Origin of the sequence: Streptomyces shaanxiensis (assembly GCF_039537145.1) — a bacterium.
Taxonomy (GTDB): Bacteria; Actinomycetota; Actinomycetes; order Streptomycetales; family Streptomycetaceae; genus Streptomyces; species Streptomyces shaanxiensis.
The window spans coordinates 937599-994781 of record NZ_BAAAZY010000010.1 but is presented as its reverse complement, the minus strand read 5'-3'; the positions used below and the strand labels follow the sequence as shown (position 1 = coordinate 994781).

The 57183-nt window shown below is 72.7% G+C and carries 26 protein-coding genes (1 of these 26 cut by a window edge); 12 read left to right on the top strand and 14 right to left on the bottom strand.

What is annotated here, in order from left to right:
* From ABD932_RS18285 to ccrA, 3 genes are all read right to left on the bottom strand, one after another.
* A partial coding sequence (locus ABD932_RS18285) for a type I polyketide synthase (protein ID WP_345013936.1) occupies positions 1-25396 on the bottom strand: 25396 nt, incomplete at its 3' end.
* Between the two features lie 170 nt (positions 25397-25566).
* Positions 25567-26775, bottom strand: a complete 1209-nt coding sequence (locus ABD932_RS18280; RefSeq protein ID WP_345013934.1) for a cytochrome P450 — start codon at positions 26773-26775, stop codon at positions 25567-25569.
* Positions 26772-28127 (bottom strand): crotonyl-CoA carboxylase/reductase, encoded by a 1356-nt coding sequence (gene ccrA / locus ABD932_RS18275; protein ID WP_345013932.1) that lies wholly within the window; start codon positions 28125-28127, stop codon positions 26772-26774. The genes ABD932_RS18280 and ccrA overlap by 4 nt, the downstream gene beginning before the upstream one ends.
* A gap of 167 nt (positions 28128-28294) precedes the next feature.
* Here ccrA and ABD932_RS18270 point away from each other — a divergent pair, with 167 nt between their 5' ends.
* The gene (locus ABD932_RS18270) at positions 28295-30022 is read left to right on the top strand and encodes an ABC transporter ATP-binding protein (protein WP_345013930.1); all 1728 of its coding nucleotides are present in this window, start codon (positions 28295-28297) and stop codon (positions 30020-30022) included.
* A complete protein-coding gene (locus ABD932_RS18265) occupies positions 30019-31914 on the top strand; it encodes an ABC transporter ATP-binding protein (RefSeq protein ID WP_345013928.1) in 1896 nt (631 codons plus the stop codon). The genes ABD932_RS18270 and ABD932_RS18265 overlap by 4 nt, the downstream gene beginning before the upstream one ends.
* Before the next feature lie 76 nt (positions 31915-31990).
* Here ABD932_RS18265 and ABD932_RS18260 read toward each other — a convergent pair whose 3' ends face one another.
* Entirely contained in the window at positions 31991-33022 is a 1032-nt protein-coding gene (locus ABD932_RS18260) for a GDP-mannose 4,6-dehydratase (protein ID WP_345013926.1), read from the bottom strand.
* 11 nt (positions 33023-33033) lie between these two features.
* A complete protein-coding gene (locus ABD932_RS18255; RefSeq protein WP_345013924.1) occupies positions 33034-33843 on the bottom strand; it encodes a thioesterase II family protein in 810 nt (269 codons plus the stop codon).
* A gap of 563 nt (positions 33844-34406) precedes the next feature.
* Here ABD932_RS18255 and ABD932_RS18250 point away from each other — a divergent pair.
* Positions 34407-35792, top strand: a complete 1386-nt coding sequence (locus ABD932_RS18250; RefSeq protein WP_345013922.1) for an MFS transporter — start codon at positions 34407-34409, stop codon at positions 35790-35792.
* A 61-nt stretch (positions 35793-35853) separates the two neighbouring features.
* On the opposite strand, the gene ABD932_RS18245 is transcribed toward ABD932_RS18250, so the two are convergent.
* From ABD932_RS18245 to lnt, 4 genes are all read right to left on the bottom strand, one after another.
* Positions 35854-37797, bottom strand: a complete 1944-nt coding sequence (locus ABD932_RS18245; protein ID WP_345013920.1) for a helix-turn-helix domain-containing protein — start codon at positions 37795-37797, stop codon at positions 35854-35856.
* An 82-nt stretch (positions 37798-37879) separates the two neighbouring features.
* Entirely contained in the window at positions 37880-38689 is an 810-nt protein-coding gene (locus ABD932_RS18240) for a 3-hydroxybutyrate dehydrogenase (RefSeq protein ID WP_345013918.1), read from the bottom strand.
* Between the two features lie 54 nt (positions 38690-38743).
* Entirely contained in the window at positions 38744-39223 is a 480-nt protein-coding gene (locus ABD932_RS18235; RefSeq protein ID WP_345013916.1) for an NUDIX hydrolase, read from the bottom strand.
* A gap of 66 nt (positions 39224-39289) precedes the next feature.
* Positions 39290-40900, bottom strand: a complete 1611-nt coding sequence (gene lnt, locus ABD932_RS18230; RefSeq protein ID WP_345013914.1) for an apolipoprotein N-acyltransferase — start codon at positions 40898-40900, stop codon at positions 39290-39292.
* Between the two features lie 415 nt (positions 40901-41315).
* Between lnt and ABD932_RS18225 the strand changes: the two genes are divergently transcribed.
* Positions 41316-42383 carry an O-antigen ligase family protein gene (locus ABD932_RS18225; RefSeq protein ID WP_345013912.1) on the top strand — a complete coding sequence of 356 codons (1068 nt, stop codon included), beginning with the start codon at positions 41316-41318 and terminating at the stop codon, positions 42381-42383.
* A 97-nt stretch (positions 42384-42480) separates the two neighbouring features.
* On the opposite strand, the gene ABD932_RS18220 is transcribed toward ABD932_RS18225, so the two are convergent.
* Together ABD932_RS18220 and ABD932_RS18215 are read right to left on the bottom strand one after the other, a co-directional pair.
* Positions 42481-43026, bottom strand: coding sequence for a hypothetical protein (locus ABD932_RS18220; protein ID WP_345013910.1), 546 nt, complete (start codon positions 43024-43026; stop codon positions 42481-42483).
* A 105-nt stretch (positions 43027-43131) separates the two neighbouring features.
* Complete coding sequence (locus ABD932_RS18215; RefSeq protein ID WP_345013908.1) at positions 43132-43917, bottom strand: glutamate racemase; 786 nt, start codon at positions 43915-43917, stop codon at positions 43132-43134.
* A 39-nt stretch (positions 43918-43956) separates the two neighbouring features.
* On the opposite strand from ABD932_RS18215, the gene ABD932_RS18210 reads away from it, so the two are divergent.
* On the top strand, positions 43957-45150 hold the full coding sequence (locus ABD932_RS18210) for a glycosyltransferase (protein ID WP_345013906.1): 1194 nt from the start codon (positions 43957-43959) through the stop codon (positions 45148-45150).
* Between the two features lie 31 nt (positions 45151-45181).
* Here the strand turns inward: ABD932_RS18210 and ABD932_RS18205 are convergent, their stop codons facing one another.
* Positions 45182-46462, bottom strand: coding sequence for a TerD family protein (locus ABD932_RS18205; RefSeq protein WP_345014465.1), 1281 nt, complete (start codon positions 46460-46462; stop codon positions 45182-45184).
* A 299-nt stretch (positions 46463-46761) separates the two neighbouring features.
* Here ABD932_RS18205 and ABD932_RS18200 point away from each other — a divergent pair, with 299 nt between their 5' ends.
* From ABD932_RS18200 to ABD932_RS18185, 4 genes are all read left to right on the top strand, one after another.
* The gene (locus ABD932_RS18200) at positions 46762-47196 is read left to right on the top strand and encodes a DUF6643 family protein (RefSeq protein ID WP_345013904.1); all 435 of its coding nucleotides are present in this window, start codon (positions 46762-46764) and stop codon (positions 47194-47196) included.
* Positions 47197-47240: 44 nt separating this feature from the next.
* A complete protein-coding gene (locus ABD932_RS18195; protein WP_345013902.1) occupies positions 47241-48068 on the top strand; it encodes an MOSC domain-containing protein in 828 nt (275 codons plus the stop codon).
* Positions 48069-48248: 180 nt separating this feature from the next.
* Positions 48249-48854 carry an Rv1733c family protein gene (locus tag ABD932_RS18190; RefSeq protein WP_345013900.1) on the top strand — a complete coding sequence of 202 codons (606 nt, stop codon included), beginning with the start codon at positions 48249-48251 and terminating at the stop codon, positions 48852-48854.
* Positions 48855-48963: 109 nt separating this feature from the next.
* Positions 48964-51399: a right-handed parallel beta-helix repeat-containing protein gene (locus ABD932_RS18185; RefSeq protein ID WP_345013898.1), complete on the top strand. Its 2436-nt coding sequence runs from the start codon at positions 48964-48966 to the stop codon at positions 51397-51399.
* Positions 51400-51503: 104 nt separating this feature from the next.
* Here the strand turns inward: ABD932_RS18185 and ABD932_RS18180 are convergent, their stop codons facing one another.
* On the bottom strand, positions 51504-53873 hold the full coding sequence (locus ABD932_RS18180; protein ID WP_425587473.1) for a hypothetical protein: 2370 nt from the start codon (positions 53871-53873) through the stop codon (positions 51504-51506).
* Between the two features lie 292 nt (positions 53874-54165).
* Here ABD932_RS18180 and ABD932_RS18175 point away from each other — a divergent pair, with 292 nt between their 5' ends.
* A complete protein-coding gene (locus ABD932_RS18175) occupies positions 54166-54996 on the top strand; it encodes a DeoR/GlpR family DNA-binding transcription regulator (RefSeq protein ID WP_345013897.1) in 831 nt (276 codons plus the stop codon).
* Between the two features lie 90 nt (positions 54997-55086).
* Entirely contained in the window at positions 55087-55566 is a 480-nt protein-coding gene (locus ABD932_RS18170; RefSeq protein ID WP_345013895.1) for an SRPBCC family protein, read from the top strand.
* Positions 55567-55653: 87 nt separating this feature from the next.
* On the opposite strand, the gene cds1 is transcribed toward ABD932_RS18170, so the two are convergent.
* A complete protein-coding gene (cds1, locus tag ABD932_RS18165) occupies positions 55654-56778 on the bottom strand; it encodes an L-cysteine desulfhydrase Cds1 (RefSeq protein WP_345013894.1) in 1125 nt (374 codons plus the stop codon).
* A 341-nt stretch (positions 56779-57119) separates the two neighbouring features.
* Here cds1 and ABD932_RS18160 point away from each other — a divergent pair, with 341 nt between their 5' ends.
* A protein-coding gene (locus tag ABD932_RS18160) for a hypothetical protein (protein WP_126397222.1) crosses the window boundary here: on the top strand, positions 57120-57183 show its 5' portion. 260 nt of this gene lie beyond the right edge of the window; only the first 64 of its 324 coding nucleotides appear in the window; it begins with the start codon at positions 57120-57122; the stop codon falls past the right edge of the window.

Here is a 57183-nt window from a genome sequence, read left to right as displayed (position 1 = left end):
GCAGGGTGCCCTGCGGTGTGCCGCCGGGGTCCGAGGGGGCGAGGCCGAGCAGGGAGACCACTCCGGTGAAGCCGGTACCCAGGGGGGCGAGGGCCTTGGCGATCCGGGCACGGTCGGGGGTGTCGACCCCGACGGTGACGACGTCGGCGCCGAGCGCGGCCACGACCCGTGCCGCCCAGGCGTCGTCGCCGGCCGGGGTCACGGCCAGCCAGCGTCCGGCCGGCGTACCGGAGCCGCCGTCCAGCGGCTTCCAGGCGATCCGGTGCCGCCAACTGTCCACGACCGCCAGGTCGTTGTGCTGTCGGCGCCAGTCGAGCAGGGCGGGCAGCACCTGGGAGAGCGCGCCGCCGTCGACGTCGAGCACCTGCTCCAGCGCGCCGAAGTCCTCGCCCTCGACGGCTGCCCAGAACGCGGCGTCGTCGCTGCCGGGCTCGGCGGCGGCCGAACGTGTGGCGGTGCCGGTCATGGTCGAGGGCCAGAACCGCTGGTGCTGGAAGGCGTAGGTGGGCAGGTCGACGCGGTTGCCGCCGCCGAAGAAGCCGGCCCAGTCGACGCGTACGCCGCGGGCATGGAGCCTGGCGAGCGCGGTGACGGCGGTGGTCTCCTCGTCGCGGTCCTTGCGCAGCAGAGGGATCGCCACCGTGCCGGGGGCGTTGTCCGGGACGAGGCCCGACAGGGTGGCGTCCGGGCCGAGTTCGACCAGGGTGGTGACGCCGCGCTCGGCGAGGGTGCGGACGTTGTCCGCGAAGCGGACGGCCTCGCGCACGTGCCGTACCCAGTACTCGGGGTCGGTCACGTCTCCCCCGGCCACGACCGGGATGGTCGGCGCGGCGAAGGCCAGACCGGTGACGACCTTGCGGAACTCGTCGAGCATCGGGTCCATCAGCGGCGAGTGGAAGGCGTGCGACACTCGCAGCCCGCGGTGCTTCCAGCGGCCCACGACGGCGTCGACCGCCTCCTCGGGACCGGCGACGACCACCGACTCCGGCCCGTTGACCGCGGCGATCGTGACACCGTCGGTGAGGTGCGGCAGGACGGCGTCCTCCGACGCCTGCACCGCGACCATGGTGCCGCCGGCCGGCAGGGCCTGCATGAGCGAGGCGCGCGCCGACACCAGGGTGCACGCGTCCGCCAGGGAGAGCACCCCGGCGACGTGCGCGGCGGCGATCTCGCCGATCGAGTGCCCGGCGAGGAAGTCGGGCCGCAGCCCCCACGACTCGGCGAGCCGGTAGAGGGCGACCTCAAGGGCGAAGAGGGCGGGTTGCGCGTTGCCCGTCCGGTTCAGTGCCGTCTCGTCGTCGCCGCGGACGACCTCCCGCAGCGCGGGGTCGAGGAGTTCCGTGACCTCGTCCAGCGCGGCCCGGAACACCGGGAACCGCTCGTACAGTTCGCTGCCCATGCCGAGCCGCTGCGAGCCCTGTCCGGCGAACAGGAAGGCGAGCTTGCCCGCCCGGGCGGCCTCGTCGACGACGACGTGCGGGGTGCGGGCGCCCTCCGCCAGTGCGGTGAGGCCGGCCAGCAGGTCGTCCCGGCCGTCGGCGAGGACCACCGCGCGGTGCTCGAAGGCGGCGCGGCCCGTCGCCGCCGAGTAGGCCAGGTCGGCGGGTTCGGCGGTGGACGCAGTCGCCAGCAGGCGGGCGGCCTGGTCGCGCAGCGCGGCGGGGGTACGGCCGGAGACGAGCACCGGCAGCACTCCGGCCGTGTGCTCCACCGGCTTCGTGGGCTCGGGCTCGGCCTGCTCGATGATCACGTGTGCGTTGGTGCCGCTCGCGCCGAACGAGGAGACACCCGCCCTGCGCAGCCGGCCGGTGTTGGGCCACGGTGTCCGCTCCGACAGCAGCTTGACCGTGCCGACGCTCCAGTCGACGTGCGTGGTGGGCTTCTCGGCGTGCAGCGTGCGGGGCAGTTCGCCCGCCCGCATCGCCATGACCATCTTGATCACACCGGCGACGCCGGAGGCGGCCTGGGTGTGGCCGAGGTTGGACTTGATGGCGCCGAGCAGCAGCGGGTTGGCCCGCTCCCGGCCGTAGGCGGCGATCAGTGCCTGGGCCTCGATCGGGTCGCCGAGCTTGGTGCCGGTGCCGTGCGCCTCGACGGCGTCCACGTCGTTCGGGCGCAGTCCGGACGCGGCCAGCGCGTGGTGGATGACCCGCTGCTGGGCGGGGCCGCTGGGTGCGGTCAGGCCGTTGGAGGCGCCGTCGGAGTTGATGGCGCTGCCGCGGACCACCGCGAGGACCTGGTGGCCGTTGCGCCGCGCGTCCGACAGCCTCTCCAGTACGAGCATGCCCACGCCCTCGGCCCAGCCGGTGCCGTCGGCGTCGTCGGAGAACGCCTTGCAGCGGCCGTCCTCGGACAGGGCGCCCTGGGCGCTGAACTCGATGAACCCGACCGGCGTCGACATCACGCACACACCGCCGGCCAGCGCCATGGAGCACTCGCCCGCACGCAGCGCCTGCGCGGCCAGGTGCAGGGCGACCAGGGACGAGGAGCACGCGGTGTCGACCGACGCCGTCGGCCCCTGGAGGCCGAAGGTGTAAGCGAGGCGGCCGGACAGCAGCGACGCGGACTGCGCGGTCTGCCACTCCAGGCCGGTCTCCTCCGGGGAGGGCCGGTACTCGCCGCTGCCGCCGCCGACGAACACGCCGGTGTCGGTGCCGCGCAGCAGGCCCGGGTCGATGCCCGCGCGCTCCAGTGCCTCCCAGGCCGTCTCCAGCACGAGGCGCTGCTGCGGGTCCATGACGAGGGCCTCGCGCGGCGAGATGGAGAAGAAGTCCGGGTCGAAGTCGGCGACGTCGTACAGGAATCCGCCGCGCCGGGTGGCGCTCTGTCCGGCGGCCAGCGCGGCCAGGTCCCAGCCCCGGTCCGCCGGCATGTCACCGGTGGCGTCGATGCCGTCGAGCAGCAGCTGCCACAGGTCCTCGGGGCTCGTCACGCCGCCGGGGTAGCGGCAGCCCATGCCGACGATGGCGATGGGCTCGTCCAGGATCCTGGCCCGTGGGACGAGCACGTCCTCGGCCGGGTCCTCGGTGGTGCCGAGCACCTCGTCGAGCAGGTGGGTGGCGAGTTCGCCGGGTGTCGGGTGGTCGAAGACGAGCGTCGCGGGCATGGTGCGGCCGGTCGCGGCGCCGATCTGGTTGCGCAGGTCGAGCGCGGTGAGCGAGTCGAAGCCCAGGTCGCGGAACGGCACGTCCGGTTCGATCGCGTCGGGCCCGGAGTGGCCGAGCACCACGGCCGCGCGCTCGCGCACCAGCGTGAGGACCTCGCCGTGCCGCTCGTACTCCGGCAGCTCAAGGAGCCGCTGTGCGAGGGCGGAGTCGGGCTCGGCGGCCTCGACGCGGGCCTCGGGCAGGGCGGCGAAGACGGTGCTGGGGCCGAACGCGGGCGCGAACGTCTCCCAGCGCACATCCACCACGGCGACCGTGCTGCGCCCGGCCGCGACCGCGAGCCCGAGCGCGGACAGCGCCTGCATGGCGGGCATGACCGGCATGCCGCTCAGCCGCAGGTGCGCGGTCATGCTCGGGTCGGTCGTGTCGGCCCACGGGCCCCACGCCACGCACAGTGCCGTACGGCCCCGGTCGCGCCGCCCGCGGGCGAACGCGTCGACCAGCGCGCCGTGCGCGGCCTGCGGACCCTGCCCCCGCGCGCCCCAGATCCCGGCGACGGACCCGAACACCACGAAGGCGTCCAGCTTCCGGTCGCCGAGCCGTTCGTCGAGGTCGTACAGGACGTCGAGCGGGGTGTCCTCGCCGACGTAGAGGACGGCGTCGGCCCGCTCCAGGTCGTCGAGATCGTGGCTGACGACGACGTCGTCTCCCTCGTCCTCCAGCCACCGCACCACATGCCGTCCCATCGTGCCGTCGGCGCCGACGACGAGGACCGTGCCGCGCGGCGTCCAGGACGGCGCGGTGACGGTCGTACGGGCCAGCCGCCGGGCGTGGACTGCGTCGGCGCGGATCGCGACCTGGTCCTCGCCCTCGGGTATCCGGGCGAACCAGCCGGCGACGGGCTCGGCCAGGTCGACCAGGCCTCCCCACCGCTCGGGGTGCTCCAGCGCGGCGACCTGTCCCTCGCCCCAGACCGGGGCCAGGGCGGGGCTGCGCAGCGGCTCGTCGCCGACCGCGACCGCGCCCCGGGTGACGCACCACAGCGGCGCCGTGACCCCGGCCTCCGCCAGGTCCGCCAGCAGTTGAGCCGGCCCGGTGGGCAGCAGCGAGAGCACCCCGGCGTAGTCGCCGGCCCGCACCTCGTGGACCACCTCCGCATCCCCGCCGAACGCGGCGACCGCCTCGGCCGCCCACGCGTCACCCTCCGGCACCAGCGCAAGCCAACGCCCCTGCGGCGCGCCGGTCCCGGCCGCGACGGGCGCCCACGTCACGTCGTACAGCCAGCCGTCCACGGCGGCGCGGGCCGGCTGCGCGGACGAGATGGTGTGCGGCCAGTAGCGCTCACGCTGGAAGGCGTACGTCGGCAGTGCCACGCGGCGGGCGCCGGTGCCCTCGTAGTACCTCTCCCACTCGATGCCGGTGCCCCGCAGGAACAGGTGGCCGAGGGCGAGGGCGAACGCCTCCCGCTCGTCGCGGTCCTTGCGCAGCGCGGGCACGGCCTCCTCGACGAGCGCGGAGAGTACGCCGTCGGGGCCGATCTCCAGGAACGTCGTGGCGCCCTCGGAGCGCAGCGTGCCGACGTGGTCGTGGAAGCGGACGGTCTCGCGGACGTGGCGGACCCAGTACTCCGGGTCGGTCACATCGCCGCTGGTCACGATCGGGATCGTCGGCTCGTGGAAGGTGAGCCCGGTGAGGGCGGCGCGGAAGTCGTCCAGCATCGGTTCCATCAGCGGCGAGTGGAAGGCGTGGGAGACCTTCAGCCGCTTGGTCCTGCGGTCGCCGAAGACTTCGGCGATCCGCTCGACCTCGGTCTCGTCGCCCGCGATCACCACGGAGGACGGGCCGTTGACGGCCGCGATGGATACCAACTCGGTCGCCTGCGGGGCGACTTCCTCCTCCGTTGCCTCGATGGCCACCATGGCGCCCCCGGCAGGCAACGCCTGCATCAGCGTCGCCCGAGCCGTCACCAGCTTCGCGGCGTCCTCCAGGGCGAGGGCACCGGCCACATGGGCCGCCGCGATCTCACCGATGGAATGACCGGCGAGGTGGTCGGGCCGTACGCCCAGCCATTCCGCCAGCCGGTACAGCGCGACCTGGAGCGCGAACAGTGCGGGCTGCGTGTGACCGGTCTGGTTCAGCAGTTCCGCGTCCTCACCCCACATCACCTCCCGCAGCCCCGGCTCCAGGTGTGCCAGTACGTCGTCCAGGGCGTCGGCGAAGACCGGGAACCGCTCGTACAACTCCCGGCCCATACCCAGCCGTTGGGATCCCTGCCCGGAAAACAGCAGTGCCGTTGCGGCGGCCTTGCGGGCGGTGCCGGTGGCGATCTCGGTGCCGTCGACGAGGAGGGCGCGATGCGGGAAGGCGGTTCGGGTGGTGGCCAGTGAGTAGGCGATGTCGAGCGGGGCGGCGTCCAGCGTCCTGATCCGTTCGACCTGGGCGCGCAGGGCGTGTTCGGACTTCGCGGAGACCAGCCACGGGGTGCCCGGGGATCGATCCGCGTCGGCCGGGGCCGGGGCCGTGGCGGCGGGGCCCTCCTCCAGGATGACGTGGGCGTTGGTCCCGCTGAGGCCGAACGCGGAGACACCGGACCGGCGCGGATGCCCGTTCTCCGGCCAGTCGACGGAGTCGCCGAGCAGCGACAGCGTGCCCGAGGACCAGTCGACGTGCGAGGTGGGCGCGTCGACGTGCAGCGTCCTGGGCAGTACGCCGTGCCGCATCGCGAGCACCATCTTGATGACGCCCGCGACACCGGCGGCGGCCTGCGCGTGGCCGATGTTCGACTTGACCGAGCCCAGGTAGAGCGGGGCCGGCCGGTCCGTGCCGCCGAAGGTGGACAGCAGGGCCTGCGCCTCGATCGGGTCGCCCAGCGTGGTGCCGGTGCCGTGCGCCTCGATGGCGTCGATGTCGGCGGGCGAGAGGCCTGCGTCGGCGAGGGCCTGCCGGATCACGCGCTGCTGGGAGGGGCCGTTGGGCGCGGTGAGGCCGTTGGAGGCGCCGTCCTGGTTGACGGCCGAGCCTCGGACGACGGCCAGGACGTCGTGCCCGTTGGCGACCGCGTCGGACAGCCGCTCCAGTACGAGCAGACCGGCGCCCTCGGACCACGCGGTGCCGTCGGCGGCCTCGGCGAAGGCCTTGCAGCGGCCGTCGGGGGCGAGGCCGCCCTGGGTGGTGAACTCCACGAACGAGTCGGGGCTGGACATGACCGACACGCCGCCCGCGAGGGCGAGGGTGCACTCGCCGCCGCGCAGCGCCTTGGCGGCCCAGTGCAGGGCGACCAGGGAGGAGGAACAGGCGGTGTCGACGGTGACGGCCGGGCCCTCCAGGCCGAGGACGTAGGACAGCCGGCCGGACATCACCGACGCAGTGTTGCCGGTGGCCAGGTATCCCTGGACCTCGGCGACGGTGTCCTCGGTGGCCCGGCGCAGGACGTTCTCGTAGTCCTGGCCGTTGGTGCCGATGAACACGCCGGTGCTGCTGCCGCGCAAGCGCGAGGGGTCGATGCCCGCGCGTTCCAGGGCCTCCCAGGCGGTCTCCAGGACGAGTCGCTGCTGCGGGTCCATGGACAGGGCCTCGCGCGGCGAGATGCCGAAGAAGCCGGCGTCGAAGTCGGCGACCGCGTCGAGGAATCCGGCCTCCAGGGCGGCGGAGGCGCCGGCGCCGAGGGCGTCGAGGTCCCAGCCGCGGTCGGCGGGGAACGCGCTGACGCCGTCCCGTCCCTCGGCCAGCAGCCGCCACATCTCCTCCGGCGAGCCGACGCCGCCGGGGAAGCGGCAGCCGATGCCGACGATGGCGATCGGGTCGTCGTCGACCGGGGCGGCCGTCACGGCGGGCGCCGAGGTGCCGGATTCGGCCCCTGTTCCGCCCAGTGCTTCGGCGCGCAGGAACTCGGCCAGCTCCGCCGGGGTCGGGTAGTCGTAGAGCAGGGACGCGGGCAGCGTCAGCTCCAGTGCGGCCTGGAGGCGGTTGCGCAGCTCCAGCGTGGTCAGCGAGTCGAAGCCGAGGTCCAGGAAGGCCCGGTCGACGTCGACCTCGGCGGCGTTCGCGTGGCCGAGGACGGCGGCGATCTGGCCGCGTACGAGGTCGAGTACGGCGCGGGCGCGATCCGCGGCGGGCAGGGACGAGAGCCGGCCGCGTACCTGAGGCTGCTCGGCCCCGACTGTGTCCTCGGTGGTGCGCAGGCGCCTGACCTCGGGCAGGTCGTCGACGAGCGGCGCGGGCCGCAGGCCTGCCAGGGCCGGCAGATAGCGTTCCCAGTCGATGTCGGCGACCGTCACCGAGGCGTCGCCGTGCTCGATCGCCTGGCGCAGCGCGGCCATCGCGAGGTCCGGCGCCAGGGGCGTGAACCCGCCGCGCCGCAGCCGCTCGGCCACTTTGGCCCCGTCGACGGCCATCCCGGCCTCGGCCCACGGGCCCCAGGCGACGGAGGTGGCCGCGAGGCCCTGGGCGCGCCGGTGTTCGGCGAAGGCGTCGAGGAAGGCGTTGGCCGCCGCGTAGTTGCCCTGTCCGGCGGCGCCGATGACGCCCGCGGTGGAGGCGAACAGGACGAACGCGTCCAGGTCGGCGGTCAGTTCGTGCAGGTTGCGGGTGGCGGTCTCCTTGGCGCGCAGCACGCTCGCGAAGGCGTCCGGTGCCATCGTCTCGACCAGCCCGTCGTCCACGACGCCGGCCGTGTGGAACACCGAGGTGACCGGATGCTCGGCGAGCAGGGCGGCGAGCGCGTCGCGGTCGGCGACGTCGCAGGCGGCGATGACAGCCTTCTCGCCCAGTTCGGCGGCGAGTTCGGCCGCGCCGGGCGCGTCCGCGCCACGCCTGCTGACCAGGACGATCTTCTCGGCTCCGTGGGCGGCGAGCCAGCGGGCGACGTGCGCGCCGATGCCTCCGGTGCCGCCGGTGATCAGGGCCGTGCCGGGGCGGAACTCGCGGGCGGTGCCGTGGACGGCCCTGCGGCTCAGGCGGCGGCCGTAGGTGCCGGAGGGGCGCACCGCGACCTGGTCCTCATCGCGCTGGGCGAGGATGCCCGCGAGACGGCGCAGGGTGGTGCGGTCCAGGTGTTCCGGCAGGTCGACCGAACCGCCCCAGCGGGTGGGGTGTTCGAGGGCGACGACCCGGCCCAGACCCCACACGGCGGCCTGTTCGGGCCGGGTGACGGTCTCGGAGCCGCCGACCGACACCGCGCCCCGGGTGGCGACCCACAGCGGGGCGTCGACGCCCGCGTCCCCGAGTGCCTGCACGACGAGGGTGGTACGGGCGAGGGCGGTCTCGGTGTCGGCGCCGAGCGCCACGAGCGAGAGCACACCGGCGTAGGAGCCGCCGCCGAGCCGGGCGGCGAGCGCGGCACGGTCGGCGTCGGCCTCGATCACTTCGGTTCCGGCGCCGAGCGCGGCCACGATGCCCTGGACGTCGGCGGCGTCGTGGCCGTCCGCCGTCAGCACCAGCCACGGCCCGGTCGCCACGCCGGTCGCGGTGAGCGGCTTCCAGGTGACGCCGTAGCGCCAGGAGTCCACGGTGGACCGGAGCTTGCGGGTGCGCCATTCGGCGAGCGCGGCGAAGTCCTCGCGCTCGACGGCGTCCCAGAACGCGTCGTCGACACTGTCGCCGGCGGCCTGCGCCGACTGCGGCGCGACGGGCTCCGGCCAGTAGCGCTGGTGCTGGAACGGGTAGGTCGGCAGGTCGACGGTGCGCGCTCCGGTACCGTCGAAGTACGCCCGCCAGTCGACCGCGGTGCCGCGCACATGTACGCCCGCCAGCGCGGTGAGCAGGGTGACGGCTTCGGGCCGCTCACCGCGCAGCGCCGGGACCAGTACGGCGTCCTCGGTCAGGCTCTCCCCCGCCATGCCGCAGAGCACGCCGTCGGGTCCGAGTTCCAGGTACGTCCGCACCCCCCGGCTCTCCAACTGCCGTACAGCGTCGGCGAATCGCACCGTCTCGCGCACGTGCCGCACCCAGTACTCCGGGTCGGTCACGTCACCGCTGGTGGTCAGCGGGATCTCGGGGGCGTTGAACGACAGCCCGGCGATGGCGGCACGGAAGTCGTCCAGCATCGGGTCCATCAACGGCGAGTGGAATGCGTGCGACACCTTCAGCCGCTTCGTACGACGGTCCGCGAACCGCTCGACAACCCGCGCCACATCCGCCTCGTCCCCCGCGACCACGACCGACGACGGTCCATTGACCGCGGCGATCGAGACCGCACCATCCAGGTGCGGAGTCACCTCCTCCTCGGTCGCCTCGACCGCCACCATCGACCCACCCGACGGCAACGCCTGCATCAGCCGCGCCCGCGCCGACACCAGCGCACACGCGTCCTCCAGCGACAACACACCCGCCACATGCGCGGCAGCGATCTCGCCGATCGAGTGCCCGGCGAGGTGGTCGGGCGTGACGCCCCACGACTCGACCAGGCGGTACAGGGCGACTTCGAGTGCGAAGATCGCGGGCTGGGCGTATCCGGTGCGGTCGAGGGTGTCCTGGTCCTCGCCCCACATCACCTCGCGCAGCGGCCGGTCCAGTTCGGCGTCGAGGTGGACGCAGACGGCGTCCAGGGCGTCGGCGAACGCGGGGTGGGTGTCGTACAACTCGCGGCCCATACCGAGGCGTTGGGAGCCCTGACCGGTGAACAGCAGTGCCGTACGGCCCCGGGCGGCGGTGCCGCGGACGAGGGAGGCGTCCGGGAGGTCGTCGCGCAGTGCGGTCAGGCCGCGTACGAGTTCGGCGTGGTCGTGCGTCACGATGACGGCGCGCCGCTCGAAGGTGGAGCGGTGGCGGGCCAGGGATCCGGCGAGGTCGACGGGGTTGGCGTCCAGTTCCAGCAGCCGTGCGGCCTGCTGTCGCAGGGCCTCGTCGGCGCGTGCGGACAGCAGTACCGGGACCAGGGTCGGGGCAGGTTCCGGTGCCGGGTCCGCGGTGGGCGGCGCCTGTTCCAGGAGCAGGTGCGCGTTGGTGCCGCTGAGCCCGAAGGACGACACCGCGCCGCGGCGGGCGCGGCCGGTCTCGGGCCAGGGCTGCTGCTCGGTGAGCAGTTCGATGGTCCCGGTGGACCAGTCGACCTTGGTGGACGGCCGGTCGACGTGGAGGGTGCGGGGCAGGGTGCCGGTCTGGAGCGCCTGGACCATCTTGATGACGGAGGCGACACCGGAGGCCATCTGGGTGTGGCCGATGTTGGACTTCACCGAGCCGAGCAGCAGCGGCCGGTCGGCGGGGCGGTCCTGGCCGTAGGTGGCGAGGAGAGCCTGTGACTCGATGGGGTCGCCGAGGTCCGTGCCGGTGCCGTGGCCCTCGATGGCGTCCACGTCGGACGGTTCGAGGCGGGCGTTCGCCAGGGCCTGGCGGATGACGCGCTGCTGGGCGGGGCCGTTGGGCGCGGTGAGGCCGTTGGACGCGCCGTCCTGGTTGATGGCGGAGCCGCGGACGACGGCGAGGACGCGGTGTCCGGCCGCGATCGCGTCGGAGAGGCGTTCCATCAGCACCAGGCCGACGCCTTCGGCGAGGGTCATGCCGTCGGCGGAGTCGGAGTAGGCCTTGCAGCGGCCGTCCTTGGCGAGGGCGCGCTGCCGGCTGAAGCCGACGAAGGCGCCCGGGGTGGCCATGACGCTGACGCCGCCGGCGAGGGCGAGGCTGCTCTCGCCGTCGCGCAGCGACTGGCAGGCCAGGTGCATGGCGACCAGGGAGGACGAGCAGGCGGTGTCGAGGGTGACGGCGGGGCCTTCGAGGCCGAAGAGGTACGACACCCGGCCGGACAGCACGCTGGAGAGCGTGCCGGTGATCATGTGGCCCTCGTCGCCGGGGGCCGCTCCGGAGCCGCCGGTGGAGTAGTCCTGGTAGCTGGCGCCGATGAAGGCGCCGGTGCGGCTGCCGCGCAGGGTGTGCGGGTCGATGCCGGCGCGTTCCATGGACTCCCAGGCGGTCTCCAGGAGCAGGCGCTGCTGCGGGTCCATGGAGAGGGCCTCGCGGGGCGAGATGCCGAAGAAACCGGGGTCGAAGTCGGCGACGTCGTGCAGGAAGCCGCCCTGCACGGAGTAGGCGCCGCCGGGGGCGTCGGGGTCGGGGTTGTAGAGCGCGGAGGCGTCCCAGCCGCGGTCGGCGGGGAAGCCGGAGATGGCGTCGACGCCGTCGAGCACGACCCGCCACAGGTCCTCGGGCGAGCTGACGCCGCCGGGGTAGCGGCAGGCCATGCCGATGATGGCGATGGGCTCGTCGGTGGCCGCGGCGGCGACGACCGGCTGCTGTGCGGCAGGGGCGGAGCCGAGGATCTCGGCGAGCAGGAACGCGGCGAGGGCGAGGGGGCTCGGGTGGTCGAAGACCATCGTGGTGGGCAGGGTGAGACCGGTCGCGGCGGCGAGCTTGTTGCGCAGGTCGACGGCGGTGATGGAGTCGAAGCCGGCCTCGCGGAAGGCCCGGTGCTCGGTGAGCGCGTCGGGGCTCGCCATGCCGAGCACGGCGGCCGCCTGGGCGCGTACGAGGTCGAGCAGGGTCTGCTCCCGCTCGGCGGGCGGCAGGGCGCGCAGCTTCGCGGCGAACCCGTCGGCCTGCTCGTTTCCGGCCGACTGTGCGGCGGCCGTGGTGAGCGCCCGCACCTCGGGGAGCTCGTCGAAGAGCGTAGTGGGCCGGACGGCCGTGAACACGGGGTGGTAGCGGTCCCAGGCGACGTTGGCGATGGCCAGCTCGGTCTCGTCGTCCTCGATCGCCCGCTCCAGCGAGGCGAGTGCGAGGCGGGCCGGCATGAACTCCAGGCCGCTGCGCCGGATCTGCTCGGTGTCGACGCGGCCGAGGCCGAGGTCGTCGGACCAGATGCCCCACGAGACGGCGGTGCAGCGCAGGCCGCGGGTCCGGCGGGCGGCGGCGAGCGAGTTGAGGTAGGCGTTGCCGGCGACGTAGGCGGCGTGGTCGCCGCTGCCCCACATGCCGGAGACGGACGAGAACAGCACGAACGCGTCGAGGTCCTCGGTGAGCAGCTCGTCGAGGTGGCGGGCGCCGTCCACCTTGGCACCGAGGATGTCGGCGAGTGCCTGGGGGGTGGCGCCGTCGATGGAGTGCAGGCCGATGACCGCGGCGGTGTGGATCACCGAGCGGATGTCGTGGCCGTTCGCGCGCAGGTCGTCGAGCAGGGTGGCGACGGCGTCGCGGTCGGCGATGTCGCAGGCCACGACGGTGGTTGGCGTGCCGATCTCGGCGAGTTCGTCGGCGAGTTCGCGGGCGCCGGGCGCGTCGAGGCCTCGGCGGCTGGTGAGCACCAGGTGCTCGGCGCCCAGGTGGGCGAGCCAGCGGGCCACGTGCGGGCCGAGCGTGCCGGTGCCGCCGGTGATGATCGTCGTGCCGCGCGGCGTCCACTCCCGCCGCTTGTCGGGGCGGGCGGGGGCGCGCACGATCCGGCGGGCGAGGGTGCCCGAGGCACGGATCGCCAGCTGGTCCTCCTGACCGGCGCCGGTGAGCGCGGCGACCAGGCGCCGTCCGGCCCGGGCGTCGAGTGCGAGGGGCAGGTCGATGGAGCCGCCCCAGCGCTGCGGGTGTTCCAGCGCGGCGGTCCAGCCGATGCCGAGGGCCTGGGCCTGGCCGGGGTGGGTGACGGTGTCGGAGCGGCCGGTGCACAGGGCGTCGCGGGTGAGGTTCCAGACGGGCGCGGTGATGCCCGCGTCGCCGAGGGCGTTGATCAGGGAGACGGTGAGGAGCAGGCCGAGCGGCAGCCCCGGCGTGGCCGGCCGCTCGGCGGCGGGCAGCAGCGAGACGATGCCGGCGAGGTCGACGTGGGCGAGGTCGGAGAGCCTGGCCGCGAGGACGGCACGGTCCGCGTCGGCCTCGCCGAGCGTGATGCGGCGGAGCTCGGCGCCCCCGGCTTCCAGGGCCGCGACCACGTCGGCGTCGTCGCTGTCGTCGGCGGCGACGACCAGCCAAGTGCCGGTGAGGGCGGCGCCGTTGAGGCCGCGCAGGGGCTTCCAGGTGACCCGGTAGCGCCAGGCGTCGGTGGTGGAGCGGTCACGGCCCGCCTGACGCCAGGTGGTGAGCGCGGGCAGGACGGCGGCGAGGGTCTCCTCGTCGAGGTGCAGCGAGCGGGTGAGCGTGGCGAGGTCGGACTGCTCGACGGCCGTCCAGAACGCGGCGTCGGCCGGGTCGGCGGCACCGGCGGCCTGCGGCGGCATGGCCGGGCCGGTCCAGAACCGCTCGCGCTGGAAGGCGTACGTCGGCAGGTCGACGCGGCGCGCCCCGGCGAACTGCTCCTTCCAGCGCACCGGAATCCCGCGCACCCACACCTCGGCGACCGAGGCGAGCACCCGGGCGGCGCCGCCCGCGTCACGGCGCAGGGTGCCGGTGACGACGGCGCGCCGGCCCGCGTCCTGCGCGGCGTCCTGCACGCCAGGGGTGAGCACGGGATGCGAGCTGACCTCGATGAACGCCTGGTGTCCGGCCGCGAGGAGCGTGTCCACGGCTTCGGCGAGGCGCACGGTGCGGCGCAGGTTGGTGAACCAGTACTCGGCGTCGGTGGTGGCGTTGTTCCACTCGCCGGTGACCGTGGAGAGGAAGGGGACCTCGGGTTCCAGCGGCCGGATCGGCGCGAGGTCGCGCAGGAGTTCCTCGCGGAGCACCTCCACCTGCGCGGAGTGCGAGGCGTAGTCGACCTCGATCCGGCGCACGCGGACGCCTTCCTCAGTGAGCGCCCCGCACAGCGCGTCCAGGGCCTCCAGGTCGCCGGAGACCGCGACCGAGCGGGGGCCGTTGGTGGCGGCGAGCGAGAGCCTCTCGCCCCATTCGGCGAGGCGCGGCTCGATCTCGGCGGCGGACAGCGCGATGGACACGATGCTGCCGGAGCCGGACATGGTGCGCCCGATGGCCTGGCTGCGCAGCGCCACCACGCGCGCGGCGTCCTCCAGCGACAGCGCCCCGGACACCGCGGCGGCGGCGATCTCGCCCTGGGAGTGCCCGATCACGGCGTCGGGGGTGACGCCGTACGCCTTCCACACCTCGGCGAGGGACACCATCACCGCCCAGGAGGCGGGCTGGACGACGTCCACGCGGTCCAGCGAGCCGCCGCCGCGGATGACGTCGATGAGCGACCAGTCGGTGAACGGGCGCAGTGCGGCGGCGCACTCGGCGAGGCGGGCGGCGAACACCGGTGATTCGTCGAGCAGTTGAGCGCCCATGCCGACCCACTGGGTGCCCTGGCCGGGGAAGACGAAGGTGACCTTGCGCTCCAGGTCGGCGACGCCGCGCGCGATCTCGACGCCGTCGAGGAGCACCGCGCGGTGGTCGAACACGGAGCGGTGGGCGAGCGAGAACCCGATGTCGTGCGGGCTGCCCGGCACCTCGCGCAGCCGCTCCACCTGGGCGAGCAGCGCGGCGTCGGACTTCGCGGAGACGACCCAGGGGACGACGGCGGCCGCGCCGGCGAGGACCGGGACGGGCGCCTCGCTCACCTCTTCGGCGACCGGGGCGTCGTCGCCCGGCGCCTGTTCCAGGATCACGTGGGCGTTGGTGCCGCTGATGCCGAACGACGACACGGCGGCGCGCGCCGCGCGGCCCGTCTCCGGCCACGGCGTGGGCTCCTTGAGCAGCGACAGCGCGCCGGAGCTCCAGTCGACGTGCGAGGACGGCGCGTTGAGGTGCAGGGTCTGCGGCAGGACCTCGTGCCGCAGCGCCATCACCATCTTGATCACCGACGCCACACCGGCCGCGGACTGGGTGTGGCCGATGTTCGACTTCACCGAGCCGAGCAGCAGCGGCCGGTCGGCGTCCCGGTCGCGGCCGTAGGTGTTGAGCAGCGCCTGCGCCTCGATGGGGTCGCCGAGCGCGGTGCCGGTGCCGTGTGCGTCCAGGGCGTCCACCTCGGACGGCTGCACGTCGGCGTTGGCCAGGGCCTGCTGGATGACGCGCTGCTGGGAGGGGCCGTTGGGGGCCGACAGTCCGTTGGACGCCCCGTCCTGGTTGACCGCGGATCCGCGTACGACCGCCAGCACCGGAAGCCCGCCCCGGCGCGCGTCGGACAGCTTCGCCAGGAACAGCATGCCGATGCCCTCGGACAGGATCATGCCGTCCGCGGAGTCGTCGAACGCCTTGCAGCGGCCGTCCTTCGCCAGCGCCCGCTGCCGGGAGAACGCGATGAGCGGCTTCGGGTTCGGCATCACGGTGGCGCCGCCGGCGACGGCGTACGTGCTCTCCCCGGAGCGCAGCGACTGGCAGGCCAGGTGCAGGGCGACCAGGGAGGAGGAGCAGGCGGTGTCGACGGTGACGGCCGGGCCCTCGAAGCCGAACACGTACGACACCCGGCCCGACAGCACCGACGGGCTGCTGCCGGTGACGGCGTAGCCCTCGCTGCCGCCGCCGTCGCCACCGCCGTACTCGATGTAGCTGGACCCGATGAACGCGCCGACCCGGTCGCCGCGCAGCGCGGCGGGGTCGAGGCCGGCCCTCTCGACCGCCTCCCAGGTGGTCTCCAGCAGCAGCCGCTGCTGCGGATCCATGCCGGTGGCCTCGCGCGGCGAGATCCCGAAGAACGCCGGGTCGAAGTCGCCGGCGTCCGGCAGATAGCCGCCGGCGGTGGTGTACGTCGTGCCGGGCCGGTCGGGGTCGGGGTCGTACAACTGGCCCATGTCGAAGCCGCGGTCGCCGGGGAACTCGGTGATCGCGTCGGTGCCCGCGAGCACCATGTCCCAGAACCGTTCCGGGGTGTCGGCGCCGCCGGGGAAGCGGCACGACATGCCGATGATGGCGATGGGTTCGTCGGAGCCGTCGCGGTGGGCGGTCCAGACGGTGTCGGCTTCGGTGGCGCCGAGCAGTTCGGCGAGCAGGTGGTCGGCGAGGACCGCGGGGGTCGGGTAGTCGAAGACCAGCGTGGCGGGCAGCGGGAGCCCGGTGGCGTCGGAGAGCTTCTTGCGCAGTTCTACGGCCGTGAGCGAGTCGAAGCCGATGTCGCGGAAGGCGCGGTGCTCGCCCACCTCGTCGGCGGAGCCGTGGCCCAGCGTCGCCGCGGCCTCGGCACGGACCAGGTCGACGATGCGGCGCCGCCGGTCGTCCTCCGACAGGTCGCGCAGCCCGCGCACGAAGTCGGAGTCGCTGCGCGCGGGTTCGGCGGCCCCGGTGAGCAGCGCCTTCGTCTCGGGCAGGTCGGCGAGCAGCGGGCTCGGCCGCACCGAGGTGAAGACCGGGAAGTAGCTCTCCCAGGCGACGTCGGCGACGGTGACGCAGGTGTCGCCGTGCACGAGGGCACGGTTGAGCTCGGTGACCGCCTGCTCGGGCGGGAGGAGGGTCAGGCCTCGCTTGGACAGGTGCTCCGACATCGCGGCATGGGTCGCCATGCCGACCTCGGCCCAGGGACCCCAGGCGATGGACGTGGCCGCGAGACCACGTGCCCTGCGATGCTCGGCGAGCGCGTCGCAGTACGCGTTGGCCGCACCGTAGGCGGCCTGGCCGCCGCTCCCCCACACGCCGGCGATCGAGCCGAACAGGACGAAGAAGCCGATGTCACCGACGAGTTCGTCGAGGTGTCGGGCGCCGTCGACCTTTGCGGCCAGCACGTCCGCGAACGCGGTCAGGTCGGTGTGTTCCAGCGGCGCCTGCTGGGGGGTGCCGGCGGCGTGCACGACGCCGGTGAGGTCGTCGATGCCGTCCAGGAGATGCTGGAGTGCGGCGCGGTCGGCGACGTCGCAGGCGACGATCTCCACCCGGGGCCCCAACTCCTCCAGCTCCGCCCTGAGTTCGGCGGCGCCCGGCGCGTCCGGGCCACGTCGGCTGGTCAGGACGAGGGCCTCGGCGCCGCGTTCGGCGAGCCACTTGGCGGTGGTGGCGCCCAGGCCGCCGGTGCCACCGGTGATCAGCACCGTGCCGGAGACGGGGAGGCCGGCGGGCAGCGCGTCGACCGGTCGGCGGGCGAGGCGGCGGCCGAGGACGCCGGTCGAGCGCACGGCGACCTGGTCCTCGCCGTCGAGTCCGGCGACGACGGTGACCAGACGGCGCAGGGCGTTCTCGTCGAGGGTGTCCGGGAGGTCGACCAGGCCCGCCCAGCGCTGCGGGTACTCCAGCGCGGCGGCCCGGCCGAAGCCCCAGACCGCCGCCTGGGCGGGCGAGCGGACCTCGTCGCCGAGACCTGCGGCGACCGCGCCGGAGGTGACCGTCCACAGCGGGGCGTCGAGCCTCTTCACGAGTTCGATGGTGAGCGCGAGGCCGACGGTGAGCGCGGCGTGCGGGCGCTCGTCCAGCGCGAGCAGCGACACCGCGCCGTGGCAGTCGGGGAGTTCGCCCATGGCGGCGACATCGGCGGGGGCGGAGGGGTCGTCGGCCGGATCATCCAGGGTGACCACGGTGACGTCGGCGCCGTGCGCGGCGAGCGCGGCTCGGTACGGCTCGGGGTCGGTGTCGCCGGAGGTGAACAGGGCGATGCGGCCGTCCAGGACCGGGGTGGCGGTGGCCCGCAGCGGCGCCCACAGCACCCGGTAGCGCCAGGAGTCGAGGAGGGCCTTCTCCTGGTTGCCGTGCCGCCAGGACGACAGCACCGGGATCAGGGAGTCCAGGGAGGAGCGCTGGTCGGCGTCCAGTCCGAGCAGTGCGGCGAGTTCGCGGGCGTCACCGCGTTCGACGGCGGCCCACAGGGTGGCGTCGGCGGGGTCGGCCGAGGTGTCGGAGTCGGCGGCGGGCGGCTGCTGCGGCGCGCCGAGCGGCCAGTAGTACTCGTGCTGGAAGGCGTAGGTGGGCAGGACGATCTCGCGGGCACCGGCGAACCAGGTGCTCCAGTCGACGCCCACCCCGGCCGCGAACAGCCGGCCCAGGGCGGCGACCACGGCCTCCTCCTCGCCCCGGTCCTTGCGCAGCACCGGGACGGCCTCGTCGACCAGGGCGGACAGGGTGCCCTCGGGGCCGATCTCCAGGAAGGTGGTGACGCCCGAGTCGCGCAGTGCCTGGACGTGGTCCGCGAACCGAACGGCGTCGCGTACGTGCCGCACCCAGTACTCGGGATCGGTCACGTCACCGCTGGTGACCAGCGGGATCTCTGGGTCGTTGAACGACAGCCCCGCGATGGCGGCACGGAAGTCGTCCAGCATCGGGTCCATCAACGGCGAGTGGAAGGCGTGCGACACCTTCAGTCGCTTCGTACGACGGTCCGCGAACCGCTCGACAACCCGCGCCACATCCGCCTCGTCACCCGCAACCACCACCGACGACGGCCCATTGACCGCGGCGATCGACACCGCACCATCCAGGTACGGAGTCACCTCCTCCTCGGTCGCCTCGACCGCCACCATCGACCCACCCGACGGCAACGCCTGCATCAGCCGCGCCCGCGCCGACACCAGCGCACACGCGTCCTCCAGCGACAACACACCCGCCACATGCGCGGCCGCGATCTCACCGATCGAGTGCCCGGCGAGCGCGCCCGGCCTGATCCCCCACGAGCGCACGAGCCGGAACAGGGCGACCTCGACGGCGAACAGCGCGAGCTGTGCGTGGCCCGTCCGGTTCAGCTCCTCCTGGTCCTCGCCCCACATGACGTCGCGGACGTCGAGGCGCTGCAGCACCTCGTCCAGGGCGTCCCTGAACACCGGGTGGAGCTCGGCGAGTTCACGCCCCATGCCGAGGCGCTGGGTGCCCTGTCCGGAGAACAGGAAGGCGACCTTGCCCGGTGCGGCCTCGCCCTCGACGAGCGCGCTGTCCGTGTGCTCGGTGGCCAGCGCGGTCAGCGCCCGCAGCAGCCCCTCGCGGTCCTCGGCGACGACGGCCGCCCGCTGCTCGAACGCGGAGCGGGTGGTCGCCAGCGAGTACGCGAGGTCGGTGAGGTCGAGCGAGGTGTCGCCGGCCACGAACGACCGCAGCCGGGCGGCCTGGCCGCGCAGCGCGCGCCGGGTGCGGGCCGACAGGACGAAGGGCCCGCGGACCTGCTGCAGCGACTCGCCTGCCTGCTGCCGGGACTCACGGGGCGGCTCCTCGGCCTCGCGGCGCAGCTGGGCGGCGTCGGCGCTTTCGAGGATCAGGTGCGCATTGGTGCCGCTGATACCGAAGGAGGAGACGCCTGCCCGGCGCGGCCGGTCGGCCTGCGGCCACTCGGTGTTCTCGGTGAGCAGCCGGACTGCGCCCTCGGTCCAGTCGACGTGCGTGGACGGCTCGGTGACGTGCAGGGTTCTCGGCAGTACGCCGTGGCGCATCGCCATGACCATCTTGATGACGCCGGCGACGCCCGCCGCGGCCTGGGTGTGGCCCATGTTGGACTTCACCGAGCCGAGCAGCAGCGGCCGGTCGTCGTCGCGGTCCTGCCCGTAGGTGGCGAGCAGGGCCTGCGCCTCGATGGGGTCGCCGAGGGTGGTGCCGGTGCCGTGCGCCTCGACCGCGTCCACCGCGTCCGGGGTGAGCCCGGCGGAGGCCAGGGCCGCGCGGATGACGCGCTGCTGGGCGGGGCCGTTGGGTGCCATCAGGCCGTTGGAGGCGCCGTCCTGGTTGACGGCCGAGCCGCGGACGACGGCGAGGACGCGGTGGCCGTTGCGCCGGGCGTCCGACAGCCGTTCCAGTACGACCACGCCGGCGCCCTCGGCCCAGCCGACGCCGTCGGCGGAGTCCGAGAACGCCTTGCAGCGGCCGTCCGGGGACAGGCCGCGCTGCCGGGAGAACTCGATCAGCGCGGTCGGCGTCGACATGACGGTGACACCGCCGGCCACCGCGAGCGAGCACTCACCGGCGCGCAGCGCCTGCATCGCCCAGTGCATGGCCACCAGCGACGAGGAGCACGCCGTGTCCACGGTGACGGCGGGCCCCTCCAGGCCGAGCGTGTAGGAGACCCGGCCGGACACGATGGACGGCGAGGTGCCAGCGCCCTGGAAGCCCTCGAAGTCGCCGCCGCCGAGCCGGGCGCCGTAGTCGTTGTACATGACGCCGGCGAAGACACCGGTCTGGCTGCCGCGCAGCGAGGTCGGGGCGATGCCCGCGTTCTCGATCGCCTCCCAGACGACCTCCAGCAGGATGCGCTGCTGCGAGTCGGTGCCGAGGGCCTCGCGGGGCGACATGCCGAAGAACCCGGCGTCGAACTCGCCGGCGTCGTGCAGGAATCCACCGGAGCGGGAGTACGTCGTGCCGGGGTGCTCGGGGTCGGGGTGGTACAGGTTCTCCAGGTCCCAGCCCCGGTTGGCGGGCAGGCCGGTGACGGCGTCGCCGCCCTCCGACACCAGCCGCCACAGGTCGTCGGGCGAGCCGATGCCGTCGGGGTAGCGGCAGCCCATGCCGACGATGACGATCGGGTCGTCGGAGACGTCGGTGACGGCGGTGGGGGCGGTGATCTGGGCCGCGCCGTCGAAGAGGTCGTCCAGCAGGTGGGCGGCGAGCGCGGTGGGCGTCGGATAGTCGAACACCATCGTCGCGGGCAGTCTGAGCCCGGTCACGGCGGTGAGCTGGTTGCGCAGTTCGACCGCGGTGAGCGAGTCGAAGCCGAGGTCCTGGAACTGCCGCGTCGGCTCGATCTCGGCGCCCGAGGCGTGGCCGAGCACCGTGGCGACCTGCGTGCGCACCAGGTCGAGCAGGGCGTCGCCGCGCTCGTCCGCGGGCAGTTGGGCGAGGCGGCGGACGAGGGTGTCGGCGGTCTGCGAGCCGGTGGCGGCGCGGCGGACGCGGGTGCGGATCAGGCCACGCAGCAGGGGCGGAACCTCCCCACCCCGGCGCAGCGTGGCGAGGTCGAACCGCGCGGGAACGGCGGTGGCGTGGGAGCCTGCGACCGAGGCGTCGAACAGCCGCAGTCCCTGCTCGACGGTGAGCGGCGGCATACCGGTGCGGGCCATGCGCTCGGCGTCGGCGTCGGCGAGCATGCCGGCCCCCGCCCAGGCGCCCCAGGCGAGCGACACGGCGGGCAGGCCCTCGGCCCGCCGGTGTTCGGCGAGTGCGTCGAGGAAGTGGTTGCCCGCCGCGTAGTTGGCCTGGCCGGGGGTGCCCCAGGTGCCGGCGAGGGACGAGAACAGCACGAACGCCTTGAGGTCCAGGTCCCGGGTGAGTTCGTGCAGGTGCCAGGCCGCGTCCACCTTGGGGCGCAGCACGGGGTGGAGCCGTTCGGGGGTGAGGGAGGAGAGCACGCCGTCGTCGAGGACGCCGGCCGCGTGCACGACCGCGCTGACGGGGTGCTCGCGCAGCAGCTCCGCCAGCGCCTCGCGGTCGGCGACGTCGCACGCGGCGACGGTCACCTCGGCGCCCAGCGCCCGAAGTTCGGAGACGTCGGCCGTGCCGCTGCGGCTGACCAGCACCAGTTCGCGGACGCCGTACGCCGTCACGAGGTGCTGTGCGATCAGCTTGCCGAGGCCGCCGGTGCCGCCGGTGACCAGGACCTTGTCGCCCCAGTCGGCCTGCGGCTCGGCGGCTTGGGCGCGGGTCAGGCGGGGTGCGTAGGCCTCGCCGTCGCGCAGGGCGAGCTGCGGTTCGTCGGAGCCGATGGCCTGGCCCAGCGCCGCCAGCGAGGCTTCGGTGCCGTCGAGTTCGACGAGGGTGTGGCGGCCGGGGGCCTCGGACTGGGCGGAGCGGACCATGCCCCAGACTGCGGCGGAGGCGAGGTCGCGGTTGCTGGTGACGAAGACGAGGCGTTCCTCGCGCTCCTCCTGGAGCAGGCTGAGGACGCGTTCGGTGAGCGTGTGCACGGAGCCGACGACGTCCGCGTCGCCGAGCAGGGGCACGACGACCACGTCGGCGTCGTCTTCGCCGCCGAGCCCGAACACGTCCTCGCCCAGCACGGAGAACGCGGTGGGCTCCGCGGGCACGGTGACCGGCACCCAGTCGACGGTGAACAGCGCGTCGCGGTCGGTGGCGGCGGAGGGTGCGCCGACGGGCCGTACGACCAGCGAGTCCACGGTGGCGACCGGTTCGCCGGAGGCGTCGGCGGCGGCGATGGCGTAGGTGTTGTCGCCGCTGCGGGTCAGGCGCACGCGCAGTTCGCTCGCGCCGGTGGCGTGCAGGGACACGCCCTCCCAGGAGAACGGCAGTCCGGCGTCGCCCTCCCCGGCGACGAGCGCGGCGTGCAGGGCGGCGTCCAGCAGCGCCGGGTGCAGGCCGAAGCCGGCCGCGTCGGCGTCCTCGGGCAGCCGCACCTCGGCGTAGAGGGCGCCGTCGCCGCCCTGCCAGGCCGCCTTGAGTCCCTGGAACACGGGCCCGTACTCGAAGCCCATGCCCGCGAACTGGTCGTAGCAGCCGTCGATGTCGAGGGGGCGCGCGTCGGCGGGCGGCCACACGGTGGTGTCGAAGGAGGTGGCGCGGGCGGGTGAGGTGAGGACGCCGGTGGCGTGCTGCGTCCACGGCTCGTCCTCCTCGCCGTCCGGACGGGAGTGGACGGTAACGGTGCGGCGGCCGTCGGCGTCCGGCTTGCCGATCCACAGCTGCACCTGGACGCCGCCGGTCTCGGGCAGGGCGAGCGGCGCGGTGAGGGTCAGTTCCTCGATGCGGTCGCAGCCGACCTCGTCGCCGGCGCGGACGGCGAGTTCCAGGAAGGCGGTGCCGGGCAGCAGGACCGTGCCGCGCACAGCGTGGTCGACCAGCCACGGGTGGGTGGTGCGGGTGAGGCGGCCGGTGAGCAGCACCCCGTCGGAGTCGGCGAGGGAGACGGCGGCGGTGAGCAGCGGGTGCTGGGCGGCGCCGAGGCCGGCCGAGCGCGGGTCGAAGCCGAAGCTGCCGCCCTTGGGCCAGTAGCGCCGGGTCTGGAAGGCGTAGGTCGGCAGGTCGACTCGGCGGGCGCCGGTGCCGGCGAAGTACTCGGCCCACTTCACGGTGGTGCCGCGCACATGCAGGGCGGCGAGGGCGGCGGTGACGGTGTCGGTCTCGGGGCGGCCGGAACGCAGCAGGGGCAGCGCGGTGACGTCGTCTGCGCTCTCCTGCGCCAGGGCGGACAGGACGCCGTCGGGGCCGACTTCGAGGAAGGTGGTGACGCCGTGCTCGTGCAGCCAGCGGACGCCGTCGGCGAACCGCACCGCGCTGCGGACGTGGTCCACCCAGTAGGCGGCGGAGGTGACCTGCTCGACGCGGGCCTGCTCGCCGGTGACGTTGGAGATCAGGGGGATGAGCGGCGGGTTCAGGGTGAGGTCGGCGACGACCGCGCGGAAGTCGTCGAGCATCGGGTCCATCAGCGGCGAGTGGAAGGCGTGCGACACCGCGAGGCGCTTGGTCTTGCGGCCCTCGGCGGTGAAGTGCGCCTCGATCGCGGCGACGGCGTCGGCCGCTCCGGCGACGACGACCGAGCGGGGGCCGTTGACGGCGGCGACGGAGACCTGCCCGGCGGGGATCCGCCCGTCCGACTCGGCGTCGCCGAGGTGGGCCAGGACCTCGTCCTCGGTGGCGGTGACCGCCAGCATGGCGCCGCCGGCGGGCAGTGCCTGCATGAGGTCGCCGCGGGCGGTGACGAGGCGGGCGGCGTCCTCCAGCGAGAGCACTCCGGCGACGTGCGCGGCGGCGATCTCGCCGATCGAGTGCCCGGCGACGAAGTCGGGCTTCAGGCCCAGGGACTCGGCGAGGCGGTAGAGGGCGACCTCGAACGCGAACAGCGCGGGCTGGGTGTGCCGGGTCTGGTTCAGGACGTCGGCGTCGTCGCCCCAGACGATGTCGCGCAGCGCGGGATCGAGGTGGGCCAGGGCGGCGTCGAAGGCCTCCCGGAAGGCCCCGAAGCGCTCGTACAGTTCGCGTCCCATGCCGAGGCGCTGGGCGCCCTGGCCGGTGAAGAGGAACGCGCACTTCGAGCGGGCCACGGTGGCCTGGAGGAGCCCCGCGGCCGGTTCGTCGGCGGCGAGGGCGGCGAGGCCGGCCCGGATGTCGCCGGTGATCGCGGCGCGGTGGTCGAAGCTCGACCGGGTGGTGGCCAGCGAGTGGGCGAGGTCGAGTGCGCGGTGCTGGTCGGCGACGGTCAGCAGCCGCGCGGCCTGGGCGCGCAGCGCCTCCCGGGAGCGGCCCGAGACGAGGACCGGCACGGTGCCCGCGGGCACCGGGTCCTGCTCCTGCGTGGGTGCCTCGGCGGGCGGGGCCTGCTCGATGATGGTGTGCGCGTTGGTGCCGCTGAGGCCGAACGAGGAGACGGCGGCGCGGCGGGGCTGCCCGGTCTCGGGCCAGGGCCGGTTCTCCCGCACCAGTTCCACGGCGCCGGAGTCCCAGTCGACGTGCGAGGAGGGCCGGTCGACGCCGAGGGTCTGCGGGACGACGCCGTGGCGGATCGCCATGACGGCCTTGATCACGCCGGCGACTCCGGCGGCGGCCTGGGTGTGGCTGAGGTTGGACTTCACGGAGCCGAGCAGCAGCGGCCGGTTCGCGTCGCGGTCCCGGCCGTAGGTGGCGAGCAGGGCCTGGGCCTCGACGGGGTCGCCGAGGGTGGTGGCGGTGCCGTGCGCCTCGACGACGTCGATCTGGTCGCCGGTGAGCCGCGCGTTGACGAGGGCCTGCTCGATGACGCGTCGCTGCGAGGGGCCGTTGGGCGCGGTGAGGCCGTTGGAGGCGCCGTCCTGGTTGACGGCCGAGCCGCGCAGGACCGCGAGGACCTCGTGGCCGTTGCGCCGCGCGTCCGAGAGGCGTTCCAGGACGAGCATGCCGACGCCCTCGGCCCAGCCGGTGCCGTCGGTGGAGTCGGCGAACGAGCGGCAGCGGCCGTCCGAGGACAGGCCGCCCTGGCGGGAGAACTCGATGAACGTCGCCGGGTTCGCCATGACGGTCACGCCGCCGGCCAGCGCGAGCGAGCACTCGCCGGCGCGCAGCCCCTGCATGGCCAGATGCATCGCCACCAGCGACGACGAGCAGGCGGTGTCGAGGGTGACGGAGGGCCCGACGAGGCCGAGGGTGTAGGAGATGCGTCCGGAGATGACGCTGTTGGAGCTGCCGAGCAGGACCATGCCCTCGCCGCCGTCGCGGGGACCGAGCTGGTAGTCCTGGTTCATGGCGCCGGCGAACACCGCGGTCTGGCTGCCCTTGAGGGTGTGCGGGTCGATGCCGGCCCGCTCCAGCGCCTCCCAGGTGACCTCCAGCAGGACCCGCTGCTGCGGGTTCATGCCCAGCGCCTCGCGCGGCGAGATGCCGAAGAAGTCGGCGTCGAACTCTCCGGCACCGTCGAGGAAGCCGCCCTGGTCGGTGGCCGACAGGGCGAGCATGTCCGGGTCCCAGCCGCGGTCCTGGGGGAACGGGCGGATGCCGTGCTCGCCGCTGACGACCATGCGCCACAGGTCCTCGGGGCTTTTCACCCCGCCGGGGAAGCGGCAGCCGATGCCGACGACGGCGATCGGCTCCTGCGCCGCCGCTTCGAGGTCCTGAAGCCGCCGTCGAGTGCGCTGAAGGTCCGTACTGGCCCGTCGGAGGTAGTCCCGGAGCTTCTGTTCGTTGTCCATCTCTCAACCCATCTCGACAGGCGACAGCGACGTGCTGGAAAGTCTTGTGCGGCGCGGGGTGGCATCCCCCTAGAAAGCGGGGGTGGCATCCCCCGGAAACCGTCGGAGGCCGCGCCGGCCTTGGCGGGCCGGCGCGCGCCGGGTGACGGGGTGCACGAGGTGACGGTCGGTCACCAGGTGACGGGCAGCTCCCGCAGGCTGTAGACGATGGCGCCGTCGCGGAAGCGCAGTTCCTGCGCGGGCTTGGCGAGCTTCAGCGTCGGAATGCGGGTGATCAGCGTGAGGACGGCCACCTGGAGTTCCACGCGCGAGAGGAACTTCGCGATGCAGCTGTGGATTCCGTGCCCGAAGGCCAGCGGGGTGCTGTCCTTGCGGGTGATGTCGAGCCGGTCGGCGTCGGCGTAGACGCTCTCGTCGCGGTCGGCCGAGGAGAGCAGGGCGATGACGCCCTCGCCCGCCCTGATCACCTGCCCGGCGATCTCCACGTCCTCCTTGGCGACCCGGCCCACCCCGCACTGCATGACGTTCTGGTGGCGCAGCAGTTCCTCCACGGCGCCGACCACCAGGTCGGGGTTCTCGCGCAGTTTCACCAGCTGGTCGGGGTGTTCGAGCAGCGCGAGCACGTTGAGCGCGATGGAGCTGGCGGTGGTGTCGTAGCCGGCCGACAGCAGCATCATGCCGATGACGACGACCTCTTCGTGTCTGATCTCACCGGTCTTGAGCTGGTTCTCGACCAGGAGCCCGAGCACGTCGTCGCTGGGCTCTCGCTCCTTGTGCATGACGAGCTTGGTGAGGTAGCCGAAGAGGGCGCCGGCGGCGGCGTTGCGGTGCGCCTGGCTGGAGGTGGTCTCGACGAGGGTGCCGATCCAGCGGCCGAAGGCCAGCCGGTCCTTGTAGGGGACGCCGAGCAGTTCGCACACGACGGTGAGCGGGATGGGCCGGGCGAAGGCCGACACCAGGTCGGCGGGCTGGGGCCCGGCGAGCAGCGCGTCGATGCGTTCGTCCACGAGCTTCTGCACGGCGGGCCGGATGCTCTCGGCCTTCTTCTTGGTGAACATGCTCATGATCATTCGCCGGTAGCGGGTGTGCTCCGGCGGGTCGACGGTGACGAACGCCCCGGGCTGCGGGTCGACCGGGAAGAGGTAGCGGGGGTAGCCGGGGTTCATCACCTCGGCGCTGAACCGCTGGTCGGCCAGCAGCGCACGTACGTCGGAGTAGCGGCTGACCAGCCAGGCGGTGTCGCCGGCGGGGGTCTCGACCCTGCAGACCGGGTCGTCCTCGCGCAGGCGCCCGTACTCGGGGGGCAGGTCCAGGGGGTGGTGCGGGTCGCGCGGGGACGGGAAGGGGCACGCCGCCGGCACGGAAGGCTTGTCGTTCATCGCAGCGGAGCTCCATCCTCCGCGCGGCGGCCGTCGGCGATCCGGAACCGGTTGATGGCGTCCAGGTGGCGGTCGCGCAGCGCGTGGTCGCGCACGCCGAGCCCTTCCGAGGGCGCCAGGCACAGCACGCCGACCTTGCCCTGGTGGGTGTTGCGGTGCACGTCGTACGCGGCCTGCCCGGTCTCCTCCAGCGGGTACACCGTGGACAGCGTCGGGTGGATCCGCCCCTGGGCGACCAGCCGGTTCGCCTCCCATGCCTCGCGGTACGTGGCGAAGTGGGTGCCGATGACGCGCTTGAGGTGCATCCACAGATAGCGGTTGTCGTACTGGTGGAGAAAGCCGCTGGTCGAGGCGCAGGTGACGATGGTGCCGCCGCGTCTGGCGACGTACACGCTGGCGCCGAAGGTCTCCCGGCCGGGGTGCTCGAACACGATGTCCGGGTCCTGGCCGCCGGTCAGTTCGCGGATCCGCGCGCCGAACCGCTTCCACTCCCTGGGGTCCTGGGTGTGCTCGTCGCTCCAGAACCGATACCCCTCGGCGGACCGGTCGATGATCAGCTCGGCGCCGGACCTGCGGACGACCTCCGCCTTCTGCGGCGAGGAGACCACGCACACCGGCGTCGCGCCGCCGTTGAGGGCGAGCTGGGTGGCGTAGGAGCCGAGCCCGCCGGAGGCGCCCCAGATCAGGACCGTGTCGCCCTGCTTCATGTTCGCGCCGTTGGCGGAGACGAGCTGCCGGTACGCGGTGGAGTTGACCAGGCCCGGCGCCGCCGCCTCCTCCCAGGTGAGGTGCTCCGGCTTGGGCATCAGCTGGTTGGCCTTGACCAGGGCGAGCTCGGCGAGGCCGCCGTAGTTGGTCTCGAAGCCCCAGATGCGCTGCTGCGGGTCGAGCATGGTGTCGCCGTGGCCGTCCGGGTGCTCCAGTTCGACGTCCAGGCAGTGCGCCACGACGCGGTCGCCGGGCTGCCATGCGGTGACGCCCGTTCCGACGCGGAGCACGACGCCGGCGAGGTCGGAGCCGAGCACATGGTGGGGCAGGTCGTGCTTGCCGCCGAGCCGCTTGAGGAAGGTGAAGGTGGGCAGCGGCTCGAAGATCGAGGACCACACCGTGTTGTAGTTGACGGACGAGGCCATCACCGCGATCAGCGCCTCGCCCGGCCCGACCTCGGGAGTCCGCACCTCGGCCAGGCGCAGCGACCGGCGCGGGTCCTTCTCCCCGGTCCGCAGTCCCTCGAACATGCCGACGTCCTCGCGGCGGACCACGACCCCCCGGTAGCTGTCGGGCACCGGCAGGGCTTCAAAATCCCGGGGCCCCGCGTCATCCGACTCGATGGCACTCAGGATCTCGCTCATCCGGGCACTCCTCACGACGGCCTCAGGGTCTGACACCACCGTAGGAGCGGGAACACTAGGGATTCTGCGAGTCCTTGGGCCGCGGAAGTCTAGTGATCCCCCACGCTCCCCGTGCGGTGTGCTGGTCGGGCAAACCGTGTCGCCCTGGACCTCAAGGGGAGTGCCGTGTGCTGATCGGATTCCTGAAAACCCATCTGCGGCCCTACCGCCGAGGGCTTGTGGCCCTGCTGGTGCTGCAACTGATCCAGACCGTGGCCACCCTGCTGCTGCCCACCCTGAACGCCGCCGTCATCGACCACGGCATCCTCACCGGCGACGTGGAGTACATCTTCACCATCGGTGCGGTGATGCTGGCCGTCGCCGTGGTGCAGATCGTCACCGCCGCCGGCGCCGTGGTGTTCGCCGCCCGGTGCGCGGCCGGCCTGGGCCGCGATCTGCGCCGCCGGGTCTTCCGGGCCGTGCTCGGCCTGTCGGCGCGCGAGGTGGGCGAGATCGGCACTCCCTCGCTCCTCACCCGCACCGTGAACGACGTCCAGCAGGTGCAGACCATCGTCCTGACGACGGCGGACGTGGCGGTGTCGGCGGTCATCATGTGCCTGGGCGGAGTCGTGCTGGCCGTCCTCCAGGACGTCGCGGTGTCCGTGGTCGTCGTCGCGCTCGTGGTGGCCGTGATCGCGAGCCTGACGGTGGTGCTGGGCCGGCTGAGCCCGTTCTACGCGCGCATGCAGAAGTCCATGGACCGCATCAACCACCTGCTGCGCGAGCGGATCAGCGGGGTGCGGGTGATCCGCGCGTTCGTCCGCGACGACCATGAGCGTGCCCGCTTCGACCGCGCGAACGACGAGCTGTTCGAGGTGTCGCTGCGGGTGGGGCGGATCATCGCGGCCATGCCGGTCGTGGTGATGATCGTGATGAACGTCCTGACCGTGGTGATCATCTGGGTCTCCGGGCGGCGGATCGACGCCGGCGACATGCAGCTGGGCGCCCTCACCGCGCTGCTCAGCTACGTCACGCTGATCATCGTCTCGATCATCATGGCGGTGATGGTGTTCACCGAGGGCTCGCGGGCCGCCGTCTCGGCCGGGCGCATCCAGGAGGTGCTGGACGCCCGCACCAGCGTGCCGGCGCCCGAGCGTCCGGTGCGGGAGCTTCCCGCCCCCGGCCACCTCGAACTGCGGGGCGCCACCTTCGGCCACCCCGGTGCGGAGAAGCCCGTCCTGCGCGACGTCGACCTCGTCGTCCGGCCCGGTCAGAAGGTCGCGATCCTCGGCAGCATCGGCAGCGGCAAGTCGACCCTCCTGAACCTGGTGCTGCGGCTGTACGACATCACCGCCGGCCACATCCGGGTGCACGGCGTCGACGTACGCGCCCTCGACCCGGCGGTGCTGTCGCAGACCGTCGGCCATGTGCCGCAGCAGCCGCACCTGTTCAGCGGCACCGTGGCCTCGAACCTGCGCTTCGGCCGCCCCGACGCCACGGACGCCGAACTGTGGCACGCGCTGGAGGTCGCCCAGGCACGGGAGTTCGTCGAGCGGATCGGGCTGGACGCGCCGGTGGCGCAGGGCGGTTCCAACCTCTCCGGCGGCCAGCGCCAGCGTCTGGCGATCGCCCGGACGCTGGTCCGACGCCCCGGCATCTACCTGCTGGACGACTGCTTCTCCGCGCTCGACCACGGCACCGAGGCTCGGCTGCGGGCCGCGCTGGCGACCGAACTCGCCGACGCGACGGTGCTCCTGGTGACGCAGCGGGTGGGCGCGGCCGAGGACGCCGACCACGTCCTGCTGCTGGACGACGGACACGTGGTCGGCTCCGGCACGCCCGCACAGCTGTCGCGGGACAACCCCACCTATCGGGAGATCGCGCTCTCCCAGCCCGTCCACCAGGAGATCCGATGACCGCCCCGACCCGCGAGGCGCCCCCGGCGGCCGTACCCGCACCCGCCGAGAAACACGAACCCGCCACCACCAGACGGCTCCTGGGCCTGCTGCGACCCTACCGGGCCAAGCTCGTCCCGATGGCCCTGCTCGGCACCGCCTCGATCGTGCTGAACCTGCTGGGCCCCAAACTGCTGGGCCACGCCACCGACCTCATCTTCGCCGGTCTCGTGGGCCGCTCGCTGCCCGCGAACGCGTCGGAGGAGCAGGTGCTGGAGCATCTGCGCGCCGACGGCAAGGACACGCTCGCCAACGTCATCAGCACCGTCGACGTCACCCCGGGCCAGGGCGTGGACCTGCGTGCGCTGGGCGTGGTGCTCGCGGTCATCGTCGCCCTGTACGTGGTGGGTTCGCTGTGCATGCTGGCGCAGGGGCGGCTCGCCGCCGCGGTGGTGCAGCACGCGGTGCACCGGCTGCGCGAGGACGTCGACGCCAAGCTCACCCGCCTGCCGGTGAGTTACTTCGACCGCAACCCGCGCGGAGAGGTGCTCAGCCGGGTCACCAACGACATCGACAATCTCCAGCGCACCCTGCAGCAGACCATCGGCCAGATGATCAACTCGGTCTTCTCGGTCGTCGGTGTGCTGGCCATCATGCTGGTGATCTCCGTCGAGCTGGCGCTGTTCGTGCTGCTCAGCGTGCCGGTGGTGCTGGCACTCGCGACCTGGATCAGCAAACGGGCGTGGCCGCGCGTGCAGCAGCAGTGGAAGAGCACCGGCGAGCTGAGCGCCCACGTCGAGGAGAGCTACAGCGGTCACTCCCTGGTCAAGGCGTTCGGCCGCCGGGAACTCGCCGAGGAGCGGTTCGACGAGCACAACGAGGCGCTCTACCACTCCGGTTACCGCGCCCAGGCGTTCTCCGGCCTCGTCGCTCCCACGACGCGCTTCGTGACCGACCTCAACTACGTGCTGGTGGCGGTGGTGGGCGCGCTGCGGGTGGCCTCGGGCGCGGTGACGATCGGCGACGTGCAGGCGTTCATCCAGTACTCGGGCATGTTCAGCCGCCCGATCATCGACGTGTCCAACTTCTCCGGCCAGCTCCAGTCCGGCATCGCCTCGGCCCGCCGCGTCTTCGAACTCCTCGACGAGCCCGAGCAGTCGCCCGCCCCGGCCTCCCCGAAGCGCCTGGCCTCGGTGCAGGGCAGGGTCGAGTTCTCGGACGTGTCGTTCCGGTACCTGCCCGACGAGCCGCTGATCGAGAACCTGTCGCTCGCGGCGGAGCCGGGCCAACTAGTGGCGATCGTCGGCCCCACCGGCGCCGGCAAGACGACCCTGGGCAACCTGCTGCTGCGCTTCTACGACCCCGACGCCGGCCGCATCCTCCTGGACGGCGTCGACACCACCGCCCTGACCCGCGCGGACCTGCGCTCGCGGATCGGCCTGGTGTCGCAGGACACCTGGCTGTTCCACGGCACCATCGCCGAGAACATCGCCTACGGCCGTCCGGGGGCCACCCGTGCGGAGGTCGTGGAGGCTGCCCGGGCCATGTGCGTGGACCGGTTCGTGCGCGCCCTGCCGGACGGCTACGACACCGTGCTGGACGACGACCACGGCGGCCTGAGCGCCGGTGAGCGGCAACTGATCACGCTGGCGCGGGCCTTCCTCGCGCAGCCGGCGATCCTGGTCCTGGACGAGGCCACCTCGTCGGTCGACACCCGCACCGAGGCGCTGATCCAGCAGGCCATGGTGTCCCTGCGGGCGGGTCGCACGAGCTTTGTGATCGCGCACCGCCTGTCCACCGTGCGGGGCGCCGACCTGATCGTTGTCATGGACCGCGGCAACGTGGTGGAGCGCGGCACGCACGCCGAACTCCTGGCCCGCGGCGGGTTCTACGCCAGGCTCCACTCCGCCTGAGCGGTAAGAGGGCAAGAACGAGCGGGGCGCGCACCGGGTGCGCGCCCCGCTCGGGGTCTGCGGTCGGTCCCGCGGGCTACCAGCCGGCGGCCGCCAGCAGATCGCCGTACTCGTGCTCGGTGGCGACGTGCTTGAGGTCGGCGTCCACCATCATCCGGATCAGCGACGTGAAGTCGACCTCGGGCTTCCAGCCCAGTTCCTGGCGGACCCGGGTGGTGTCCGCGCAGAGGATCTCCACCTCGGCGGGACGCACCAGCGCGGGGTCGATGTACACGTGGTCCTGCCAGTTGAGCCCGACATGCTCGAAGGCGAGGCTCATGGCCTCGCGCACCGAGTGCATCTCGCCGGTGCCGACGACGTAGTCGTCGGGCGTGTCCTGCTGCAGCATCAGGTGCATGGCCCGCACGTAGTCGCCGGCGAAGCCCCAGTCGCGCAGGGCGTCGATGTTGCCGAGCGGGAGCTTCTCCTGGAGGCCCAGCTTGATCCGGGCGACGCCCAGGGAGATCTTGCGGGTCACGAACTCCGCGCCGCGGCGCGGGGATTCGTGGTTGAAGAGGATGCCGCCGACGGCGTACATGCCGAACGACTCGCGGTAGTTGCGGGTGATGAAGTGGCCGTAAGCCTTGGCCACACCGTAGGGGCTGCGCGGGTGGAAGATGGTCGTCTCGCGCTGCGGGGTCTCCGCGGCCTTGCCGAACATCTCCGAGGACGACGCCTGGTAGAAGCGGATCTGCTTGCCGGTGGCGTGCCGCGAGGCGGACAGGCCGGAGACCTGGCGGATCGCCTCCAGCATGCGCAGCACGCCCATGGCGTTGACCTCGGTGACGAGTTCGGCCTGCTGCCACGACATCGGTACGAAGGAGATGGCGCCGAGGTTGTAGACCTCGTCCGGCTGGACGAGGTCCACCGCCGAGACCAGGGACGCCTGGTCCATCAGGTCGCCGTCGACGAAGGACAGTTCGGACATCAGCCGGGACACCCGCGACTTGCGCGGGTTGGCCTGTCCTCGCATCAGTCCCCACACCTGATAGCCCTGCTTGATCAGATGCTCTGCGAGGTACGAGCCGTCCTGCCCGGTGATGCCGGTGATGAGTGCACGCCTGGTCATCCGGTTTCCTCTCAGCACGCGGAAGGTCCGCGAGGGGACGGACCCGGAACTGGTGTCAAAGTAGAGCGCCGAGCACTAGGTGATTCGCCGGAAAGCAGGTCCATCACCGCTTTGCTGTGCTCGGCGAGGAAGAAGTGGCCGCCGGGGAACACCCGCAGCTGGAACGGGCCCGTGGTCCGTTCCTGCCAGTCGGCCGCCTCCTGGACGGTCGTCTTGGGGTCGGCGTCCCCGGTGAGCGCCGTGACCGGGCAGGTCAGCGGCGGTCCAGGCCGGTAGCGGTAGGTCTCGGCGGCGCGGTAGTCGCCGCGGATCGCGGGCAGCACCATGCGGACCAGTTCCTCGTCGTCGAAGACGCGCGAGTCCGTGCCGGCCAGCCGGCGCACCTCGGCGATCACTCCCGCGTCGTCGAGCCGGTGCACCTGCTCGTCATGGGAGTGCTGCGGCGCCCGGCGCCCGGACACGTAGAGGTGGGCCACCTCCGCCGACCCGGCCTGGAGCACCGTCGCGACCTCGAACGCCACGGAGGCGCCCATGCTGTGCCCGAACAGCACCAGCGGGCGGTCACGCAGCGGGGCGACCACCTCGGTGATGCGCCGGGCCAGGACGTGTACGTCGTCGATCAGGGGCTCGTTGTGGCGGTCCTGGCGGCCCGGGTACTGCACCACCAGCACCTCGGCGCGCGTGGCCAGCCCGGTGGCGAGCGGCCGGTACCAGCTGGCCGCACCGCCGGCGTGCGGAAAGCACACCACACGGGGTGCGGCACCTTGCGGCGCGTCGTGGAAACGGCGCAGCCAGAGATCGGTATCCGATAGGAGGGGCATGGTTCCGGATCCAACCAGCGTCCCACCTGAGAAAAGCCCTAGTCTGCCGACAGCCCCGCGCACCTCCTGTACCTCGTACCGAAAGGTCGTCGCTTTGCTGCCTGTTGGTCCTGACGATCACTCGCGGTGGAGCCGTCGTCGGTGGAGTTGTCCGTGCGCCGGCGGCGGACCGCGAGGAGGGTGCCTCCGCCGGCAGCGGGCCGCCTGCCGCAGCCCAGCTCCGGGCCCGATCCGCCCTGGATGCCCGAGTTCTACGGAGCGTAGTCAGCACCAAGTCAGCACGGGAGAGACGAACACGGGTGATGACGTGGGAGTTTAGTCAGCACCAAACCAGCACGGGAGTCAGCACGCCACCGTCAAATCACCCCCAACTACGCTTCCCGGACAGCACTAATCTCGCCCCTCTCCGAGCCTTTCAGCCGCCCCTCCACGAGCGGGCATGGCGGCCCCACGCATAACCACGCCCCGAACTATGGTGCCCCACCACATGTGCGCCTGACCTGCACGTTTCTACGGTGTGCCAACACGTACCCGTCCCCACCGCACACGAGGAAGTGGCGCACATGGCCTCCGGAACCACCGCTCCCCCACCAACCGCAAACCTCCGTCGCATCGTCGCCGCCAGCCTCATCGGCACCACCATCGAGTGGTACGACTTCTTCCTCTACGGCTCCGCCGCCGCCCTCGTCTTCAACAAGCTGTTCTTCCCGGACTCCGACCCGCTCGTCGGCACCCTCCTGTCGTTCCTCACGTATGCCGTCGGATTCGCCGCCCGACCCTTGGGCGCGCTCGTCTTCGGGCACTACGGTGACCGGCTCGGCCGCAAGAAGCTGCTGGTGCTGAGCCTGTTGCTGATGGGTGGGGCTACCTTCGCGATCGGGCTGCTGCCGACGCACGCCACCATCGGGACCGCCGCGCCCGTGCTGCTGACCGTGCTGCGGCTGGTGCAGGGCTTCGCGCTCGGCGGTGAATGGGGCGGAGCCGTGTTGCTCGTTTCCGAGCACGGGGACGCGCGGCGGCGCGGCTTCTGGGCCTCATGGCCGCAGACCGGCGCGCCCGCGGGGCAGCTCCTGGCGACCGGTGTGCTGTCCCTGCTGACGGCCGTGCTGTCGGACAGCGCCTTCAACACATGGGGCTGGCGGATCCCGTTCCTGCTCTCCGGTGTGCTGGTGATCGTCGGTCTGTGGATTCGTCTCTCTGTCGATGAATCGCCGGTCTTCCAGCAGGCGTTGGCGCAGGCCGCGGCCCGCAAGACGGCGGACAAGGCCGACGCCGAGCAGCTGCCACTGGTCTCGGTGCTGCGGCACCACTGGCGGGACGTCCTGGTGGCGATGGGTGCGCGCATGGCGGAGAACATCAGTTACTACGTCATCACCGCGTTCATCCTCGTCTACGCCACCACCTCGGCCGGCGTCTCCAAGCAGACCGCCCTCAACTCCGTGCTGATCGCCTCGGCGGTGCACTTCGCCGTCATCCCGGCCTGGGGTGCGCTGTCCGACCGCGTCGGCCGCCGTCCCGTCTATCTGCTGGGCGCTGTCGGAGTCGGGCTGTGGATGTTCCCGTTCTTCCGGCTCGTCGACACCGGCGGCTTCGGCAACCTGATCCTCGCCGTGACCGTGGGCCTCGTGCTGCACGGCGCCATGTACGCGCCGCAAGCCGCCTTCTTCTCAGAGATGTTCGCGACCCGGATGCGCTACTCCGGGGCCTCGATCGGCGCCCAGTTCGCCTCGGTCGCGGCGGGCGCTCCCGCGCCGCTGATCGCCACCGCGCTGCTGAACGACTACGGCAGCTCCACTCCGATCGCGCTGTACGTCATCGCCGCGGCCGTCCTGACGGTGATCGCGGTGGGCGTCGCCAAGGAGACCCGCTACCGGGATCTGTCCGACATCGAACCCACCGACGACGCCGAGCCCGCCACGGCTCGGGCGGCGGACGCGCGCACTGTCTGACCCCTGGCTGTCACCTCCAGAGCCCCTGCGACCGGCCCCCGTACGCCCGTGCGTGCGGGGGTCAGCGCTGTGCCGGTGCCGACAACCGGTGCAGCCGCAGGGCCAGTTGGATCTCCAGCGCGCGGGCGGGGCTCTGCCAGTCGTCGCCGAGGAGGCGGCCGACGCGCTCCAGGCGCTGGGCGACCGTGTTCACATGGACGTGCAGTTCGTCCTTGGTGCGGGCCGGGCTCATCCCGCAGGCGAAGTACGCGTCGAGGGTGCGCAGCAGGTCGGTGCCGCGCCGTTCGTCGTACGCGACGACCTGGCCGATCGTACGGCCGACGAAGCCCGCGATGTCCCGGTCGCCCGCCAGCAGCAGACCAAGGAACCCGAAGTCCTCGGCGGCGGCGCCGTCTCCGGAGCGGCCGAGCTTGCGCAGGGCGTCGAGGCAACGCAGGCCTTCGTCGTAGGCGGCGGCCACCGCGTCGGGGTGGGCGGCCAGATCCTCGACCGGAGCGGAGGCGCCGACCGTCACGGCCTCGTGGACGGCGGTGCCGAGGTGCCGGGCGGTGCGGCGGGCCAGGGCGGTGGCCGTGTCCCCGGCTTCGAGCGGCAGGAGCAGCACCGTGCCGCCGTCCCGGGCGGCGGCCAGACCGTGCCGGGTCGCGGCGAGGTGGGACGCGGCGGACCACAGGCGTCTACGGGCGGCCGCCTGTTGGTCGGCGTCGGCCGGGGCGGCGTCGAGGCGGGCGGCGAGGACGACATGGGTGGCATCGAGGTCGGCGTCCAGCCGCGTCGCGCGCTCTCGCAGCAGACGTGGGTCACGGTCGCGGGCGTCGAGCAGGTCGTCCAACAGCTCGCCCCGTACACGCTGTTCGGCCTCGGCGGCGGAGCGCCGGGCGAGGAGCAGCAGGGAGGTGACCATCGCGGCCCGCTCCAGTGTGCGCTGGTCGACGGGGTCGAGCCCAGGATGGCCGCGCAGCACCAGCGCGCCGAGCAGTTCGCCGCCCGCGGCCACTGCGGCGACCCAGTCGTCGTCGTGCCGTACGGCGTGGCCTTCCGCGCGGGAGACCTCCACTGCCCCGGCCGGTGCGGCGCCGGCGTCGGCGAACTCGACGGTGCCGTCGAGGACTTCGGAGACAGCGGCGGCGACGTCGTGCACCCCGCCGCCGCGCAGCACGAGTTCGGCGAGCCGGTCGTGGACGTCCGAGGCCCGTTCGATGACTCCGCTGCGGTCCCGGATGATCTCGTTGGCCTGCTCCAGGTCGGCGAGGGCCGAACGGGTCTCGGTGAGCAGGTTCGCGGTGTCGATGGCGGCCGCGGCGAGCGCGGCGAAGGAGCCGAGCAGCGCGATCTGCTCCCGCTCGAAGACCCGGGCACGCCGGTCCGCCGCGAAGAGGACCCCGATGACATGGTGTCCCAGCATCAGGGGCACCCCGAGGATGGCGACCAGCCCCTCGTCGCGCACGCCGGCGTCGATGGCGAGGGTGTGCTGGAAGCGGCCGTCCTTGAAGTAGTCGTCGGTGACATAGGGGCGGGCGGTCTGCGCGACGAGGCCACCGAGGCCCTCGCCCATACCGAGCCGCAACTGCTGGAACCGAGCGGCCACGGAGCCCTCGGTCACCCGCATATAGGTGTCACCCCTGGCCGGGTCGTTCAGGCTGAGATAGGCGACGTCCGTGCCGAGCAGCGACCGGGCGCGCTGCACGATCGCCTGCAGTACGGCGTCCAGATCCCGCAGGCCCGCCAGGTCGTGGGCCGTCTCGAAGAGCGCCGACAGCTCGGCCTCCCGCCTGCGCCGCCCCTCAAGCTCCGAGCGCACCCGCAGCGCGAGCACCTTCGCCTGTTCGAGGGCGACGATCCGCTCGGCCGGTCTGCCGTCGGCGCGGGCGAGCAGCACCGGTTGTTCGTAGGCGTCGGCGGACGCGCCCCGGGCCAGCAGTTCGAGGAACGGCGCCTCGACACTGCTGGGGGACGCCCCGGCAGGGGCGGAACGCTCGGCGGACTGCAGGTGATCGCGGGACATGCCCACAGGATTGCTCATCGCACCGCCAGCCCGTCAGCCCTGTGGATAACCCGAAAGTCGACCGGCGTTCGATGCACCGCGTTCAGTGAGCGGTCCAGCCGCCGTCGAGTACCAGTGACGTGCCGGTCACGAAGGAGGCCTGCGGACTGCACAGGTACGCCACGGCCTCGGCGACCTCCTCGGGTTCGATGAGCCGTTTGACCGCGCTGTCCTGCAGCAGCACCTCGGACAGCACCCGCTCCTCGGGGATGCCGTGCGCCCGGGCCTGGTCGGCGAGCTGCTTCTCGACCAGTGGGGTGCGCACATAGGCGGGGTTCACACAGTTCGAGGTGACGCCATGGGGTGCTCCCTCCAGGGCGGCGGTCTTGGAGAGTCCCTCCAGACCATGTTTGGCCGCCACATAGGCCGACTTGAATGCCGAGGCGCGCAACCCATGGACCGAGGACACATTGACGATCCGACCCCAGCCCTGCCCATACATATGGGGCAGGGCACCACGGATGAGCCGGAAGGGCGCTTCCAGCATCACGGTGAGCACCGTGTGGAAGACGTCGGGCGGGAACTCCTCGATGGGGCGCACCAGTTGCAGCCCGGCGTTGTTGACGAGGACGTCGGTACCGGCGGCCGCGAGTTCGGCGGCGTCCAGGTCGGTGAGGTCCAGGACATGCGGCTCGACCGCACCCGCGAGGGTCCGGGCTCCCTCGGCCAGCGTCTCCAGGCCCGCGCCGTCCCGGTCGACCGCTCTCACCTTGGCACCAGCCGCGGCGAGCCGCAGCGCACAGGCACGGCCGATGCCACCGGCAGCACCGGTGACAAGGGCCGTGCGGCCGCCGAGGTCGAGCGCGGGAGGGCTGGAGGAGCCTTGGGCCGGGAGAGCGCTGGGCGGGGTCATGGCACGACCCTAGGCAGCACCTTCGCCGGCCCACATATGGGCACAGCCCATACTTCAGTCCGAAGTCATAGGCTCGAACCACGTGGGTTCATCGGACAGTGCCTGCTTGATCCGGAACAGCTGACGTTCGTCCATCGCGGGCAGCGCGTCCACGTCGTACCACCCGACCTGCAGGGATTCGTCGTCGTTCACGCGTGCCTCGCCACCGACGGCCCGGCAGCGGAAGGTGATGTCCATGAACTGGCACGTGTCGCCGTTGGGATAGGTGACCTCGTTCCCGGACCTGACGAGGACGACCCGCTCGGCGACGCACCGGACACCGGTCTCCTCGTACACCTCCCGCACTGCGCACACGGCGGGCTGCTCGCCGGGCTCCGGGATGCCGTTGATCACCGTCCACTTGCCGTTGTCCGCGCGCTGCCCCAGCAGGACCCGTCCCTCGTCGTCGAAGACGACGGCGCTGACCCCGGGAAGCCACAGGAGTTGGTGACCGGCGGAAGCCCGGATCGTACGAATGAAGTCAGGAGTAGCCATGGCTCCGACCCTAACGGGCTGGTGGCAACGCCCCGGCGAGTTCGGGGCGGTGCCACCGGCGTACGGCTACACCTCGGCGGCGCGCCGCCCGCGCACGCCCGCACCGATCGCCCAGCCGAGTCCGCCGGCGGCGACCAGCAGCAGGGCGACCTCCGGCAGGATGCCGAGCCGCGTGGCGGGTGTCTCGGAGGAGCGCAGCGGCACCTTCTGGACCAGCGAGTCGGCCACGAACATGCCGGTCTTCTGGGTGATCCTGCCGTCCGGCATGATGATCGCGCTGACGCCGCTGGTCACCGGAACGGTGACGGTCCGGCTGTGCTCGACGGCGCGGACCCGGGACATGGCGAGCTGCTGGTAGGTCATCTCGCTGCGGTCGAAGGTCGCGTTGTTGCTCGGTACGGAGATCATCTGCGCGCCGTCGATGACCTCGGAGCGCACGGTCCAGTCGAAGGCCGCCTCGTAGCAGGTGACGAGGCCGACCTTGGCGCCGTCCATGGTGAACACGCCCGGCTCGCTGCCGCGGCTGAAGTCCTGGCGGACCATCGAGGTCCAGTTCTCGTTGATCGCCCCGACGAGCGAGCGCAGCGGCAGGTACTCGCCGAACGGCTGGATCTGGCGCTTGTCGTACGTGTCGACCGGGCCCTTGACCGGGTCCCAGAGGATCTGCTCGTTGAGCAGTTTGCCGTCCCGCTCCACGACGCCGCCCACGGAGATGGGCACACCGATGGCCTTCGCGGCCCCGTCGATGACGGTGCGGGCGTCGGCGTTGGCGAAGGGGTCGATGTCGGAGGAGTTCTCGGGCCACAGCACGAAGTCGGGCTGTGCGACCTTGCCCGCCTTGACCTCGGCGGCCAGCCGCTCGGTCTCACGTGCGTGGTAGTCCAGTACGGCACGTCGCTGGGCGTTGAAGTCCAGTCCCGCGCGCGGGACGTTGCCCTGGATGACCGCGACGGTCGCGGTGCCGTTCTCGGCCTTGTCGCTGACCAGTGGCCCCGCGGCCACGGCGCCCACGACCGGTACGGCCACGCTCAGCAGGGCCACGGCCGCGGCGGACCGCCGTATCGCCCGGGTGCGCCGGTGCTCCACGGCAAGACGTACGACCTCGTAGAGGCCGAAGCCACACAGGACGACCGCGAAGCCGAGTACCGGGGTGCCGCCCAGCGCGGCGAGCGGCAGGAAGACGCCGTCGGCCTGGCCGAACGCGATCTTGCCCCAGGGGAAGCCGTTGAACGGCGCACGCGCGCGTGCCGCCTCTCCGGCGATCCACAGCGCCGCCGCCCACACCGGCCAGCCCGGCAGCTTCGACACCACGGCGACTCCCGCGCCCACCAGTGCCACGAAGATCGCCTCGATCACGACCAGCGCCAGCCACGGGCCTGGCCCGACCTCCACTCCGGTCCACACCAGCAGCGGCAGCAGGAAGCCGAGACCGAAGAGATAGCCGAGGCCCAGACCCGCCTTCCAACTGCGGCCGCGCAGCACCCAGCCGAAGACGGCGAAGGCCGGCAAGGACAGCCACCACAGGGTGCGCGGCGGGAAGCTGACGTAGAGCAGCACTCCGGAGAGCGCCGCGGCGAGGGCCGGAACCAGGCGCACGAGTTGTGCCGCGCGCGAGGCGGGCGCGATCTGCGGCTGCAGCTGGTCCGACTCGCCCACGGAAGTTGCGGTGACGGTCACTCCGGGAGTGTACGGCGGTAGGCCTCGGCACCGACAGCGCGGTCCGGCGACAGCGATCTTGAGACGCCAGCCCCGGCCACGGAGGCCCCACGTGGGCGTTCGCCCCAACAGTTCCATGGCGAGGCATCACTGGCGCGGCCCTCTGAGCCTCTGGGCCTCTGGGCCTCTTGCGGGATGCCGCCGCGTCAGCGCCGGCCGCCCCCGCGGCACAGGCGACCCGCCCCCGCGCCAATCAGGAGACCCGCCCCCTCCGCACGCCCCTGACGCATCGTTCCTGCACGACACGTCCACAAACCGGCCATAAGCCGTTACGGTATGCCGGAGCCTCAGTCGTACCGGCCGGTCAGGTCCGGGTGGCTGGGGTCCGTCACAGGTCGGGGGACCGGGTTCGGGGGGCGGGGTGGGTGTCACGGGGATGGCGTCTGCGGTTGGTCCGGGTGAGGACAGCGACAGACGAAACGTTTCTGACGCTGCGGGCGTGGTCGTGCTGGGGGCCTGCGCCACGTGGTCGTTGATCTCGGCTGCCGTGACCGGCGGCCGTCCCGAGGGTGTCCTGCTCGCGATCCTCGCCGTGGCCGCCGGTTACGCGGCGGGCCGGATCAGCGGGGCGCTCCTGCCGGTCGCCGCGCCCTGCGCCGGGGCACTGGCCGGAGTGGGCCTGACGCTGACCGTCCCGCATCTGTCCCCCGGGCCGCAGATCGTCGCCCCGCTCGGACAGGCCGGGGCCACCGCCGCGGTGCTGACCCTCGCCGTCGGTGCCGCGTGCTGCGCCGCTTGGGCCGCCTCGGGACCTGTCCTGCGCCTGGCCCTGCGCGCGCTGGCCGTCGGAATCGCGGTCACAGCGGCCGTCCTCGACTCGACCACGGGCTTCGTCACCTGCACCGCCGTCATACTGTGCTCGCTCGCCGCCGGCCACTTGCGCCATCGCGGCGTCGGCATCGCCGGACTGGCGCTGGCCGCGACTGCGGTCACCGGCCTGACCTGGGCGGTCGCCGCGAGCGCGGTGCCCGACGGATTCGCCTCCTGGCTGGAGGGTCAGCTGACACAGCACCGGATCCAGCTGTGGCGGGACGCCCTGCACCTGGCGCACGAGGACCTCGCCGTGGGCGTGGGCCCGGGACGCTTCGGGGAGCTCAGTACGACGGCCACGGACGCGGCGCTGTCCGACGGCAAACCGCACTCGGCGCCCCTGCAACAGGCGGCGGAACAGGGAGTCGTCGGCGTGATCCTGCTGGCGGCGGCCTTCTGCTGGATGCTGTTCGCGCTGTGGCGTACCGCGCGCCCCACTCCGGTCGCACTGACCGCGGGCGCCGCACTGACGGCGGTGGCGGCGGTCGCCGCCGTCGGCAACGCGCTCAGCTTCACCTCGGTGTCGGTGGGCGCGGGACTTCTCGCGGGGCTGGCCACGGCACGGCCACTCGCCGACGGATCGTCGGAGCGCGAGAGCGACGCACGCGCGCGTGGCGACCGACTGGCGCCATGAGCCGATCTGCGGCGCAGTGTCCGCCGTCAGACATGGTTCCGGTGGCTCTCCCCCAGCGTGACAACCGGATCCTTGTACTCAGCGCGCCTTTGACGGCTCAGTGCGCCGCGCCGGGCGTCGCCCGGGTCCGCAGCCGGTCCCTGATGACCAGTACGGCCGCTTCCGCGTCGTCCACGGTGATCGTGAACGTATGGCCGTCCCACAGCCTCAGCACCAGGCCCTCACCGCGCCGTACGACGACGGCGGTGCCCTTCTCGGGCCGCCATCGGTAACCCCAGCCGCCCCAGTGGCGCGGAGTGACGTGCTCGACGAAGTCGGCGCCCTCGACCTCGGACAGGGGGATGCGGCGGCGCGGCACACCGATGTGGCCGCAGCGCACCTCGAGGCATTCCTTGTCGACCCTCAAGGCGACGTGCACGAAGGCCAGAGTGCCGAAGAGGACCAGCAGCCCGGCGGCGATGCAGCCGACGACGGCCATGACGAGCGGGGCGATGCCGTCGTTCCACGGTGAGTCGACGGCGAGCTCGATCCCGAGCGCCATGCAGGCGGCGCCGACGAGCGCCAGCAGCCATTGGACCCGGTTGGTCGCCCGCCCGGTCCAGACATCGGGGTGCGGTTTACCGCCGTGGGGATGGTCCCTCATGGCTATGAGACTACTCAGGTTTCGCTGCGCCGGTACCGCGTCGCACAGAGTGACTGCGCCGACCGGGCCAGGCCGGACCCGCAGCATCCGATTGGTGACCGTAGGTCACCGTGCGGGGCTGATCGCCTGCAGGAGTCGGCCTTCCTCGTAGGCGAGAGCGGGCGCGGGCAGGGGCCCCTCGCGGCCGCTCAGCAGCACCGTCAGGGTGCCGTTCGGCGCGGCCCCGGGTGCGGGCTGCTCGCCGAGGCGGCGCAGCGCCTGCGCGGCGACCGCTCCGGCGGAGCCGTGCAGGACGAGGGGCGGGAAGCCGGGGCGCTGGACGGCTGTGCGGATGCGGTCGGCGACGAGCTCGTAGTGCGTGCAGCCCAGGACGACGGTCGTCACGTCCTCGGGGGTCAGTGCGGCGGCGGCCGCCACGGCGGCCTCGATCGCGGTCTCGTCCGCGTGCTCGACCGCCTCGGCCAGCCCGAAGCACGGCACCTCGGTGACGCTCACGCCGCCGGCGAAGTCCTTTATGAGGTTCTTCTGGTAGGGGCTGCCGGTGGTGGCGGGCGTGGCCCAGATCGCGACGGGGCCACCGCCGGCCGCGGCCGGCTTGATCGCCGGGACCGTACCGATGACCGGAATGGCGGGTTCGAGGCGGGCGCGGAGGGTGGGCAGGGCGTGCACGGTCGCGGTGTTGCAGCCGATGATCAGAGCGTCGGGCCGGTGCGCGGCGGCGGCGTCCGCGACGTCCACGGCGCGCTGGGTGAGGTCCTCGGAGGTCCTCGGGCCCCAGGGCATGCCGTCCGGGTCGAGGGAGAGCACGAGATCTGCGTCGGGTCGCAGTCGCCGTACCGCGGCGGTTGCCGCCAGCAAGCCGATTCCGGAGTCCATCAGCGCGATCTTCACCCGGCCACGATAGACGATGGGCCCTTGCGGGCCGCTCCCGTGGGGCAGACTGCGCGCGTGAGCGCCATCGCGTGGATCGCCACCGGATCACTCGCCGCCTGGCTGTGGCTGCTGCTCTGCCAGGGCTTCTTCTGGCGTACGGACGTCAGACTGCCGCATCGGAGGGAACCGGTCGACTGGCCGTCGGTCTGCGTCGTCGTACCGGCACGCGACGAGGCCGCGGTGCTGCCCGCGAGCCTGCCGTCGCTGCTCGCCCAGGACTACCCGGGGCGCGCGGAGATCTTCCTCGTCGACGACGGCAGTTCGGACGGCACCGGGGATCTGGCGCGCGACCTCGCGCGGCGGCACGGCGGGCTGCCACTGACGGTGGGCTCCCCCGGCGAGCCGCCCGCGGGCTGGACGGGCAAGCTCTGGGCGGTGCGGCACGGCATCGGCCTGGCACGCGCGCGTGAGCCCGAGTACCTCCTGCTGACGGACGCCGACATCGCGCATGCGCCCGACAGCCTGCGGGAACTGGTCGCGGCCGCGCGCGCCGGGGGTTTCGACGTCGTCTCGCAGATGGCCCGGCTGCGGGTGGAGAGCCTGTGGGAGCGGCTGGTCGTGCCGGCCTTCGTGTACTTCTTCGCGCAGTTGTATCCGTTCCGCCGGATCGGCAGGAAGGGAACGCGCACGGCGGCCGCGGCGGGCGGCTGCGTCCTGCTGCGCGCGGAGGCCGCCGAGCGGGCGCGGATCCCGGACGCCATCCGGCACGCCGTCATCGACGACGTGGCGCTCGCGCGGGCGGTCAAAGGCAGCGGCGGTCACATCTGGCTGGGGCTGGCCGAGGGGGTGGACAGTGTGCGCCCGTATCCGCGGCTGGGCGACCTGTGGCGGATGGTCTCGCGCAGCGCGTACGCGCAGTTGCGGCACAACCCGCTCGTGCTCGCCGGGACGGTCGCCGGGCTCGCGCTGGTGTATCTGGTCCCGCCCGCTGCCGTGATCACGGGGGCGGTCGGCGGGGACACGGTGACCGCGGCCGTCGGCGGCCTCGCATGGCTGGTGATGACAGGGACGTACGCGCCCATGCTCCGCTACTACAGCCAGCCACTGTGGCTCGCTCCGCTGCTGCCGTTCACCGCGTTCCTCTATCTCCTCATGACGGTCGACTCCGCGGTGCAGCACTACCGGGGGCGCGGGGCGGCCTGGAAGGGGCGCACCTACACGCGTCCGGACGCCGTGCCCGACGAGGGCTGACCAGCTGCGCTCCCAGACGATGGCAGTCGGGCTATTTGCGGCCGGGCGTCCAGTTCATGCCCCACCCGTAGGCGTGGTCGACCGTGCGCTGCGGGCTCACTCCGCGCTCGGGCACCAGGTAGCGGGCCTCGCGCTGGACGACGAGGTCGCTGCCGGTGTTGGTGATCAGGACGAGCGCGCACACCGTCGAGGGCACCGTGCACTCGTCGAGCGAGAAATCGATCGGGGCGCCGAACTGCGGCGTCAGGGTGACCGTGGCATGCAGGTCGGCGAAGGAACGCGCCCCCTCGTAGATGGTCACGAAGATCAGGATGCGCCGGATGGCCCGCTGGTGGTCGAGGTTGATGGTGAGGTTCTCGCCGCTGGACACGGCGCCGGTGCGGTCGTCGCCGTCGAGGTGGATGTACGGCGGCTGCCGCAGGGCGCCGTAGGCGTTGCCCAGGGACTGGACGACACCCTTGCTGCCGTCGGCGAGCTCGTACAGGGCGCACAGGTCGAGGTCGAGGTCGTTGTGCATGGCGACCGGGCGGCCCAGTTTGCTCGCCCAGCCCGAGAACTGCTTGCGTACCTGCCAGTTGAGGTTCACGCGCATGGCGCCCGAGGTGCCGCCCTGCTTGGTCAGCGAGACGGAGGGGGCTGCCTTGGTGAGCGTCACCTTGCTCAGACTGACGGGCGGCGCCTGGGGCACGGGCGGCGGAACCGGCGGCATGGCGGGCGGGGCCATGGGTGGGGGCATGGTCGCCGGGGGCGTGGCCGGTGGGGCCGTGGGCGCCGCGGCGGGGGCCGCCTGCTGGGGCTCGTCGACGGTGATGCCGTAGTCGGTGGCGAGGCCCTCGAGGCCGCTGCTGTAGCCCTGGCCGACGGCGCGGAACTTCCAGGCGCCCTGTCGGCGGTAGAACTCACCGAGCACGAAAGCGGTTTCCACGCTGGCGCCCATGCTGTCGAAACGAGCGACGACGGCGCCCTGGGCGGCATCCTTCACCTCGATACAGAGATCCGGCACCTGACCGAACGTGCCGCCGTCCGCGGAGGCGGCGAGGATGACGGTCTCGATCGCGGGCTCCACGCGCGCGAGGTCGACGAGCAGGGTGTCGGTCACCCGGCCGCCGGCGTCCCGCTTGCCCTCGTGCCGGACGGCACCGGAGGAGTGCTCGGGCTGGTTGTAGAAGACGAAGTCCCCGTCGGAGCGCACCTTTCCACCGACCAGCAACAGCGCGGAGGCGTCCGCATCGGGCACACCCGGTCCGGAGCGCCAGCCCAATTCGACCCGCAGTGCCGTCGTCGGCACAGGTGCATTCGATCCCTTCGGCATTGACATGTACGCCCCCACTCACGGGTCACCGCGCCAGGCATGCCCCGGCCGCTCATTGGGTTCTTCTACCGAGTCAACCTATTCCCCGCGACAGTTAACTCCCACGTGGAGCACAGGAAGACCGGTGGCCAACCGCCGGTAACCCGCTCGGAACTCGGCATTTACACGATCCGAACGCGGATTGGCGTCCCTTTTTGACAAGTTCGCTCGCATTGGGGATCCGCCGTCACTGCGGGCACATAAAACAACCCTCTTATCGGTCTCCCCAACCAGCACATCGTGGGCTTAACGTATGCGCCATGACCTCCCCCCGCTCCACTTATGGCGGCGGCTACTACTCCGCCTCCTTCCCGGACACCCCGATCTACGACTCGCTCGTGGCCGAGCGTGGCACCCCGCAGATCGCCCCGATCCGGGTGCCCGCCGCGTACGACATGCCGGGCAGCAACCTGCCCGCGCTGCCCACGGCCCTGCCGGCTCTCCCGGCGGCCCCGTCCCAGCCCTCCTACGGTTATCCGCAGACACAGCAGCCCGCTCCGCTACAGCAGGCACCCGCTGCGTACATCCCGCAGCAGGCGGCCGCGCCGCGCGGCTATCCGGGTCCGCAGGCTCAGCAGCCTCGGCCGGTGGCGCCCGGCGGCACGGGCTACGAGGCGATGCGCCCCGCGGCACCCCGCCCCGCCGCGGCTCCCTACCAGGACCCGTACAACAACCAGCAGTACCGCGGCTACTGACCCGTGTGCCCCGGGCGGTCGGCGCCACCTGGCACGATGACCTCATGGGGCACGCGAAACTGCAGTCGATTCACCTTCATCCGGTCAAGGCATGCCGGGGCACCGCGCCCCGGGAGGTCGTCGTGGAGCCCTGGGGGCTGGCCGGAGACCGACGCTGGGCGCTGATCGACGACGGGGGAAAGGTCGTGACGCAGCGCCAGCGACCGCGCCTCGCGCTGGCCGCCGCCGAGCTTCTGCCCGGTGGCGGCGTTCGGCTGTCCGCGCCCGGCATGGATCCGCTGACGGTGCCCGTACCCCGGCGGGTCGGCACGGTGCCGGTGGAGATCTTCCGGGACAAGGTCGAGGCGGTTCTCGCCGAGGACGACGCCGCGCATGCCTGGTTCAGTGACTTCCTCGGCGTGGACGTGCGCCTCGCGCACATGGACGACCCCGCCACGCGCCGCCCGGTCGACCCGGAGTACGCGCTGCCGGGTGAGACCGTCTCCTTCGCCGACGGCTATCCGCTGCTGCTCACCACGGCAGCCTCGCTCGACGCCCTCAACTCCCTGATCGCTCAGGGTGATCACGCCGGCGAGGGCCCGCTGCCGATGAACCGTTTCCGGCCCAATGTGGTCGTGTCGGGCACCGCGGCCTGGGCCGAGGACGGCTGGTCGCGCGTCGCCATCGGCGAGGTCGACTTCCGTGTCCCGAAGAAGTGCGGCCGGTGCGTGGTGACCACGACCGACCAGGGCACCGCCGAGCGCGGCAGGGAGCCCCTCCACACCCTGGGCAGGCACCGGCGGCTCGACGGCAAGCTGGTGTTCGGCCAGAACCTGGTGCCGCTGTCACGCGGCACGATCCGGGTCGGCGACCCGGTCACCATCCTCGACTGAAAAGGATCCCGCCGGAGCGACGACATGCGGGAACCGGGGCCGGGGGCCCGCTCGTTGGGCTTTGCATGAGAAGTTCATGAGAGGTCCCGGGCGCAGGTGATTTCGCTCTCTCTTCACCGGGCCCGCGGGTGAACGGCTCTGCCAGGGGTTATCACGGAGCGGGAAGGGGGTGGCCGGACGATGCGGGCGATCAGCGGACTCTGGCGCTGGCGGCACAATCCGCTGCGCCGTACGACCGATCTGCTCGAGGCCTGGGTCGCCCTCGGCGCCCTGCTGCTGATCCTGGTCGTCGCACCCTTGGCCGGCTCTCTGATCGGCGGCCTCGCCCAGAGCACCCTGCAGAAGTCCGTCCGCGAACAGCGCGCGTCCCGGCACCTGGTGACGGCGACCGTGGTCCGCAAGGCGGAAGGCTCCCAGCTGGACGTGGACCCCGAGGCCTCCACCGGCCGGGACTTGCGTACCCGGGTCGTCGCCGACTGGACCGCACCGGACGGCAGCGCCCACCGGGCAGCGGTCATGGCGAGCCTGGACTCCCCCCAGCCCGGCGACCGCTTCACGATATGGACGGACCGGCAGGGCCGCACGGTGGCCCGCCCGCTGGACTCCGCGACAGCGGCGACGCATGCCGTTCTCGCCGGGTTCGGCGCGGCCCTCCTGGCCGTCGGCCTTGTCGAGGGCTGCAGACGGCTGGTCGTCTGGCGCATGGTCCGTCGCCGGTACGCGCGTTGGGACCAGGCATGGGACAAGGCAGGTCCGGACTGGGGCCGGACCGGCACCGGCTGCTGACGGCCTTCCCGCTCTGGTCAACCCACCGTCCGCGCGCACGCTACGGTGGACCGGCCGAACTCTTCGGCAGCAAAACCCGCGTACTACGAGGTGGGGGCACATCAACGCCATGGCACAGGGCACGGTCCAGGTGACGCACACCGGCACATCGCGGTGGCGGCGCCGCACGGGTGAGTACGCGTCGCTCGCCGCCGCCCTGGAGGCCGCGGCCGACGGTGACGTCCTCACCGTCGCCCCCGGCACCTACCGGGAGAACCTCGTCGTCCAGCGGGCGGTGACCCTCCGCGGCCCCGAGGGCTCTCCGGGCTCGGTGCGTATCGCGCCGCTCGACGGTGTGCCGCTGACGGTGCGTGCCTCGGCCGTGGTCCAGGACCTGCACGTGGAGGGCCAGGACGCGGCGGCGCCCGCGCTGCTCGTGGAGGAGGGCACTCCGGAGCTGTCGGACGTCCGGATCGTCACGCGGTCCGCGGCCGGGATCGAGGTGCGGGGCGGTGCGCGGCCGACCGTGCGGCGCTGCACCGTCGACAACCCCGCGGGCATCGGCATCGCCGTACTCGACGGCGGGGGCGGGGTGTTCGAGGAGTGCGAGGTCGTCGCGGCCGGCCAGGCGGGCATCGCCGTGCGCGGCGGCGCCCACCCCCGTCTGGAGCGCTGCCGGGTCCATCACGCGTCGGGCTCGGGGTTGACGGCGACCGGTGAGAACTCCGCGCTGGAAGCCGTGGGTTGCGAGGTCTACGAGGTGAGGGGCTCCGGTGTCCAGATCACCGGCCGGGCCACCGCCCACCTCACCGACTGCGACGTTCACCGCACCACCGCCGACGGCGTCACGCTCGACACGGACGCCGTGCTGACGCTGGCGGACTGCCGTATCCACGACATCCCGGAGAACGCGGTCGACCTGCGCTCCCGCTCCGTGCTCACCCTGACCCGCACGACGGTGCGTCAGTTCGGGCGCAACGGCCTGTCGGTGTGGGACCCGGGCACGCGCGTGGACGCCAACCAGTGCGAGATCTTCGACAGCACGGGCGACTACCCGGCGGTGTGGGTCAGCGACGGCGCGACCGCCGTACTGGACTCCTGCCGGGTGCACGACGTGCCGGACGCCCTGTTCGTCCTCGACCGCGGCTCGCGCGCCGACGTCGTCGACAGCGACCTGTCCCAGGTGCGCAACACGGCCGTGTCGGTGAGCGACGGCGCGACCGCCCAGCTCGACGACTGCCGTATCCGGGACGCGGCGACGGGCGCCTGGTTCCGCGACCACGGCAGCGGCGGCACTCTCAACAACTGCACCCTGGACGGCAACCAGACCGGCGTGATCGTCACCAAGGGCGCCGACCCCACCATAGAGCGCTGCACGGTCGACTCCCCGACGGAGGCCGGGTTCTACGTGTCGGCGGGCGGCCGGGGCACCTTCCTGAACTGCCGGGTGCGGGGCAGCGCCGGCTATGGCTTCCATGTGATCGACGGGTGCCGTACGACGCTCAAGAAGTGCCGTACGGAGCGGTGCGCGCGCGGCGGCTACGAGTTCGCGGACGGCGGCCCGGACGCGGCCTCCGGGGCGGGCCCCGACGTGGAGGACTGCACCAGCGACGAGAGCGCGGGCCTGAGGCAGCCGACGCCGGAACCCGCCGTGCAGACGGCGCACCAGTCCCCCAGCCTCCTCGGCGCGATCCCCGGCCAGCGCTCGACCGAGCAGGAGCCGCTCATCGCCGCTTCGCAGCCCGAGACGTCGACGCGGACCTCCAAGGCCGTCCTCGGTGAACTGGACGCGCTGGTGGGCCTGGACAGCGTCAAGCGGGAGGTGCGCGCCCTCACCGACATGATCGAGGTGGGCCGGCGCCGTCAGCAGGCGGGTCTGAAGGCGGCGTCGGTCAAGCGCCATCTGGTCTTCACCGGCTCCCCCGGCACCGGCAAGACGACGGTCGCCCGCCTCTACGGCGAGATCCTCGCCTCCCTGGGCGTCCTGGAGAAGGGCCACCTGGTCGAGGTGTCCCGCGTCGACCTGGTCGGCGAGCACATCGGCTCCACGGCGATCCGCACCCAGGAGGCCTTCGACAAGGCGCGCGGCGGTGTGCTGTTCATCGACGAGGCGTACGCGCTCTCGCCGGAGGACTCGGGCCGGGACTTCGGCAAGGAGGCCATCGACACGCTGGTGAAGCTGATGGAGGACCACCGGGACGCGGTCGTGGTGATCGTCGCGGGCTACACGGCCGAGATGGAGCGCTTCCTGTCGGTCAACCCCGGTGTGGCGTCCCGTTTCTCACGAACCATCACCTTCAGCGACTACGGCCCCGACGAACTGCTGCGGATCGTGGAGCAGCAGGCCGAGGAGCACGAGTACCGGCTCGGCCCGGGCCTCGCCGAGGCCCTGCTGAAGTACTTCACGGCGATCCCCAAGGGCCCGGCGTTCGGCAACGGCCGCACGGCACGCCAGACCTTCGAGGCGATGGTGGAACGGCACGCGGGCCGGGTCGCCCAGCTCGACGAGCCGAGCACGGACGACCTGACGCTGCTGTACGCGGAGGACCTGCCGGAGCTGCCCTGAGCGGGTGGGCGGACCCGGCAGGCGTGTGGCGGGGCGGTGAGGTTTCCGGCCGGGTCGCGCACAGGCCTGCCACGTGCCGCTCCTGAGCCGGTCGGCCGGCCGGTTCAGCCCTCCCCCGTGGCTCCCGGCCGCTGCCCCGGTACCTCCGGCCTCAGCCGTTCCAGCAGCTTCTCCCGTTCCTTCGCGAACGCCGGGTCCGCCTGGTACCCGCCGTGGCCGAGGATGGGGGCGGGCAGGGGGTGTTCGGGGGTGCGGCCGTAGGCCAGGGGGTCCTTGAGGGGATCGTGGTCCACCTCGGGGCCGCAGTCGCCGGGCAGGCGGACCGGGCCGCCGATGGGGTCGGTGACCCGGTAGAGGTTGCGCCAGCAGTCGACCTCGGCGTGCAGGGAGGTGAGCGCGGCCGGGCCGAAGTGGGCGGGGAACCAGCGGCCGTAGAGGCGTTCCAGCGGGGAGCCGTAGGTGAGGAGCGCGACCCGCTTGCGGTCGGCGGGCGTCAGCTGCCAGGTCGCCGCGGCCGCGAGCACGCTGCCTTGGGAGTGCCCGGAGATGACGAGGCGGCGACCCTCCTCGACGCGGGTCCAGGTCGCCATCCGCCAGGTCAGGTCGGGGACCGCACGTTCGGCGTAACAGGGTGGCGCGAAGGGATGTGCGGCGCGCGGCCAGAAGGTGCCGACGTCCCACAGGATGCCGATGGTGCGCCGCGCGGAGGCGTCCTTGTAGGCACGCCTGCCCCAGGTGACGAACAGTATGAAGCCGAAGCCGATCAGCCAGGAGCCCAGCGCCTGTGCGGTCTGCGCGCCCCCATGGACGAAGGCGTACGTCCCCTCGGCGGCCTGGCTCGGTGTCTCGTCGCTCGTCAGGGCGCCGACCAGGGCTCCGGCGCCCAGGAGCAGGGTCGCGGTGGAGGTGACGGCGACGACGAGAGGGGCGCGGTCGGTGAGCGTGGCCATCGCGCGCGTGCCGGCGATACGGCGGGTGCGTGCCGTGTCCCGGGGTTCCCCCGCGTAGTCGAGCTCCACCGTGCCCAGCTCGGTGCGGCGCAGCCGCCAGGCCCGCCATGCCAGCCAGCCGCAGAGCAGCAGGAGCAGGACCAGCAGCGGTGGGATGACGGAGGCCTGCCAGGTCAGCAGGACCGGCGGACCCGCGATGGAGGTGCCCGTGCCGTCGAGCCAGTCGGCCACCCGCTGGGACACGCCGCCGGACATCACGCCACCGAGGGCACAGGCCAGCATCGCCACGGCGGGTCCACCCAGGCCCCGCATCGCGGCGCGCGGGTCGGGATCGGTGCGGTGCAGGAGGTGGGCGACCACGGCGAGGACGATGACGATCAAGCCCTGGAGGAACGCGATGGCTCCGAAAGTGGGGTCGCCCGGGAGACGGTCCGCCGACTGCCAGCCCGGGCGGTCCCACCCGGCGTAGACGAGGGCGAGCGCGAGCAGGACGAGGGAGGCGAGCGGGAGACGTCGTACGAGATGCTCGTCGAGTTCCTGGTCGAGGCGGTTCTCGCTGCGGCCCCGGCGGCAGACCACCCACACCACGACGGCCGCCCCGGCGATCACCGCCGTGTGCAGGAGCCACCCCAGCGCGTCCAGCAGCGCGGGCCCGCCGGGCCGGCGGTCGAAGCGTGCGGCAGCCGAGCCGACGGCCGCGGCGACCGTCAGCAGGCCGGCTGCGGTGTGCGCGGCACGCAGCCGGGCGACCAGGCGACGGCCGTACCAGAAGCCGGGGCGGCCCAGGGAGGTGCGGCCGGAGTCCTCGTCGGGACCGGGCTCGCGGGACATCGGCTGCTGGGACTCGTAGGCGCTCCAGGTGCGGCGGGAGAGGTACCAGAGCAGGCCGGTCAGCGCGGTGGGCACCAGGGCGGCGAGAGCGAGCCTGCGGCCCGGGTGGCTCCACCAGCCGCCCTCGGATGTCACGGGCGACAGGAAGCCGAGCCAGCTGTGCCGCTCGGCGCACGCGCGCGTGCCCGCGCACTGCCATGCCGTGAGGTCCAGGGCGACCTCGCAGGCGGCCGCGACGAGCAGCACGGTCAGCGTCAGTCCGGCCAGCCGCACGAGCAGGCCGTAGAGACGTACCGTCCGCTCGCGGTCCCGTGCGGTGGGGCGCATCCAGTGGGCGAGGTTGACCACCATGAACGGCAGCAACAGCAGCCACAGGGCGCGGGCGCTGTTCCCGGACGTGAGGTTGCACCAGACGTAGGCCTCGGGCACCGGTTTGCCCCGGTAGTCGTCCGGCCGGTCCTCCGCGTCGACGTCCTCGGCCCGCCGGAACACGGCGGCGGTGTCGTCGCCGGTGATCCGTACGGTCCGCGGATCGTCGAGCATCTCCTGCGGTGTCGTGCCGCCGACCCCGTGGACCAGGAGTTCCAGGGCTGTCCCGGCACTCTCGGCACCCGCGACGGCACGTCTGTCGGGACCACCTGTCGCCGCGTCCGCCCCGTTGATCTCGGCGACGCGTTCCTGCGCACGTTCCACTGTTCGCACTTCCCCCGTGACGAGCCCTTGGCTTCTGTCCGTGCGGGCACAAGGATCTCCCCGGAGAGGGGGCTCTACACCTCTCGTCACGCAATCTCCCCGATCCGCGTGAAGAACAGCGGAACAGGCGATGCCGAAGTGACATGCGCGCGTCGTGACAGCCAGTGGCGCGACCGGTGCCGACCCATGCGAGGATGGGTCGTCCCGCGCACCGGGAGCGGCGAGAATGTCCTTGTCGGAGGGGTTGCGCAGGGTGTGTCGAACGGCATGAGGCGAAAGGACCGGAGCGTACGTGAGTGAGAATCAGAACCTCCTCGCGGAGCAGCGGCGCGCCCTGATCCTGGACGAGGTACGGCGCCGAGGCGGGGTACGCGTCAACGAGCTGACCCGCAAGCTCGGCGTGTCGGACATGACGGTGCGCCGCGATCTCGACGCGCTCGCCCGGCAGGGCGTGCTGGAGAAGGTGCACGGCGGCGCGGTCCCGGTGATGGAGGCGAGTACGCACGAGCCGGGCTTCGAGGCCAAGTCGGGTCTGGAGCTGACGGCCAAGGAGGACATCGCGCGGGCCGCGGCCGACCTGGTCGCGCCGGGCAGCGCGATCGCCCTGTCCGGCGGTACGACGACGTACGCGCTGGCGCACCAGCTGGTGGACGTGCCGGACCTGACCGTCGTCACCAATTCGGTGCGGGTCGCCGACGTCTTCCACGCCGCGCAGCGCACGACGGGCCCCCGGCAGGGCGCGGCGACGGTCGTGCTGACCGGTGGGGTGCGCACCCCCTCCGACTCGCTGGTGGGTCCGGTGGCCGACCAGGCGATCGCGACGCTCCACTTCGACGTGCTGTTCCTCGGTGTGCACGGGATATCGGTCGAGGCCGGCCTGTCCACGCCGAACCTCGCGGAGGCCGAGACCAACCGGCGTCTGGTGCAGTCCGCGCGCCGGGTCGTGGTGGTCGCCGACCACACCAAGTGGGGCGTGGTGGGGCTGAGTTCGTTCGCGGCGCTGGAGCAGGTCGACACGCTCGTGACGGACGCCGGGCTCGCGACCGACGCGCGCTCGGAGATCTCGGAGCATCTGCGGCGGCTGGTGGTGGCGGGCGAACCCGACGAGGATGCCGACGTCTGAGGTCGGTGGCATCCGGCGGTGCAGACATCTGACGGGGCGCCAGCTATGGTGACGCTGCCCGGAGCGGCGTCGGCATAGGGGGTTTCGTCCATGGCTCACCTGCTGCGCGAGGTGGGGCTCGACTTCGTCGAGCGCGCGCCCGTACGGCTCGTCTTCGCACGGGAGATCTCCGCTCCCCCGGAGCCGGTGTTCCACGCGCTCGCCGAGGACGTACCGGGCTGGTCCGAGTGGTTCTCGGCGGTGGCGCTGGCCCGGCCGCTGGACGACGGGGCCCGGCGCGAGGTGCGGCTGCGCGGCGGCACGCGCTTCGAGGAGACGATCCTCGCCGCGAAGAGTCCCGAGGTGTACGCCTACCGTGTCGACGTCACCAACGCGCCGGGGGCGCGGGCCATGGTCGAGGAGTGGCGGCTCGCGCCGGCGGGGACGGGCACGCGGGTGCAGTGGACGTTCGCGGTGGACGGCACCGCGCCGTTCCGGTTCGCCTTCGGCCTCGCTCGGGCGGGACTGGGCCGGACGTTCCGCGGTGCGGTGACCGCGCTGGACCGGCGGCTGGCGTCCGCGCGCACATGAGGCTCGCCGCTCGGCCCAGTTCCTGAGGCCCGCTGTTCAGCCCGGTCCCCGAGGCCAGTTGTTCGGCCCGTCCCTCGGACTCGCTGGTCACTCCGGCCACACGCCCGTGGCCAGCAGTTGCTCGATGGCCGCCGCGTACGGCGCGATGTCCAAGCCCTGCTCGGCCAGCCAGGCGTCCGAGTAGTACTTGTCGAGGTACCGGTCGCCCGGGTCGCACAGCAGTGTCACCACGCTCCCCCGCCGCCCCTCGGCCACCATCTCGGCGACGATCTTCAGGGCGCTCCACAGGCCGGTGCCCGTCGAGCCGCCCGCCTTGCGGCCGATGGCCTGCTCCAGGGCCCGTACGGCGGCCACGCTCGCCGCGTCCGGGACCTTCATCATCCGGTCGATGGCACCCGGTACGAAGCTCGGCTCCATGCGCGGCCGGCCGATGCCCTCGATGCGGGAGCCGCAGTCGCAGGTGACGTCCGGATCGCCGGTGGTCCAGCCCTCGAAGAAACACGAGTTCTCCGGATCGGCGACACAGATGCGGGTGTCGTGCTGCATGTAGTGGACGTACCGGGCGAGGGTCGCGGAGGTGCCGCCGGTGCCGGCCGTGGCGACGATCCACGCGGGCTCAGGGAACCGCTCCAGGCGCAGCTGGCGGAAGATGGACTCGGCGATGTTGTTGTTGCCGCGCCAGTCCGTGGCCCGTTCGGCGTAGGTGAACTGGTCCATGTAGTGGCCGCCGGTGTCGACCGCGAGGCGGGCGGACTCCTCGTACATCTTGCGCGAGTCGTCCACGAAGTGGCACTGCCCGCCGTGGAACTCGATCAGGCGGCACTTCTCGGCGCTCGTCGTGCGCGGCATGACCGCGATGAAGGGCACGCCGATCAGCTTCGCGAAGTACGCCTCGGAGACGGCCGTCGAGCCGCTGGACGCCTCGATCACCGGGCGGCCCGGCCGGATCCAGCCATTGCACAGGCCGTAGAGGAAGAGCGAGCGGGCGAGCCGGTGCTTGAGGCTGCCGGTCGGGTGGGTCGACTCGTCCTTCAGGTACAGGTCGATGCCCCACCGCTCGGGCAGCGGGAAGCGCAGCAGGTGGGTGTCGGCCGAACGGTTGGCGTCCGCCTGGACCTTGCGCACGGCTTCTTTCAGCCAGGCTCGGTATGCCGCGTCACTGTGGTCGACGTCGAGGGTCACGCCGGACGGGGTCTGCTGGACGGTGCTCACGGCGCTGCTCCTCGTGCTGTGCGGCCGCGCCGACTCGCGCGGCCGTCGCTTCGAGCATAAACACCTTCCGCACGCTTCTCACCTGCATAAACACACCTTTGAGAGCCTCAAAGGCATCCCTGGACCGTTGGTCTCACGGGGCTCGTGGGGGCGCATTCACGCGAGTGCTCCGAGCGCTCCCGGTAAGGCGTGACGTGCGCACTGGTGCTCGACGCATGACGCGGGCAGACTGCACCGGACGGGACGACGATCCCGAACGGGGGCACACTGGATCACGACCAGGGCCGGCCACATCGACGCGGGATCGAGTCGGCACACCGACGCGCACAAGGGGGCGGGGCATGGCGGAGCCGGAGTTCACGGCCACGGGCGTGCGGATCGGCAAGCGGCTGCGCTCGCTGACCC

Coding starts and splice junctions, on each gene's coding strand:
- ABD932_RS18280 (WP_345013934.1), bottom strand. CDS start 26,775: ATGAACGACAAGCCTTCCGTGCCGGCGGCGTGCCCCTTCCCGTCCCCG.
- ccrA (WP_345013932.1), bottom strand. CDS start 28,127: ATGAGCGAGATCCTGAGTGCCATCGAGTCGGATGACGCGGGGCCCCGG.
- ABD932_RS18265 (WP_345013928.1), top strand. CDS start 30,019: ATGACCGCCCCGACCCGCGAGGCGCCCCCGGCGGCCGTACCCGCACCC.
- ABD932_RS18260 (WP_345013926.1), bottom strand. CDS start 33,022: ATGACCAGGCGTGCACTCATCACCGGCATCACCGGGCAGGACGGCTCG.
- ABD932_RS18255 (WP_345013924.1), bottom strand. CDS start 33,843: ATGCCCCTCCTATCGGATACCGATCTCTGGCTGCGCCGTTTCCACGAC.
- ABD932_RS18250 (WP_345013922.1), top strand. CDS start 34,407: ATGGCCTCCGGAACCACCGCTCCCCCACCAACCGCAAACCTCCGTCGC.
- ABD932_RS18245 (WP_345013920.1), bottom strand. CDS start 37,797: ATGTCCCGCGATCACCTGCAGTCCGCCGAGCGTTCCGCCCCTGCCGGG.
- ABD932_RS18240 (WP_345013918.1), bottom strand. CDS start 38,689: ATGACCCCGCCCAGCGCTCTCCCGGCCCAAGGCTCCTCCAGCCCTCCC.
- ABD932_RS18235 (WP_345013916.1), bottom strand. CDS start 39,223: ATGGCTACTCCTGACTTCATTCGTACGATCCGGGCTTCCGCCGGTCAC.
- ABD932_RS18225 (WP_345013912.1), top strand. CDS start 41,316: ATGGCGTCTGCGGTTGGTCCGGGTGAGGACAGCGACAGACGAAACGTT.
- ABD932_RS18220 (WP_345013910.1), bottom strand. CDS start 43,026: ATGAGGGACCATCCCCACGGCGGTAAACCGCACCCCGATGTCTGGACC.
- ABD932_RS18205 (WP_345014465.1), bottom strand. CDS start 46,462: ATGCCGAAGGGATCGAATGCACCTGTGCCGACGACGGCACTGCGGGTC.
- ABD932_RS18200 (WP_345013904.1), top strand. CDS start 46,762: ATGACCTCCCCCCGCTCCACTTATGGCGGCGGCTACTACTCCGCCTCC.
- ABD932_RS18195 (WP_345013902.1), top strand. CDS start 47,241: ATGGGGCACGCGAAACTGCAGTCGATTCACCTTCATCCGGTCAAGGCA.
- ABD932_RS18190 (WP_345013900.1), top strand. CDS start 48,249: ATGCGGGCGATCAGCGGACTCTGGCGCTGGCGGCACAATCCGCTGCGC.
- ABD932_RS18185 (WP_345013898.1), top strand. CDS start 48,964: ATGGCACAGGGCACGGTCCAGGTGACGCACACCGGCACATCGCGGTGG.
- ABD932_RS18170 (WP_345013895.1), top strand. CDS start 55,087: ATGGCTCACCTGCTGCGCGAGGTGGGGCTCGACTTCGTCGAGCGCGCG.